61 protein-coding genes (2 of these 61 running past the window's edge) are annotated in these 54,681 nt (G+C 64.6%); 33 read left to right on the plus strand and 28 right to left on the minus strand.

Going from position 1 to position 54,681, the window contains the following annotated elements:
• Nucleotides 1-466: the 3' portion of a serine hydrolase domain-containing protein gene (locus tag JQ621_RS18700; RefSeq protein WP_212236134.1), read on the plus strand. 620 nt of this gene lie to the left of the window's left edge; 466 of the gene's 1,086 nt are visible here — the last part of the coding sequence; the start codon falls outside the window, past its left edge; the stop codon is at nt 464-466.
• Nucleotides 467-474: 8 nt separating this feature from the next.
• Here JQ621_RS18700 and JQ621_RS18705 read toward each other — a convergent pair whose 3' ends face one another.
• The 8 genes from JQ621_RS18705 to JQ621_RS18740 all read right to left on the minus strand — a co-directional run bounded on the left by JQ621_RS18705 (nt 475) and on the right by JQ621_RS18740 (nt 8,114).
• Nucleotides 475-1,509, minus strand: coding sequence for a D-alanine--D-alanine ligase family protein (locus JQ621_RS18705; RefSeq protein WP_212236135.1), 1,035 nt, complete (start codon nt 1,507-1,509; stop codon nt 475-477).
• Nucleotides 1,506-2,534: a putative zinc-binding metallopeptidase gene (locus JQ621_RS18710; protein ID WP_212236136.1), complete on the minus strand. Its 1,029-nt coding sequence runs from the start codon at nt 2,532-2,534 to the stop codon at nt 1,506-1,508. Before JQ621_RS18710 ends, JQ621_RS18705 begins: the two co-directional genes overlap by 4 nt.
• A 201-nt stretch (nt 2,535-2,735) precedes the next feature.
• Nucleotides 2,736-3,689 (minus strand): ribose-phosphate pyrophosphokinase, encoded by a 954-nt coding sequence (locus JQ621_RS18715; protein ID WP_212236137.1) that lies wholly within the window; start codon nt 3,687-3,689, stop codon nt 2,736-2,738.
• A 193-nt stretch (nt 3,690-3,882) separates the two neighbouring features.
• Complete coding sequence (locus tag JQ621_RS18720; RefSeq protein ID WP_212236138.1) at nt 3,883-4,503, minus strand: hypothetical protein; 621 nt, start codon at nt 4,501-4,503, stop codon at nt 3,883-3,885.
• Between the two features lie 121 nt (nt 4,504-4,624).
• Nucleotides 4,625-5,392: a peptidoglycan editing factor PgeF gene (gene pgeF, locus JQ621_RS18725; protein ID WP_212236139.1), complete on the minus strand. Its 768-nt coding sequence runs from the start codon at nt 5,390-5,392 to the stop codon at nt 4,625-4,627.
• Nucleotides 5,389-6,507, minus strand: coding sequence for a class I SAM-dependent methyltransferase (locus JQ621_RS18730; RefSeq protein ID WP_212236140.1), 1,119 nt, complete (start codon nt 6,505-6,507; stop codon nt 5,389-5,391). Before JQ621_RS18730 ends, pgeF begins: the two co-directional genes overlap by 4 nt.
• Before the next feature lie 21 nt (nt 6,508-6,528).
• Nucleotides 6,529-7,374, minus strand: a complete 846-nt coding sequence (gene lgt / locus JQ621_RS18735) for a prolipoprotein diacylglyceryl transferase (RefSeq protein WP_212236141.1) — start codon at nt 7,372-7,374, stop codon at nt 6,529-6,531.
• Nucleotides 7,375-7,376: 2 nt separating this feature from the next.
• Nucleotides 7,377-8,114: a dienelactone hydrolase family protein gene (locus JQ621_RS18740; RefSeq protein ID WP_212236142.1), complete on the minus strand. Its 738-nt coding sequence runs from the start codon at nt 8,112-8,114 to the stop codon at nt 7,377-7,379.
• Between the two features lie 207 nt (nt 8,115-8,321).
• On the opposite strand from JQ621_RS18740, the gene JQ621_RS18745 reads away from it, so the two are divergent.
• The 4 genes from JQ621_RS18745 (at nt 8,322) to ychF (ending at nt 11,295) form a co-directional block, all read left to right on the plus strand.
• Nucleotides 8,322-8,573: an accessory factor UbiK family protein gene (locus tag JQ621_RS18745; RefSeq protein WP_212236143.1), complete on the plus strand. Its 252-nt coding sequence runs from the start codon at nt 8,322-8,324 to the stop codon at nt 8,571-8,573.
• 214 nt (nt 8,574-8,787) lie between these two features.
• Nucleotides 8,788-9,531 (plus strand): 50S ribosomal protein L25/general stress protein Ctc, encoded by a 744-nt coding sequence (locus JQ621_RS18750; RefSeq protein ID WP_212236144.1) that lies wholly within the window; start codon nt 8,788-8,790, stop codon nt 9,529-9,531.
• Nucleotides 9,532-9,586: 55 nt separating this feature from the next.
• Complete coding sequence (gene pth / locus JQ621_RS18755) at nt 9,587-10,192, plus strand: aminoacyl-tRNA hydrolase (RefSeq protein ID WP_212236145.1); 606 nt, start codon at nt 9,587-9,589, stop codon at nt 10,190-10,192.
• Between the two features lie 5 nt (nt 10,193-10,197).
• Entirely contained in the window at nt 10,198-11,295 is a 1,098-nt protein-coding gene (ychF, locus tag JQ621_RS18760; protein WP_212236146.1) for a redox-regulated ATPase YchF, read from the plus strand.
• 115 nt (nt 11,296-11,410) lie between these two features.
• Here the strand turns inward: ychF and JQ621_RS18765 are convergent, their stop codons facing one another.
• Nucleotides 11,411-11,707: a DUF4282 domain-containing protein gene (locus tag JQ621_RS18765; protein WP_212236147.1), complete on the minus strand. Its 297-nt coding sequence runs from the start codon at nt 11,705-11,707 to the stop codon at nt 11,411-11,413.
• Nucleotides 11,708-11,866: 159 nt separating this feature from the next.
• Between JQ621_RS18765 and JQ621_RS18770 the strand changes: the two genes are divergently transcribed.
• The 3 genes from JQ621_RS18770 (at nt 11,867) to JQ621_RS18780 (ending at nt 13,146) form a co-directional block, all read left to right on the plus strand.
• Nucleotides 11,867-12,319: a MaoC family dehydratase gene (locus tag JQ621_RS18770; RefSeq protein WP_212236148.1), complete on the plus strand. Its 453-nt coding sequence runs from the start codon at nt 11,867-11,869 to the stop codon at nt 12,317-12,319.
• On the plus strand, nt 12,319-12,798 hold the full coding sequence (locus JQ621_RS18775) for a MaoC family dehydratase (protein WP_212236149.1): 480 nt from the start codon (nt 12,319-12,321) through the stop codon (nt 12,796-12,798). Before JQ621_RS18770 ends, JQ621_RS18775 begins: the two co-directional genes overlap by 1 nt.
• Nucleotides 12,799-12,999: 201 nt before the next feature.
• Nucleotides 13,000-13,146, plus strand: a complete 147-nt coding sequence (locus tag JQ621_RS18780; RefSeq protein WP_200512972.1) for a hypothetical protein — start codon at nt 13,000-13,002, stop codon at nt 13,144-13,146.
• Between the two features lie 524 nt (nt 13,147-13,670).
• Here the strand turns inward: JQ621_RS18780 and JQ621_RS18785 are convergent.
• The 3 genes from JQ621_RS18785 to JQ621_RS18795 all read right to left on the minus strand — a co-directional run bounded on the left by JQ621_RS18785 (nt 13,671) and on the right by JQ621_RS18795 (nt 15,990).
• On the minus strand, nt 13,671-14,099 hold the full coding sequence (locus tag JQ621_RS18785; protein WP_212236150.1) for a hypothetical protein: 429 nt from the start codon (nt 14,097-14,099) through the stop codon (nt 13,671-13,673).
• A gap of 245 nt (nt 14,100-14,344) precedes the next feature.
• Complete coding sequence (locus tag JQ621_RS18790; RefSeq protein WP_212236151.1) at nt 14,345-15,265, minus strand: hypothetical protein; 921 nt, start codon at nt 15,263-15,265, stop codon at nt 14,345-14,347.
• A 284-nt stretch (nt 15,266-15,549) separates the two neighbouring features.
• Nucleotides 15,550-15,990 carry a nuclear transport factor 2 family protein gene (locus JQ621_RS18795; protein ID WP_212236152.1) on the minus strand — a complete coding sequence of 147 codons (441 nt, stop codon included), beginning with the start codon at nt 15,988-15,990 and terminating at the stop codon, nt 15,550-15,552.
• Nucleotides 15,991-16,376: 386 nt separating this feature from the next.
• On the opposite strand from JQ621_RS18795, the gene JQ621_RS18800 reads away from it, so the two are divergent.
• The 3 genes from JQ621_RS18800 (at nt 16,377) to JQ621_RS18810 (ending at nt 17,608) form a co-directional block, all read left to right on the plus strand.
• On the plus strand, nt 16,377-16,613 hold the full coding sequence (locus tag JQ621_RS18800) for a hypothetical protein (RefSeq protein ID WP_212236153.1): 237 nt from the start codon (nt 16,377-16,379) through the stop codon (nt 16,611-16,613).
• Between the two features lie 94 nt (nt 16,614-16,707).
• On the plus strand, nt 16,708-16,887 hold the full coding sequence (locus JQ621_RS18805) for a hypothetical protein (protein WP_212236154.1): 180 nt from the start codon (nt 16,708-16,710) through the stop codon (nt 16,885-16,887).
• Between the two features lie 334 nt (nt 16,888-17,221).
• Nucleotides 17,222-17,608 carry a hypothetical protein gene (locus tag JQ621_RS18810; RefSeq protein ID WP_212236155.1) on the plus strand — a complete coding sequence of 129 codons (387 nt, stop codon included), beginning with the start codon at nt 17,222-17,224 and terminating at the stop codon, nt 17,606-17,608.
• Nucleotides 17,609-17,687: 79 nt separating this feature from the next.
• Here the strand turns inward: JQ621_RS18810 and JQ621_RS18815 are convergent, their stop codons facing one another.
• The 7 genes from JQ621_RS18815 to JQ621_RS18845 form a co-directional block, all read right to left on the minus strand.
• On the minus strand, nt 17,688-17,969 hold the full coding sequence (locus JQ621_RS18815; protein ID WP_212236156.1) for a hypothetical protein: 282 nt from the start codon (nt 17,967-17,969) through the stop codon (nt 17,688-17,690).
• A 7-nt stretch (nt 17,970-17,976) separates the two neighbouring features.
• Nucleotides 17,977-18,798 (minus strand): DpnI domain-containing protein, encoded by an 822-nt coding sequence (locus JQ621_RS18820; RefSeq protein ID WP_312015424.1) that lies wholly within the window; start codon nt 18,796-18,798, stop codon nt 17,977-17,979.
• A complete protein-coding gene (gene uvrB / locus JQ621_RS18825) occupies nt 18,783-21,782 on the minus strand; it encodes an excinuclease ABC subunit UvrB (protein ID WP_212236157.1) in 3,000 nt (999 codons plus the stop codon). The genes JQ621_RS18820 and uvrB overlap by 16 nt, the downstream gene beginning before the upstream one ends.
• A 103-nt stretch (nt 21,783-21,885) precedes the next feature.
• The gene (locus JQ621_RS18830) at nt 21,886-23,235 is read right to left on the minus strand and encodes a metallophosphoesterase family protein (RefSeq protein WP_212236158.1); all 1,350 of its coding nucleotides are present in this window, start codon (nt 23,233-23,235) and stop codon (nt 21,886-21,888) included.
• Between the two features lie 126 nt (nt 23,236-23,361).
• Nucleotides 23,362-23,592: a hypothetical protein gene (locus JQ621_RS18835; protein WP_212236159.1), complete on the minus strand. Its 231-nt coding sequence runs from the start codon at nt 23,590-23,592 to the stop codon at nt 23,362-23,364.
• 48 nt (nt 23,593-23,640) lie between these two features.
• A complete protein-coding gene (locus tag JQ621_RS18840) occupies nt 23,641-23,868 on the minus strand; it encodes a hypothetical protein (protein ID WP_212236160.1) in 228 nt (75 codons plus the stop codon).
• 92 nt (nt 23,869-23,960) lie between these two features.
• Nucleotides 23,961-24,875, minus strand: coding sequence for a LysR substrate-binding domain-containing protein (locus JQ621_RS18845; protein ID WP_212236161.1), 915 nt, complete (start codon nt 24,873-24,875; stop codon nt 23,961-23,963).
• Nucleotides 24,876-25,215: 340 nt separating this feature from the next.
• On the opposite strand from JQ621_RS18845, the gene JQ621_RS18850 reads away from it, so the two are divergent.
• The 3 genes from JQ621_RS18850 (at nt 25,216) to JQ621_RS18860 (ending at nt 27,079) form a co-directional block, all read left to right on the plus strand.
• On the plus strand, nt 25,216-25,995 hold the full coding sequence (locus tag JQ621_RS18850; RefSeq protein WP_212236162.1) for a sulfite exporter TauE/SafE family protein: 780 nt from the start codon (nt 25,216-25,218) through the stop codon (nt 25,993-25,995).
• Nucleotides 25,992-26,222, plus strand: a complete 231-nt coding sequence (locus tag JQ621_RS18855) for a hypothetical protein (protein WP_212236163.1) — start codon at nt 25,992-25,994, stop codon at nt 26,220-26,222. The genes JQ621_RS18850 and JQ621_RS18855 overlap by 4 nt, the downstream gene beginning before the upstream one ends.
• Nucleotides 26,223-26,380: 158 nt before the next feature.
• On the plus strand, nt 26,381-27,079 hold the full coding sequence (locus JQ621_RS18860) for a glutathione S-transferase family protein (RefSeq protein WP_212236164.1): 699 nt from the start codon (nt 26,381-26,383) through the stop codon (nt 27,077-27,079).
• A gap of 106 nt (nt 27,080-27,185) precedes the next feature.
• Here the strand turns inward: JQ621_RS18860 and JQ621_RS35480 are convergent, their stop codons facing one another.
• Nucleotides 27,186-27,434, minus strand: coding sequence for a cysteine-rich CWC family protein (locus JQ621_RS35480; RefSeq protein ID WP_249125382.1), 249 nt, complete (start codon nt 27,432-27,434; stop codon nt 27,186-27,188).
• 114 nt (nt 27,435-27,548) lie between these two features.
• On the opposite strand from JQ621_RS35480, the gene JQ621_RS18865 reads away from it, so the two are divergent.
• The 3 genes from JQ621_RS18865 (at nt 27,549) to JQ621_RS18875 (ending at nt 30,801) form a co-directional block, all read left to right on the plus strand.
• Nucleotides 27,549-29,114, plus strand: a complete 1,566-nt coding sequence (locus tag JQ621_RS18865) for a DUF1800 domain-containing protein (protein ID WP_212236165.1) — start codon at nt 27,549-27,551, stop codon at nt 29,112-29,114.
• A gap of 2 nt (nt 29,115-29,116) precedes the next feature.
• Nucleotides 29,117-30,334: a DUF1501 domain-containing protein gene (locus JQ621_RS18870; protein ID WP_212236166.1), complete on the plus strand. Its 1,218-nt coding sequence runs from the start codon at nt 29,117-29,119 to the stop codon at nt 30,332-30,334.
• A 146-nt stretch (nt 30,335-30,480) separates the two neighbouring features.
• Nucleotides 30,481-30,801: an antibiotic biosynthesis monooxygenase family protein gene (locus JQ621_RS18875; RefSeq protein ID WP_212236167.1), complete on the plus strand. Its 321-nt coding sequence runs from the start codon at nt 30,481-30,483 to the stop codon at nt 30,799-30,801.
• Nucleotides 30,802-30,817: 16 nt separating this feature from the next.
• Here the strand turns inward: JQ621_RS18875 and JQ621_RS18880 are convergent, their stop codons facing one another.
• The 6 genes from JQ621_RS18880 to JQ621_RS18905 form a co-directional block, all read right to left on the minus strand.
• Nucleotides 30,818-31,759 carry an aldo/keto reductase gene (locus JQ621_RS18880; protein WP_212236168.1) on the minus strand — a complete coding sequence of 314 codons (942 nt, stop codon included), beginning with the start codon at nt 31,757-31,759 and terminating at the stop codon, nt 30,818-30,820.
• A 261-nt stretch (nt 31,760-32,020) separates the two neighbouring features.
• Nucleotides 32,021-32,476, minus strand: coding sequence for a GNAT family N-acetyltransferase (locus JQ621_RS18885; RefSeq protein WP_212236169.1), 456 nt, complete (start codon nt 32,474-32,476; stop codon nt 32,021-32,023).
• Nucleotides 32,477-32,788: 312 nt separating this feature from the next.
• Nucleotides 32,789-33,595: a PAS-domain containing protein gene (locus tag JQ621_RS18890; protein ID WP_212236170.1), complete on the minus strand. Its 807-nt coding sequence runs from the start codon at nt 33,593-33,595 to the stop codon at nt 32,789-32,791.
• 129 nt (nt 33,596-33,724) lie between these two features.
• Nucleotides 33,725-33,880, minus strand: coding sequence for a hypothetical protein (locus JQ621_RS18895; RefSeq protein WP_212236171.1), 156 nt, complete (start codon nt 33,878-33,880; stop codon nt 33,725-33,727).
• A gap of 73 nt (nt 33,881-33,953) precedes the next feature.
• Nucleotides 33,954-34,130, minus strand: a complete 177-nt coding sequence (locus JQ621_RS18900) for a hypothetical protein (protein WP_212236172.1) — start codon at nt 34,128-34,130, stop codon at nt 33,954-33,956.
• 155 nt (nt 34,131-34,285) lie between these two features.
• Nucleotides 34,286-34,936, minus strand: a complete 651-nt coding sequence (locus JQ621_RS18905; RefSeq protein WP_212236173.1) for a glutathione S-transferase family protein — start codon at nt 34,934-34,936, stop codon at nt 34,286-34,288.
• Between the two features lie 530 nt (nt 34,937-35,466).
• Between JQ621_RS18905 and JQ621_RS18910 the strand changes: the two genes are divergently transcribed.
• The 5 genes from JQ621_RS18910 to JQ621_RS18930 all read left to right on the plus strand — a co-directional run bounded on the left by JQ621_RS18910 (nt 35,467) and on the right by JQ621_RS18930 (nt 41,531).
• Nucleotides 35,467-36,669 (plus strand): pyridoxal phosphate-dependent aminotransferase, encoded by a 1,203-nt coding sequence (locus JQ621_RS18910; protein WP_212236174.1) that lies wholly within the window; start codon nt 35,467-35,469, stop codon nt 36,667-36,669.
• 259 nt (nt 36,670-36,928) lie between these two features.
• A complete protein-coding gene (locus tag JQ621_RS18915; protein WP_212236175.1) occupies nt 36,929-37,411 on the plus strand; it encodes a DUF992 domain-containing protein in 483 nt (160 codons plus the stop codon).
• 209 nt (nt 37,412-37,620) lie between these two features.
• The gene (locus JQ621_RS18920) at nt 37,621-39,669 is read left to right on the plus strand and encodes an elongation factor G (protein ID WP_212236176.1); all 2,049 of its coding nucleotides are present in this window, start codon (nt 37,621-37,623) and stop codon (nt 39,667-39,669) included.
• A 340-nt stretch (nt 39,670-40,009) separates the two neighbouring features.
• A complete protein-coding gene (locus JQ621_RS18925; RefSeq protein WP_212236177.1) occupies nt 40,010-40,849 on the plus strand; it encodes a shikimate dehydrogenase in 840 nt (279 codons plus the stop codon).
• 55 nt (nt 40,850-40,904) lie between these two features.
• The gene (locus JQ621_RS18930) at nt 40,905-41,531 is read left to right on the plus strand and encodes a hypothetical protein (protein ID WP_212236178.1); all 627 of its coding nucleotides are present in this window, start codon (nt 40,905-40,907) and stop codon (nt 41,529-41,531) included.
• 157 nt (nt 41,532-41,688) lie between these two features.
• Here the strand turns inward: JQ621_RS18930 and JQ621_RS18935 are convergent, their stop codons facing one another.
• On the minus strand, nt 41,689-42,831 hold the full coding sequence (locus JQ621_RS18935; protein ID WP_212236179.1) for an alpha-hydroxy acid oxidase: 1,143 nt from the start codon (nt 42,829-42,831) through the stop codon (nt 41,689-41,691).
• Nucleotides 42,832-42,950: 119 nt separating this feature from the next.
• On the opposite strand from JQ621_RS18935, the gene JQ621_RS18940 reads away from it, so the two are divergent.
• The 11 genes from JQ621_RS18940 (at nt 42,951) to JQ621_RS18990 (ending at nt 54,232) form a co-directional block, all read left to right on the plus strand.
• Nucleotides 42,951-43,118 (plus strand): hypothetical protein, encoded by a 168-nt coding sequence (locus tag JQ621_RS18940; RefSeq protein WP_212236180.1) that lies wholly within the window; start codon nt 42,951-42,953, stop codon nt 43,116-43,118.
• 220 nt (nt 43,119-43,338) lie between these two features.
• Complete coding sequence (gene glmM / locus JQ621_RS18945; RefSeq protein WP_212236181.1) at nt 43,339-44,682, plus strand: phosphoglucosamine mutase; 1,344 nt, start codon at nt 43,339-43,341, stop codon at nt 44,680-44,682.
• A gap of 278 nt (nt 44,683-44,960) precedes the next feature.
• Nucleotides 44,961-46,211 (plus strand): MFS transporter, encoded by a 1,251-nt coding sequence (locus tag JQ621_RS18950; protein ID WP_212236182.1) that lies wholly within the window; start codon nt 44,961-44,963, stop codon nt 46,209-46,211.
• A gap of 247 nt (nt 46,212-46,458) precedes the next feature.
• Nucleotides 46,459-47,295 (plus strand): outer membrane protein, encoded by an 837-nt coding sequence (locus JQ621_RS18955; RefSeq protein ID WP_212236183.1) that lies wholly within the window; start codon nt 46,459-46,461, stop codon nt 47,293-47,295.
• 168 nt (nt 47,296-47,463) lie between these two features.
• Entirely contained in the window at nt 47,464-48,225 is a 762-nt protein-coding gene (locus tag JQ621_RS18960; RefSeq protein WP_212236184.1) for an outer membrane protein, read from the plus strand.
• 75 nt (nt 48,226-48,300) lie between these two features.
• The gene (locus JQ621_RS18965) at nt 48,301-48,891 is read left to right on the plus strand and encodes a glutathione S-transferase family protein (protein WP_212236185.1); all 591 of its coding nucleotides are present in this window, start codon (nt 48,301-48,303) and stop codon (nt 48,889-48,891) included.
• 16 nt (nt 48,892-48,907) lie between these two features.
• Complete coding sequence (locus JQ621_RS18970) at nt 48,908-49,372, plus strand: GNAT family N-acetyltransferase (RefSeq protein ID WP_212236186.1); 465 nt, start codon at nt 48,908-48,910, stop codon at nt 49,370-49,372.
• Nucleotides 49,373-49,546: 174 nt separating this feature from the next.
• Nucleotides 49,547-49,738 (plus strand): hypothetical protein, encoded by a 192-nt coding sequence (locus JQ621_RS18975; protein ID WP_249125383.1) that lies wholly within the window; start codon nt 49,547-49,549, stop codon nt 49,736-49,738.
• A gap of 79 nt (nt 49,739-49,817) precedes the next feature.
• Nucleotides 49,818-50,990, plus strand: a complete 1,173-nt coding sequence (locus tag JQ621_RS18980) for a phosphoserine transaminase (RefSeq protein ID WP_212236188.1) — start codon at nt 49,818-49,820, stop codon at nt 50,988-50,990.
• A gap of 227 nt (nt 50,991-51,217) precedes the next feature.
• Nucleotides 51,218-52,807: a phosphoglycerate dehydrogenase gene (gene serA / locus JQ621_RS18985; RefSeq protein ID WP_212236189.1), complete on the plus strand. Its 1,590-nt coding sequence runs from the start codon at nt 51,218-51,220 to the stop codon at nt 52,805-52,807.
• Nucleotides 52,808-53,059: 252 nt separating this feature from the next.
• Nucleotides 53,060-54,232: a thiolase family protein gene (locus JQ621_RS18990; protein WP_212236190.1), complete on the plus strand. Its 1,173-nt coding sequence runs from the start codon at nt 53,060-53,062 to the stop codon at nt 54,230-54,232.
• A gap of 89 nt (nt 54,233-54,321) precedes the next feature.
• On the opposite strand, the gene JQ621_RS18995 is transcribed toward JQ621_RS18990, so the two are convergent.
• Nucleotides 54,322-54,681: the final stretch of a caspase family protein gene (locus JQ621_RS18995; RefSeq protein WP_212236191.1), read on the minus strand. 1,365 nt of this gene lie beyond the right edge of the window; the window shows 360 of its 1,725 coding nt (coding positions 1,366-1,725); its start codon lies off the right edge, out of view; it ends in the stop codon at nt 54,322-54,324.

Genomic DNA, 54,681 nt, shown 5'->3' on the forward strand with positions numbered 1-54,681 from the left:
CACCGGCGAAGCTTTGCCGGCCTATTGCCGCCGGGTGCTGTTCGATCCAATAGGCTTTGGCCCGTCCGACTGGAGCGTCGGCCGCGACGGTGAACCGCGTGCGGCGTCAGGCGCGCGTCTGTTGCCGCGCGACCTCGTCAAGATCGGGGAGCTGATGCTGGCGAATGGCCGCTGGAACGGAAAGTCCCTCGTTCCGGCCGATTGGGTGAAGCGTGTGACCACGCCTGTCGTCCAGACCCGGGTTGGCCGCGATTACGGCTATCAATGGTACATGGGCGATTTCGCCACGGCACGACCGCTGCATTGGTATGGCGGCATCGGCTGGGGCGGCCAGTATCTGTACGTGATTCCGGCGCGTGATCTCGCCTTCGTTATCCACTGCGGAAATTATGGACGACCCGGGCAGCAGCAGGCCGCCGTGTTGATCGCACTCTTGGAGGACGTGGTGCTGCCGGGATTCACCTGAGCCCCGGCTCACCCCAGCGAGACACCCGCTTTGGCCCGGCTGATGCCGAGCGTCAGGATGCGATGGAGCAAATCCTTGTACGTTAGCCCGTCGTGCAGCGCCGCCGTCGCGAATTCCTGGCTCTTGGCGATCTCGGGGTTGGGGTTGGCTTCGATGAAATACGGCGTGCCGTCGGCGGCGAGGCGGAAGTCGATGCGCGCATAACCGTCGAGGCCGAGCGCCCGGTAGATGCGTTTCGCGGCGCGCTGGATGCGTGCCGTGACTTCGGGCGCAAGATCTTTCGCCGGCCCGTCGACGATGCCGACGCGTTCCTGGTAGTCGGTGTCGTGCTTGGCCTTTTCAGTGGCGATGTGACGCGAGCTGCGCCCGCCCATGCTGCCGAATTTCAATTCCCAGATCGGCAGCACGCGCAGGCGGTTGTTGCCGAGCACGCCGACATAGAGCTCGCGGCCCTCGATGAATTGCTCGGCGATGGCGGCCGTCTCGCTCCGATCGTGGATGAAGGCGACGCGCTCGGCGAGCTTTTCGTCGGTATCAACGATGGATGCCTGAGAAATGCCGGCAGAGCCATCCATGTTAAGGCTCTTGACGATCAGCGGCAGCGCAAGGCGTGTCGGGCGCTTCACCTTGCGGCGCATCGGGAAAACGGCGAACGCCGGCACCGCGATGCGGCGGTGATGCACCAGCGTCTTGGACAGATCCTTGCCGCGCGCCAGGATCAGGCCGCGCGGATTGCACCCGGTATAGGGCACCTTCATCAGCTCGAGATAGCTGGCGATGTGCTGGTCATAGGCGACGTTGTTGTGGAACTCCTCCAGCAACGTGAACACGATGTGTGGCTTGAATTCTTCGATCGCCTCGCGCACCGGCTTGATTTCATCCTGCGCTCCGAGCGCGCGTACCTCGTGGCCTGCCGCACGCAAAGTGCTCACCACGTCGTATTCCGTCTTCCAGTTGTTGATTTCCTGCGGCGTGTATCCGTCGGAGGAGTCCGGCGGCATGAAGTCCGGATGCATCAAGACCAGAATACGGAGCCGTCTCATAGCGCGATCCATTTGCGCCGAGACGGGCCAAACAGCGCGTGCATCGTCTTGGCGGTCACGAGGACAGTGAAATCGAGAACGAGCTTCTGTTCGGAGCCCACCGCGCGCAAGTCGAGCTCGCGGCAGCGGGAGATCATGTCGTCAAGCACGGCATCGAGCGTGAGCTGGTTCTCGCCGGTCCACCGCGCGACCAGCCGTCTGATCTGGGCGCGATGCCGCCTGATCAGGCTGGACGCGGGCCGAGAGCGATGATGCCGCGGGTCGGCGGAGAACAGTCGGGAGAGGTCGCGGTCGTAGGTCTTGGGTGCCGTGAAGGCGTAGAACGCCTGTTTCTTCTTGTAGTGCTCTTCGAGCGTCTGGCTGAGCTTGCCGAGCGGATCGAGGCGCTCGCGTGTCGTGATCACCGGTCGCTTCCCCGCGATCTCGCCCATCAGCTCGTCCACATATTCGAGCTTCTTCAGCGCGGGCCAGCCGGCATACCGCGTGCGCCAGTTCGAGCGCGGCCGCAGCCACACCGCGAACGTCTCGGCAAAGTCCTCGTCCGGGTGGCTCTGCGCGTACCAGAGCCGAAGGTGCTGGACGTAACGCCGGCTCGCCGGATTGGGCCGGTAGTAGCGCGGATAGTGCCTTGACGAGGGCCCGAACAATTGTTGCCAGCGCCGGCGCCGCTGCAGCTGGAAGCCGTGCTGGATGGCGTGGCCGGCTTCGTGTCGCAGGATGGCCATGCACTCGCGCGTGGTTCCGCCCTCGACGTCAAACATCATCTTCTTCTCGAGCTTCATCAGGCGGGGATGGGCGAGATAGAACGGGATGGCGATGCCGGGCACGTCTCCCGGACTGAACCACTCGCTCGAGATCCATGTGTGCGGCCGGAGCCGGATGCCGCGCTCTTCGAGCTCTTCGTAGAGCGTGCCGATGCAGTCTTCGAGCCAGGTGCCTTCGATTGTCACCCTCAGGCTGCTCAGGCGCTGCTGGAGCAGCTGCTCGTCAGATAGCTTTTCCCAAGCGAATTTCCGGCGCGGCATCTTGTACCCAGGCAGGGATGACTCGATGTCACGATGATGTCATGGGCGGCAGCCGGCAACAACCCGTGGGGGCGGGCAGGGTTCGATGCCGTAGGGTGGGCAAAGCGAAGCGTGCCCACGATCTGTATCCATCATGCAGGAATGGTGGGCACGGCGCTTTGCGCCTTTGCCCACCCTACGAGACTTTTCGGGGTCGAAAAACTAGTCGAACAGGCTCGACACCGACTCTTCCGCCGCGGTGCGCGCGATCGCATCCGAGATCAGGCTGGCGATCGGCAACGTGCGGATGTTTGGCGCCTTGGTCACCGCTTCCGTCGGCAGGATCGAATCGGTGATGACGAGTTCCTTCAGTCTCGAGCCGGCGATGCGGGCCGCCGCGCCGCCGGAGAGGACGCCGTGGGTGATGTAGGCGTAGACCTCCTTGGCGCCCTTGGCGATCAGCGCGTCAGCCGCGTTCACCAGCGTGCCGCCGGAATCGACGATGTCGTCGACCAGGATGCAGCTGTAGCCGGAGACGTCGCCGATCACGTTCATGACTTCGGATTCGCCCGGACGCTCGCGACGCTTGTCGACGATCGCGAGCGGGGTGTTGATGCGCTTGGCAAGGCCGCGGGCGCGGGCCACGCCGCCGACGTCAGGCGAGACCACCATCACCTTGCCGAGGTCGAAACGTTCGCGGATGTCGCGCACCATCACGGGGGCAGCGAACAAATTGTCGGTCGGGATGTCGAAGAAGCCCTGGATCTGGGTCGCATGCAGGTCGAGCGTCATGACGCGGTCGACGCCGGCATGGGTGATCAGATTGGCGACGAGCTTGGCCGAGATCGGCGTGCGCGAGCCGGACTTGCGATCCTGGCGGGCGTAGCCGAAATAGGGCACCACCGCGGTGATGCGACGCGCCGAAGAGCGGCGCAGCGCGTCGGTGATGATCAGCAATTCCATCAGATGGTCGTTTGCCGGGAACGAGGTGGACTGGATGATGAAGGCATCCGAGCCGCGAACGTTCTCCTGGATCTCGACGAAGATCTCCATGTCGGCGAAACGCCGCACCACCGCCTTGGTCAGCGGCAGGTCCAATCCCTGCGCGATCGCTTGTGCGAGCGCGGGATTGGAGTTGCCGGCGACAAGCTTGATGGAGCCGTTCTTGGCCAACATGGACGCTTCCTCCCGCGCTTTGCTGGATACGACGTTCAACATCACAGATACCCACTGGCAGCACGGTTACGACGGGCGAGGAAATATCAGGCCGGGGGCCGCGATGGCAACCCGGGATGCTACGTTTTCCCTCTGAAAATCCTGAGTCGGACCAACGGTTTGCCCGAGAATTGGGCCCGTGGTTTAGCGGTGGTTATTGCTGGGCATAGCCGAGCGCCGTGGCCGGCGGCTCAGCGGCATGTGTTTCAGGCGCCACGCTCGCTACCGCGGGTCCGCGCAGCCCTGGGACCGAGCCCGGCGCATCTGGCGTTCCGTTGATCATATTGGAAAGCCCGCTGAATCCGGCCTGGGCGATCTTCCGCAGCACGAGGTCATCGGCGGCTTGCCAGGGATCGCGACCGCCCCTGGTTGCGGTCGGTTCCTCGCCGGACAGGCGCAGCGCCCGCTGCTGGTTGGCGTCGTAGACGTCCCAGACCCAGGCGATTACGGTCTTGCCCCGCACCACCTGGGCGGAGAGGTAGCTGCGCACGCGGTAGGCCGCCGACCCCTCGCGGGAGACGATCGAGAGGCTGCGCAGCTTGGATTCGCTGTCGAGCACGCCGACCATGCGGTCGAACACCTGCGGCGGCGGTCCGTCGATCGATTCGAAAGCAACCGTCGCCCCGGAGCCGGCGCTCGGCGTGGCCATCGCGTAGGAGTTGGCGGCATTGCCGCCGCTTCCGGCGCAGCCGGCCAGCACGGTCGCTGCGGCCAGCAGCATGGCCGCCAGCACGCGCGAACCTGCGCGGCGCAACATGGATGACGCTTCCCTCATTGAGGGCAGCGATATCGTTAAAATCGATTAACGTCTAGGGCGGAGGCGCCACAGCGCACCGTCATTCCGGGTTCTGGCTTCGCGAATCCCGGAACGATGATCGTCAATGTTGCCTGTGTGTTCACCCTTCCAGCGCGATCGCGTGAACGTGCCGGCCGTAATCCGGCTCCTTGCGATGCACCGAGCGGCGATAGCTGAAGAAGCGCTCGTCGGCGTAAGTGTCGAGACCGAGGTCGTCGATCATCAATATGCCGGCAGCTTCCAGACGCTTGCGGATGAAGCCGGCGAGATCGAACATCGCGTGGCCCTCGCGCACCGAAGGGATGAAGAACACGGCGTTGTCTGCATCGGCTTCGATGAAGCGCGCAACGAACTCGTTGCCGACCTCGTAGCTCTCTTGCCGGATCAGGGGGCCGATCGCGGCGATGATGCCGCTCCGTGTTGCGCCGAGCTTTTCCATCGCCGCAATCGTGGACTCCAGCACGCCGGTCAGCGCGCCCTTCCAGCCGGCATGGGCGCCGCCGATGACCCGCGCGTTGGGATCGACGAACAGCACCGGCCCGCAATCTGCGGTGGAGACGCCGAGCGCGATGCCGGGCATTTTGGTCACCATCGCGTCGCCCTTCGGCCGCGGTCCGCTCGGCCAGGGCGTCGCGGCGACGAGGACGTCGGGCGAGTGGATCTGATGCAGGCTGAGGAAGCGGTCGGCTGCGACGCCGACATGTTCGGCCATGCGGCGGCGGTTCTCGGCAACAAGGGCCTGATCGTCGTTGGAGCCGAGCCCGCCATTGAGCGCAGAATAGATGCCGCTGGAGACGCCGCCTTCACGCGTGAAGAAGCAATGGCGCAGGCCAGGCACGGCCGACAGCAGCGACGAGGTGAGGGTCATAAATTGCCTCCGGCCTTTTCGAGATCGCTGAGACCCGCAAGGCCCGTCAGCCGCGGCTCGGAGATGCCGAGCACCTTGAACATTGACCCCATGCCGCTGCGTCCGGTGTCGGTCAGCCGTTTCAGCGCAACGGAAATGTCAGTGGCCACTTCCGGCGTCGCCTTCTGCATCAGCGCAGCCGCGCGGGTGTCGATGCCGACGCGCTTGAGGAAGTCACCTTGCGTGACCGGTCCGTGCACACGGGCGCCGACGTCCTCGGCCGCGCGCGCGAGCGCCTGGAAGTCGACATGAGCGGTGACGTCGGCCTGGCCCGGCGCCTTCAGGGGATCGGTGAAGGTATGGCGTGCGATGGCCTGGAAGGTGTCGCCGGCATCGCTGCGCAAATGGCCGTAGTCGATGATCAGCGCCGCGCCGTCCTGGTCGCGCACGCGGGTGGCGAGCTTCATGATCTCCGTATCGGGCCGCCACTCGAACACCGCGCCGACAGGTGCGGCGCGCACCAGGGATGGCAGCAGCACGTCGAAGCGCGGCGTCGGGTCGGCTGCCGCGCCGAACTGGAGCTTGCCATTGACGTCGACGTCGATCACACGCTCGTGCCAGCCGTCTTCGCGCTTCACCATCTGGTGAATCGGCAGCACATCGAAATATTCATTGGCGAGAATGATGCTGGGACCATCGGGCACGTCGTCGATGCTGTCGTGCCATGCGATGTTGCGCACGCCCGACAATGTCGCACCCTGCCGCTCGCGCAGCACCGGATTGACCTCGACCAGATGAACGCTGAGCCCCTGATAGAGCGGCGGCAGCACGCGAAGCGCGCGCAGTGCGTCCGCCATCATGGTGCCACGGCCGGGACCGATCTCGATCAGCCGCAGCGATTGCGGCGAGCCCATCTGCTTCCAGACCGAGGCGGTCCACAATCCCAGGAGCTCGCCGAACATCTGGCTGACTTCGGGCGCGGTGGTGAAATCGCCCTCACGGCCGAGCGGATCGCGCGAGACGTAATAGCCGTAGCGCGGATGCATCAGGCACATCTCCATGTATCGCCAGACCGGCATGGGGCCTGAGGATTTGATCAGCGCCTTGATCTCGTTGAGCAGTGGCTGTTCGGTCACGAGCTGTTGTCTCGAAATGAATTAACGGATGGCGGTGGCGGGCTTGGGCGCACCGCGCCTGACAGCCCATACAATAAGTATAGCGCCGACGATAAGCATCGGGATCGACAGCAGCATGCCCATGGTTAATCCGCCCCAGAGGAAGCCGAGCTGCACGTCCGGCTCCCGAAAATGCTCGCCGGCGATGCGGGTCAGGCCGTAGATCAGGATGAAGGCACCGAGGACCATGCCGGGGCGCTTCAGCGCGCCGAGGCGGATCATGATCGCGAGCACGGCGAACAGCAGGATGCCCTCCATGCCGGCCTCGTAGAGCTGGCTCGGATGGCGCGGCAGATGCGAGGGATCGCTGGGAAAGATCATGGCCCAGGGCAGGCTCGCATCGGTGGCGCGGCCCCACAATTCGCCGTTGATGAAATTGGCGATGCGCCCGAGCAGCAGCCCGATCGGGGCGACCGCGGTGGTGATGTCGCCGAGCGAGAGGATCGAGATGCGGTTACGATGAGCAAACCACATCACCGCGACGACGCAGCCGAGGAAGCCGCCATGGAACGACATGCCGCCTTCCCACAGCCGGAAGATCGCGACGGGGTGATCGATGAAGAACGGCAGATTGTAGAACAGCACATAGCCGGTGCGGCCGCCCAGGATGATGCCGAGCGTGACCCAGAGGATGAAGTCGTCGATTTGCACCAGCGACATCGGCGCAGGTCCGCCCCACAGCCGCTCGGTCTTGAGCAGCGAGCGCGCATAGAGCCAGCCGATGACGATGCCGCCGATATAGGCCAGAGCGTACCAGCGGATCGCGAACGGCCCGATCGCCACCGCGATCGGGTTGAAGGACGGGAAGTCGATGAGCAGTAAGGGCATCGCTATTGCTGGACGAGATTGCGGCGGTAGAGCGCCAGCAGGCGCTCCCAATGCCGCTCGGCGGCGTCGCGGTCATAGACCGGGCGCTTGGGAAAGGCGAAGCCATGATGGGTGCCGGGATAGATCTCGACCTCGGCTTTTGCGCCGCTCATGCCCTGCTTCACCTTCTCGATGATCTCGGTTGGCGCATAGATGTCGGTCTCGGCGCAGGCGAAATAGAGCTCGGCCTTGGTCTTGCTGGCTGCGAGATGCGGGCTGTCGTCCTGATCGGTCGCAAGCTGCGTGCCGTAGACCGAGGCGGCGGCCTTGACGCGATCGGGGAAATGCGTGGCGGCGTTGACGGCGTAGCGGCCGCTCATGCAGTAGCCGACGGTGCCGACGATTTTGGTGTTCGCAGCCTCCTGACCCTCGGCGTAGGTGAGCAGCGCGCGTGTGTCGTCCATGATCATGGGAATGTCGAGCGAGGCCATGAGCTGGAACATCCGCTTGCGCTCCGGTGCGTTCGGATCGGCCGGCAGTGCGCCGAGCTCCATCACGCCGGAGCGGTAATAGAGGTTCGGCAGCATCACGTAATAGCCCGAGGTCGCGAGCCGGCGCGCCATGTCGCGCAGCTCCTCGCGGATCGCCGGCGCGTCCATGTAGAACAGGATGACCGGGAACGGTCCGCCGCGCTCGGGATGGACAATGAAGGTCGCGGTATGGCCGTCCCTGGTGGGAATTGCGATCTGCTGCTCGATCATCTCTTGCGTTCCGCCTTGTGATTCCCGTTATGCAGGGACGTTGAACACGATTGCAAGGAAACCGGGGCATGACAAGGATACCGCCGATCGGCCCTTGAACCTGTCACCGTGGATTGCCATTGTCTTTTCGCGCACTCGCGCAAAGTTCATCGGGGCCGCCAAGAGAGCCCTTAAGAGAGCTCTCAAGAGACCGATCAGGAGACCGACATGACCCAGACCACCAACCGGTTTTTCGACGAGATCGGCCGCATGATGAACGACGCTGCGGGCGCCGCCCAGGGCGTCAAGCGTGAGTTCGACACCGTGATGCGCAACCAGGCCGAGAAGTTCCTGCGCGACATGGACCTGGTCAAGCGCGAGGAGTTCGAGGCGGTCAAGGACATGGCCGGTCTGGCGCGCGAGGAGAACGAGGCCCTGAAGGCGCGCATCGCCGCTCTGGAGGCCAAACTCGGCGGGTAGGGGCGCCTTTCTTACCCTCCCCTGGAGGGGTCCGGGCGAGCTACGCTCGGGGAGGGTAGGAACCCAGGGCCCGCCCATTCTCCTTGTCATTTCCGCCTCTTCCGGCTAAAAGCCCGCCACGTCCGCGGCCCCCGCACCCCTGGAGGCTTGCTGCGGCGTACACCATGGGCCGCCTTGCGGCCCATTAACTTTTGCAAAAACAAGGACTTAGACTATGGCGACGACCGTCAAGGAATTGAAGGCGACCGCACGTCCGAAGAGCGGCAAGGGGGCCGCCCGGGCTGAGCGTCGCGCCGGCAGAGTGCCCGGAGTGATCTATGGTGACAACCAGCCCCCGCTCCCGATCTCGGTTGACGATCGTGACCTGCGCCAGCGCATCCTTGCGGGCCGGTTCCTGACCACGTTGGTGGACGTCGAACTCGACGGCAAGAAGCATCGCGTGATTCCGCGCGACTACCACCTCGATCCGGTCAAGGACTTCCCGATTCACGTCGACTTCATGCGTCTTGGCGAAGGCGCCACCATCCGCATCAGCGTTCCGCTGCATGTCGTGAAGGCGGAAGGTTCGCCTGGCGTGAAGCGCGGCGGCGCCGTCAACATCGTCGCCCACGCGATCGAGCTCGAGTGCGGCGTCGAGAACATCCCGCAATACATCGAGGCCGATGTCGGCTCGCTCGAGATCGGCCACTCCCTTCATCTCGCCGACATCAAGCTGCCGGCCGGCGTCAGGGCACTGACTGCCGAGGACGCGACCCTCGTCACCATCGTGCCGCCGTCCGGCTACGCCGAAGAGCAGAAGGCCGCGGCTGCGGCTGCTGCTGGTGGCGCGGCTCCGGCGGCTGGTGCGGCTGCTCCGGCGGCTGGCGCTGCGGCTCCGGCTGCGGGTGCTGCTGCTCCGGCGGCGGCGGCCAAGGCTCCGGCTGCCAAGGCTCCCGCCGGCGGCGACAAGAAGAAGTAATCTCTCATAGCTGGCGCGCGGTCTTTGACCGCGTACCAGCGAGGGGCGCCGCGTCATGCGACTCTTTGTTGGGCTCGGCAATCCCGGCGCGAAATACGCACGCAACCGGCACAATATCGGCTTCATGGCCGTCGACGAGATTGCGCGGCGTCATGGTTTCGCACCATGGCGCCGTCGCTTTCAGGGCGAGACGTCGGAAGGCACGCTTGGACCTGAGCGCGTGATCCTGCTCAAGCCCACGACCTACATGAACGACTCTGGTCGCTCGGTGCAGGAAGCGGCGAGCTTCTTCAAGATCGCGCCTGGCGACACCACCGTGTTTCACGACGAGCTCGAGCTGCCGCCGGGCAAGGTGCGGGTGAAGATCGGCGGCGGCATTGCCGGGCACAACGGTCTGCGCTCGATCTCGGCCCATATCGGCAACGAGTACCGCCGTGTCAGGCTCGGCATCGGTCATCCCGGGGTCAAGGAACTGGTGCACGGCCATGTGCTGTCGGACTTCGCCAAGGCCGACAATGACTGGGTGACGACGCTCTGCGAGGCCGTGGCCGAGCACGCGGCACTGGTCGCCACGGGGACCGACGCGACCTTCGCCAACAGGGTGCATCTGGCGATGCAGGCGAAGGGATTTTTGACCAAGGACGAGAACGGCAAGGAATAACGCTCGTGGGATTCAAATGCGGAATCGTCGGACTGCCCAATGTCGGGAAGTCGACCTTGTTCAACGCGCTGACCGAGACGGCCGCCGCACAGGCGGCGAACTATCCGTTCTGCACCATCGAGCCGAATGTCGGCGAGGTCGCGGTGCCCGATCCCAGGCTCGACAAGCTCGCGGCTATCGCCAAATCGGCGCAGATCATCCCGACCCGGCTGACCTTCGTCGACATCGCTGGCCTGGTGCGCGGCGCCTCCAAGGGTGAAGGCCTCGGCAACCAGTTCCTGGCCAATATCCGCGAGGTCGATGCGATTGCGCATGTGGTGCGCTGCTTCGAGGACTCCGACATCACGCATGTCGAGGGCAAGATCGCCCCGCTCGCGGACATCGAGACCATCGAGACCGAGCTGATGCTCGCCGACCTCGACAGCCTCGAGAAGCGTGTCGACAACCTCACCAAGAAGGCCAAGGGCAACGACAAGGACGCCAAGGAGCAACTCGACCTCGTCAACCGCACGCTGGTGCTTCTGCGCGACGGCAAGCCGGCGCGCCTCGTCGAGCGCAAGGCGGAAGAGGAGCGCGCCTTCGGCATGCTCGGCCTCTTGTCGTCCAAGCCCGTGCTCTATGTCTGCAATGTCGAGGAAGGCTCGGCCGCCACAGGCAACGCGTTCTCGAAGGCGGTGCAGGACCAGGCCGCCAAGGAAGGCGCCATCGCCGTCGTCATCTCCGCCAAGATCGAATCCGAGATCGCCACCATCTCGCGCGAGGAGCGCACCGACTTCCTGGAGACACTGGGCCTGGAAGAGGCCGGCCTCGATCGCCTGATCCGCGCCGGCTACACGCTGCTGGACCTCATCACCTATTTCACGGTGGGCCCGAAGGAAGCGCGCGCCTGGACCATCCATCGCGGCACCAAGGCGCCGGCCGCGGCCGGTGTGATCCATACCGATTTCGAAAAGGGTTTTATCCGCGCTGAAACCATCGCCTATGAGGACTACGTCACGTTCAACGGCGAAGCCGGTGCGCGCGATGCCGGCAAGCTGCGCCTCGAAGGCAAGGAATATGTCGTCGCCGATGGCGACGTGATGCATTTCCGGTTTAATACGTAAGCACGGATTGTCATTCCGGGGCGCGCGAAGCGCGAACCCGGAATACATTCATCCACTTGCTCTGAGGCACAATGGAGTCCGGGCTCGCCTCTTCAAGGCGCCCCGGAATGACGGTCTACCTTATCCCGCCGCCCTGATCCCTGATCGCGCCGAGATGCTCGTTGATGCGGAATACGATCAGAATCAATTCCGCGGCGATGCGTGAGAACACCACGCCGACGACGACCCCCGCGATCGATTCCAGCACGACCAGGAAACCGCCAAACGGGCTGATCGCCATCGCGGTGAGGCCGGCGAAGATCCCGGAGAGTCCGAACAGGCAGATCACGCCGATCACCAGCCAGTAGAAGGTCTTGATGATCGTCGGCGTGATGAAGCGGTCCCATTGAAACAGGTCGCTGAATGAAAACATCTCTCTCCCCCGGGCAAATGGCGCCCCCGGCCTGCGTCAATCCGACAATGAGACAGGGCCGGCCCGACTCGCCGAATGTAGCATGAGCCATGCGGACCGGCGGGTTGAGATTGCCGCAAAGTGCGGCCACAATCTGTCCTCCCGCAAAGCTTTTCCACGATGACCCTGACCTTCGAAGATTTCCCGCCCGGCCGTTACGGAACGTTCGGCCCGCGCCATGTCACCCGCGACGAGATCTTGGCGTTTGCCGCCGAGTTCGATCCGCAGCCCATGCACCTTGATGAGGAGGCTGCCAGCAAGAGCATGCTGCGCGGCCTGTCCGGTTCGGGCTGGCACCTCTGCTCGCTGATGATGCGGATGATGGCCGATGGTTTTATCACCCGCGCCGCGTCGCTGGGATCGCCAGGGGTCGACGAGGTGCGCTGGCTCGCGCCGCTCAGGCCCGGCGACGACCTCACGCTCGACGTCGACGTGCTCGAGGCAAGGACCTCGAAGAGCCGGCCGAACCTCGGCATCGTCAAGTTCAAGTGCACCGTGCGCAACGCCAAAGGCGAGGCGCTGGGCGAGATGACCTCGCCGATCCTGATCGAGCGGCGCGCGGGAGCGGCCTGATGCGGTTCTTCGAAGACATCGAGATCGGCCAGCGCCGTGACATCGGCGCCTATACGTTCACGGCGGAGTCCATCAAGGCCTTTGCCGCCAAGTTCGATCCGCAGCGCTTTCATCTCGACGAGGAGGAGGGCAAGAACTCGCTGTTCGGCGGGCTCGCTGCGTCCGGCTGGCATGTCGGCTCGGCCTGCATGAGCCTGCTTGTCGCCGATGGCCAACGCCTGGCGCGCGAAGCCGCTGCGCGCGGCGAGGAGGTCGCAGTGTGGGGGCCGTCACCCGGCTTTCGCGACCTGCGCTGGATCAAGCCGGTGCTGGCAGGCGACATCATCAGCTATTCCAACGAGGTCATCGACAAGCGCAGTTCCGCCTCGCGCCCTGGCTGGGGCATCCTGACCGCCCGGACCACCGGCACCAACCAGCGCGGCGAGGAGGTGTATTCCATCACCGCCAGCGCCTTCGTGCCGATGAAGATGGGCGGTTAGACCTGTTCCAACATGAACGGCTGAAAACAGCGCGCGAGTGTTGCCCGCGCGCTATGGACGCGATTCAGGGTGGCTGCCATAAGCCTTCACGAGATGGCCGGCCTTCGCGAAGCGGCTGCCGGAACCATCGAGTTGCTAACCAATTATGAACCTGTCGCTGTCTATTTGAACGAACCGGGCAGAGGACAGGGGACGAGCACGATGGCAGACCGCGGCGCACTGAAGTTGGTTGGATTTATCTTCGCGACCGCGACGCTCGCCGTGATGCTGATTGCCGGCATGGTGGTGAAGGGCTACGCCGACGGCGCCTACACCCTGGAAGCCTCGACGGTCGAGGCGAGCCGTTAGCGGTTAACTCCGCGCGGCCACGAAATGGCCTCCGCGCGGGCCGCAACGGCCTCCCGTTCTCAGCGGCTATAGACGAACGCCAATATCGCAATCGCAACAGCCAGCAGCCCGACAAACCGCATCATGATGGTCCCGAACTGGCTCGGTGCGGGCCGTAGCGGTATCGGGTCCGTGTTATCGGGCCGGATGCTCTGCATCTGAAAATGTCCCCAAGGCCCGGCGGTCAGCCGCACGGGCGCTTGGCATTGGTCGGCGCTGGTGCCGGGAGGGTTCAAAGCGGGGCCGGGTTGGGTTACGCAGCGCGAACCTCATCCTCCGCTGCCATGCCCCGCGACGGCGGGGGCATCCAGTACGCCGCAGCCTCTCGGTTCTATCCTCGCCGTCTCTGGAATACTGGATCGCCCGCCCCAGTGCGCAATTGCGCACAAGGCGCGCGACGACACCTTTGTCTGTCATGCCCCCGGAATCAAAACCGCCGCGCCCCTTTGCGGAACGCGGCGGCCGATGATGTCGCGTCCTTGCGATCAGCTGTTGCGCAGGCCGTCGGCGGCGCGCTTCCACTGGGCGACGTTGTCGGCGATCATGCGGGTCGACTTCATGGCCGCCTGGCTGAGCTGGGCGTAGCCCGAGATCTCACGCTGGACGCGCTGGCCTTCGGCATGGAGCAGGTCGCGCAGGCTCTCGAGCTCGGAGATCAGATTCTCGATCTCGGCAAGCGAGGTGCCGGCGACGCGCTGGATCAGCGAGTTGACGTTGGTGACGGTGGCTTCCGCGCTCGGATCGAGCGGCGGTGCGTCGGCGGTGGTCGTGGGTGCGGCCGGCCGGCGCAGATAGGCGATATCGTTGCGGACGAAATCGCGGATGCCGGCTTCGACTTCCGTCACGGCGGCGAGATTGCTGTCGACCGTCTCGGTCTCGGTGGTCTCGGTCTTTTCCGGACGCATGGCGTTCATCGTTATTCCCCTGTTCGCGTTGAGCGCAGCGCGAGTGTCCCCCGCACGACGATGTGTGTCAGGCCGTGCATCATGGGCGTCGGATTTTGACCGCAACAGGGCCGAGATGCGGCAAGGGCGGACCATTCGGGGGCCTTGCCGTGGCGCATGGTTACGGAAGTCTGAACGCTGGCAATGGCGATGGAAATGCGCGGCTCGGGCGCTGCTTCACTCCCTCGCCCCGCGCGCGGGGAGAGGCGAAAGAGTCACCAGCTCTTCTTGAAGCCGGCCGTCACGCTCTTGTTGATCGCGCCTTGCGGGGTCTCGCCGAACGAGCCGGAGACGGTGACATTGTCGAACAGCTTCTGTTCGGCGCCGACCTTGCGCAGCCATTTGTCGTCGGTGGTCGACATGGTCTGGCCGGCGGAGATGCTGGTGCCGGTGTCGGTGATCGTGACCTTCGCCGACTGGTCGGTCTCGTAATTGCGGGTGACGCGGCCGCCGACGCCGGGCAGCGCTGTGGTGCCCTGCTGGTTGACGCTGTAGCCGTGCTGCAGCGTCAGCGACGTGTCGCCCGACAGCGGCACTGATTTGGTCAGCGATGCGCCGAGCTTGCTTTGCTCGGCACCGGGATCGACGCGGGCTTCCACCGCAGTCTTGTCCCAGACCGGACCCGCGCCCGGCGCGGTCGCGGCGGCCCAGGCGCTGCCGGAGGATTGCGGCAGGTTGCCGCCATTTTCGGCCTTCTGCGCCAGCAGCTCCGACATCGTGGTCGGCTCCTTCGCCACCGTCATGTCGGCGCCGATGCGGGTGTCCCAGAACGAGGACACCGACTGCTTGACCTTCACCCCGGCGGAGCCGTTGGCATTGGGGTTGGACGACCAGTCCATCCCATCCCTGGCGGCGGCCTGCGCGCGCTTCCTGGCTTTGAGGAGGTCGCTGAGCGTGCCGGCGTCGATGGCGAGCTGGCTCCAGTCGAGCTTGTCGACATCGATGCCCTTGAGCACATCGGCGTCGTTGACGCTGGGGGTCTCGGCGACCTCGGCCTCATCGTCCTCGGGCGCGGTCGCGGCGGGCGGAGGGGAGAAGGGCGGAATGATCTGCGCCCGGGCCGTCAGCACCGCGCCGAAAATGAACGCGGCGGCCAGCGGCAGCCTGGTCCAGCCGTAACCTGTCGTGAATTCCATAACCTCTGCCCGCGAGCCCAGTTCGCGCACAGGATGCGGCGCTATCGTTGCAAAATTATGGCGCAGGCCGCGACGTTTTGAAAGCGGCAAGACTTTCAGACAAGACCTTCAGACAAGACCTTCAGACATGACTTTCAGAAATGACGAACCAACGGGCCGCGCGGCAAGCGCGCGCCCGATGACGAGCATCTCCACGACGGCGTCCGGCGGGGCTGGAGGCCAGCACGCGTCATGGGAGCATCAATCAACCGGTCCCGAACTCTCGGAGCCCGTTGGTGTCCCCCTCAGCCGACGCGGGTCATCTTCGGCAGATGAATGGCGCGGCCGAGTGCCTGCTCGACCAGGTCGAAGGTATCGACCAGCACGCGCATGCTGACGAGCCTGTCAGCCCTGAACTGGGCGAACTGTGCGACGCGCAAGGAGATCGGCTTGTCGGAATCCAGCGCCGTCAGCGAATAGCGCAGCATCGAGGAGGCGGCATCGACGCCCAGCATGATGCTCTCGCGCTCGAAGCGACGGACGCGGAAATTGTCGGCGAGCTGGCGGATGACCTGGAGCACGGCCGCCTTGCCCTGGCGCGCGCCGAGGAACGGAAACATGTCGATCGGGCCATAGATCGCCCATTCGACGTCCTCGTCGATCAGGGTTTCGATGTCCTCGAAATGCCGGTCGTTGATCGCGCGGTGCAACGCGCGCGAGAAACGCCAGAGGCTGTGCTCTGTCATTTTGGGGCGTCCTGAAACGGAAAGCGAAAAACGGAAAACAACCCCATGCACAGTAAGGTGCCGAGGGGCTGCTCAATTCATTTGTGTACGAACAAATACGGGATTTCTGGAAAAACTCAAATCACGTTTTTGCAATGCACAAGTGAGCGCAAAGTGTGAAATTTGCAATAGGACCCCGTATTCTACCGGTCTCGGCTTCGGCCGCGCATCGTTTGCCGGGCGGGCTCCCGTGGCGTGCACAACGCCTGGAGAATGGGTCTGAGGACAAGCGAGGGAGGTTCATGAGGAGGCGGACCTGCGCGAGCTCGCCTGTCTCACCAAGCGGCGATCGCTGGAACCCAGCCGGCTCGCATTCGTTGAGGTGCCGAACACCGCAGGAGACATCCATGAAATCCCCGCTTCTCGCCGTCACCGCCGCGCTTCTCATGCTGGGCGCGACCTCCGCCGCAAGCGCCAAGGGCTGCATCAAGGGCGCCATCGTCGGCGGTGTCGCCGGCCATTATGCCGGCCATCACGGCATGCTTGGCGCTGCCGCCGGCTGCCTCTACGGCCGCCACCGCGCCAACGAGCAGGACAAGCAGCAGCAACAGCAGAGCCAGGTGAACGGGCAGGGCAAGCTGTAGCGCGCGAAAAACCTCGCACCCGCGGCCTTCTATCCCGCGCGCGCCGATGGTAAACTCCATTCGCAAACGCTGGGGTTGAATCGGGCGAGGGACGATGGCCGTCGTGAAGTCCTTGTGGGGCGTCGTTCTCGCAATCTTGTTCGTGTATTTCCTCGTCGCGTTCGTTGGAAACGCGTTCCGTTCGCAGGGCGTCAAATACAACTGGCTTGGCGTCCTGCTGTCGTTCTCGACGATTGGCGTTGCCATCTATCTGGTCTTCTTCCGCCAGCTCTAGAGGTGATGAAATCAAGTCCGGTCGGCGGTTCACCTCTCTCCAGCGGGGAGAGGTGATTGCTTTGGCGCGCAATTGCGCGCCCGAGCAATCTGGGTGAGGGGCCGCAGCACTCAGTGAGACGTAAGCCCTCGCCAGGACCGCATCTCACGATGCGATCCGACCTCTCCCTACGGGAGAGGTAATTCGAGTCCGCGGCTCGCAGCGATTCAACCGAAAGTCATCACACTCTAGTTCCGCTGCGGCCCGTCTCGCACATGGCCGGGCGTGAGCCGGCTCACATCGCGTGTCTCCCGCTGCGGCTAACGTCATCCGCACGTCATCAAGGAGACGCGCCATGGCTGTCACCGCCGCCGCGAAAAAGTCCCGCCTGCGCAACGCGCTCGAAGGCTTTGCGCTGACCGTGATCTTCCAGAGCTTTCCGACGTTCGCCGCCGCCGCGCTGCTGCTCAAACTGTGCGGCGACCACGACCTCGTCGGCGACGGCGGCGTCGCCATCTTCGTCACCGTCGCCGCGCTGGTTCACGCGATGATCGCGGTCACAATCGGGCCGAGCGTTCCGGCGCTGTTCAAGACGCTCTACGAACCAACATTCTTCGATGGCACGCTGTCACTCTCCGACAAGATCATGGAATGGCGCACCCACCCGGCCGCCTCGCTGCAACTGGTCGCGATCGTGCTGATGCTGTCGGTGATGGCCGTGGTGACGGCGAGCGTGGGGTGAGGGCGTGAACGATCTCTCCGCCCGTCATTCCGGGGCGCCGCGAAGCGGCGAGCCCGGAATCCATAACCAGGAAGGCACGTCAATTCGGCTGGTGTGAGCGCAGGAATTCCTTCGCCGCATCGCGTGTCGAGAAGCGGCCAAGCTCCTGGTACTCTGGATCGTCCTCCGCTTCCTCCGACGAGCGCAGCACAACGAATTTGCCGCTCTCTTCCACGATGAGTTCGGTCAAGTCTTCGCTGTTGAATGGCGTCATATCCCGGAAGCCGCAGTGCGGGCATTGGTCGTCACAGGTGCACGACCATTCATCCGTCCAAATCTTCCTGCAGCGTTCACATCGGTAAAAGTTCAGGAACCAGGCCATGGCGCTCCTACGACTTCAAGCGATAATTGCCGCGAGACACAAACTCGATAAAACCACGGTCGCGCAGATACTGAAGCTGCTGCCGTATCTTCGGCTTGATATTCTGGTTGCCGGGATAGAGATCGCCAAGATGCCGTTCGAAATCATATACGTCTTCAAGCGTGAATTCACGCTTGCCCAAAGATTCCACGCATCTCATGACGTCCAGAAGCCATCCGCGCGCCTCAAGCGACGCGCTCCTCAAGAACAGAGTCTTTTGCCAATCTTCGAGGACCTGCTCTTTGGGTCGGATCATACCGTTCCGAACGATATGGATTTTGCCGGACTCCGGCACTTTGCTCAGCAAAATGTTCGACCCTATCCATCCGGCCCGGCGCGCAGTCGCAGCAAGAGGCTTTCGTTGCTGAATAATCTCGGGGACAAAGAAGTGCTTTGGCACGATGAACAGGTTCACGACTGCCAACGCGTTGCGGTCGCAGTTCATCAGCAACAGATTAGGGTTGTTGCTGGCGGCTAGCCGCTCGCATTTCGTCTTGTACGCGCCGTCCGATACCTTGGGTCCGAACTTTCCTTTCTGACTCTTCAGCTCGAACTCTTCGCTGCAAGACAGACAGAGAAAATCAGCGACGGGGCTGTTGTTCGGAAATTGCGACATCTTGGCGTTGCCGCAGTGCGGGCAGTAGGCCCATGCGCCGACCCAAGCTTCGGTCCATGCGCGCGCGCTTTGCGTGCCGCTGGTATAGGGGGATTGGGTTTCTTCGAAGCCGAGTTTCATGGTTCCAGAGTAGCGAAACTCTTCCGAAGTTCCAGCGACTACCTCTTCTTCCACCCACCCCGCCGCCCCGGCATCCCGCCGGTCGACTTCGGCGCCGGTCCGAACTCCGGGCCTGATTGCCGCGAGTCGGTCGGCTGGATGATCCGGCTGTTGCCGCCGAACGGCTTGGCCGGCAGTGCGCGATCCCCGCGATAGGGCAGTGATTCCGGGCCGTGCATCTCGTCGAGATGCGGCTTGTGCACTTTCGAGCCGCTGCCACCGCTCGCCTTCAGCGCGGAGCCTACAGTCTTTTTCTTCATGGCGCTGACGGGCAGATTGGCGGCGTCGCCGTATTTCCTGGTGCCGGCATAGGCGCCGGCCTTGCCGGCGACGGTGCGCTGCTTGGCGGTGGGGTCGTCGACGACCGCAAGCTCGGTGGCGCGCAGGCGCTTGACCTCGTCGCGCAGGCGCGCCGCCTCCTCGAAGTTCAGATCGGCGGCGGCCTCGCGCATCCGCGTTTCGAGATCGGCGAGCACGGCTTCGAAATTGTGGCCGATCGAGATGACGTCGTCGGTCATGTCGTGGCCGCCGACCTCGACCAGCACGTGGTCGCGCTCATAGACGGAGTTGAGGATGTCGCCGATCTGCTTCTTCACGCTCTCCGGCGTGATGCCGTTGGCGGTGTTGTACTCGACCTGCTTCTCGCGGCGGCGATTGGTCTCGGCGATGGCGCGCTCCATCGAGCCCGTCATCTGGTCGGCATAGAGAATGACCTTGCCGTCGACGTTGCGCGCGGCGCGGCCGATGGTCTGGATCAGCGAGGTCTCGCTGCGCAGAAAGCCTTCCTTGTCGGCATCGAGGATCGCCACCAGCGCGCATTCGGGAATGTCGAGGCCCTCGCGCAGCAGGTTGATGCCGACCAGCGCGTCGAAGGCACCGAGACGCAAATCCCTGATGATCTCAATGCGCTCGATCGTGTCGATATCGCTGTGCATGTAGCGGACGCGAATGCCCTGCTCGTGCAGATATTCGGTGAGATCCTCCGCCATGCGCTTGGTCAGCACCGTGATCAGCGAGCGATAGCCGGCCTGCGCGGTGGCGCGCACCTCGCCGACGAGATCGTCGACCTGGGTGCGGGCGGGGCGAATATCGACGGGAGGATCGATCAACCCGGTCGGACGGATGACCTGCTCGACGAACACGCCGCCGCTCTCGTTCAGCTCCCAGCTGCTCGGGGTCGCCGACACCGCGATGGTCTGCGGCCGCATCATGTCCCATTCCTCGAAGCGGAGCGGGCGGTTGTCCATGCAGGAGGGCAGGCGGAAACCGTATTCGGCCAGCGTCGCCTTGCGGCGGAAGTCGCCTTTGAACATGGCGCCGATCTGCGGGATGGTGACGTGGCTTTCGTCGGCGAACACCAGCCCGTTGTCGGGCACGTATTCGAACAGCGTCGGCGGCGGCTCGCCGGGCAGGCGCCCGGTCAGATAGCGCGAATAGTTCTCGATGCCGGCGCAGCTTCCGGTCGCCTCCATCATCTCGAGATCGAAGGTGGTGCGCTGCTCGAGCCGCTGCGCCTCCAGGAGGCGCCCCTGGTTGTTGAGCTGGTCCAGCCGCAGCTTCAATTCCGACTTGATCGACTTGATCGCCTGCACCAGCGTCGGGCGCGGCGTCACATAGTGCGAATTGGCGTACATCTTGATGAATTCGAGCTCGTCCTGCTTGTGGCCGGTGAGCGGATCGAACTCCTCGATGGTCTCGATGGTGTCGCCGAACAGATTCACGCGCCAGGCGCGGTCTTCATAGTGCGCCGGGAAGATGTCGATGACGTCGCCTCTGACCCGGAAGGTGCCGCGGGTAAAGTCGGCCTGGGTGCGCTTGTACTGCAGCGCGACGAGGTCGGCGATCAGCTGGCGCTGGTCGATGCGCTCGCCCTTCTTCAGCGCAAACGTCATCGCGGTGTAGGTCTCGACCGAGCCGATACCGTAGATGCACGACACCGACGCGACGATGATGACGTCATCGCGCTCGAGCAGCGCGCGCGTCGCCGAGTGGCGCATGCGGTCGATCTGCTCGTTGATGGACGAGTCCTTCTCGATATAGGTGTCGGTGCGCGGAACGTAGGCTTCCGGCTGGTAGTAGTCGTAATACGAGACGAAATATTCGACCGCGTTGTCGGGGAAGAAGTTCTTGAACTCGCCATAGAGCTGGGCGGCCAGCGTCTTGTTCGGCGCAAGGATGATGGCGGGGCGCTGCGTCGCCTCGATCACCTTGGCCATGGTGTAGGTCTTGCCGCTTCCGGTGACGCCGAGCAGCACCTGGCTGCGCTCGTTGCGCTGGATGCCTTCGACCAGCTCGGCGATCGCGGTCGGCTGGTCGCCGCGCGGTTCGTAATGCGACTTGATCTCGAAGCGCACGCCGCCTTCGGACTTTTCCGGGCGCGGCGGCCGATGCGGGGTCCACACTTTGATCGAGCCGTCGCCCTTGCGGAACTCCGGCCGGCCCTCGCGGATCAGCGACTCCAGCGCATCCGCGGTCGCCTTGACGCCGAGCGCCTCCATCTTGTTCCGCGGCGGCCGCGCCAGTGCCTCGGCATCGTCCTCCTCGGTGGGAAAACCGAGCTGACGCGCCAGTTCCGGATCGAGTGTCGGGATCGTGGCGGCGGTGCCGTAATTAGCCTGCGGCGCCTCGTCGAAGCCCTCGGCCGAGGCGCGAGCCCCCGCCGGCTGCGGATTGGGCCGCAGTGGCATCGGCCTGTTACTATCCTGCGGAAACTCTTTCGGCGTCGAGGCGCGCGCCCGATGCGCGGCGGCCTCGCCTCCGGCGCGGCGATCGCGCGAATTGTCCGGTGGCGGCTGCAGCCCGGTGCCCGATCCCAGCCCGGCATCACCGCGATTGATCGCGGGATTCAGCAGCTCGGCCAAGGCTGGCCCGATCGGCTGCACATCGGGCCGATGGGCCTTCGAATTCGGAGCCTTGGATCTCGGAGCCTGGGATTTCGGAGCCTTGGAATTCGAAGCCTTGGATTTCGGGGATTTTGGGGGAGCTGGGTTCTTCGCCATGACGCGAATATGGGGCGAGTCCGCTGCCCAGAAAAGGGCGAAGACACGTTCCCGTGCAGGCTGCTGACAGCAGGTTGGCAGCAGCCTGGAGCTCTCCCGCGTCCTAGTTCGCGACCATGGTGTGATCGGCGAGGTTCACGGTCACCATGTCATAGCGGGACTGCGCCAGCGTGCGCACGCCGACCTGGTGGAAGCCGATCTTCAGCTCCTCCTTGTCGACGTGAACGCGCAGATAGCCGTAGTTCTGGTCGTCGTATTTCTCGAGCAGGAGCTGCTTGGCCCATGACGGCCGGTGCTTGCCCTCGAGATATCCCACGTCCGAGCCGGCGTGCGGCTCCTGCGCAGGATGGCCGCGTGCGGCCCGCACCAGCGGATTGACGTTGTGACCGCCGTCGCCGCACACGATGAACGGGACGTCGATCTCCTTGCCCCCGAACGCGACGATGCGCGTATAGCGCTGGTAGTTGTGGGCGTGGGCCGCCAGGAAAGCGTGCGGATAGACGCCTTCGTCGTGGCAGACCTTGTCGATCTGCTGGAGCATCACCGTGCTGGACCCGTGGTTGCCGCCGGTTCCGCTGCCAGTGTCCGGCGGAGAGTAGCTGAATGGCGGGTGATGCGTGGCGAGCAGAACCGCGCCCTTGTAACCATCGGTCTTGATCTTCTTCAGCTGCGCGCGGAGGAAGTCGATCTGGACGTTGGATACGGTCGGCCACTTCCCGTCGAGATTCGAGATCACGCCGGGATCTTCCAGCGCGTTGCTGAACAGGCCGATGATGCGGACAAAGGGAGCGTCGAGGGTGAAATAGACCCCGGGCTGGAGCATCGCGGTGCGGTGCAGCGACCGCGCCTCCGCGGTGATACCGAACTTCTGTGCGCAGAAATTGCGCTGGAAGATCGCCAGCGGCTCTTCCCCTTCCGGCGTATTCGGCACCACGAAGGAGTCGTGATTGCCGGGGATCGCGAAGATCGGGGCGGGATAATTGCGGAACGGGTCGTAGAACTGATCGTAATAATATTGCGCCTCGCCGAAATCGTAGACGACGTCGCCGAGATGGAACAGGAAGGCCGGCCGGTTGCCGCCCGTCGAGGACGCGGCATCGAGCGTCACCTGGTCGGCGACGTGCAGCTCGTTGGCATATTTGCGCACGTTCGATGCGCCGGAATCGCCGAGCGCGTGAAAGATGATCTTGCCGGCATCCTCGATCAGCTTGGTGACCGCGGGGCCGTGGCTTCCATAGGCGTCGGCGAGCGGAACGACGGCGTCGACGGCCGCGCGCGATGGCGGAACCGCGACGACGTCCTTGGTCAGGAGGTCACCGATCTCCTTGTAGAGCTGCCCGTCGCTCGGATGCGCTGTCGAAAAGCCGTTGGGATCCGGCAGCTTGTCTGTTTCGCCGAAAATAGGTTCGTGAAAAATCGGGTCGGGAAGGTGGGTGTGAGAGCGTCTGACCATTGCAGGATCTCCATGTCCGACAGGCCGGAAGCGTATTTTATGATTGTTGCAACCTTGAGACGACACCCGCAGAATCGTCCGGTGCCGGCATCAGCCGGCTACCGCCGCCGTGCCGGCCGGCAAGCATCACGCCGCCGGCAGCGGCCCGTCGCCGTCGACGACAGTCAAACGCGGCTCCAGGATGTCGAGATGAATCCCGCCGCAATCGGTGCAGCGCATGGCCCAGTACTCGCACCCGGCGCGGCCGCCGATCACACGGAGCACCGCGAGATCGCCGTCGCATTCCGGGCATATTGCCAGCACCTCGCGGGAATAAATTCTCGGCTGCGAAGGGTCGTCGTATTCGATGACTGACATGAACCGGTGTTCCCTGTTGTCCTTCAGCCTTGTTGCGATCTCGCCTGCCTATTCGTCGTCGTTCTCGTCGGCGTGCCGGCGGAAGCGGTCGATGTGGTTCTTGGCGTCGGCGATGGCTGCCTCCGGATCAGGCCAGGCGAAGCCGACTTCCATGGTCGGAAACAGCACGCCGTCGATGGCAACCGGGCTGAAATCGGCGCGGCGGATCCGGGCGTGCCACAGTCCCTTGCCAGCTTCGAAGGATTCGATGTCAAAGCCGTCGTAAAGCGTCGTCATAGGTCGTCCCCAAATGCTCTCCTGTCGGAGGGTTAGAGGACCACGATTGCGGATTACGACGTGTGAAGCGGTTCACAAGCGGCCGGCTTTTTCTAGCCCCGCCCGGCAGCGCGGCCGGACCGCCGCGGCCGGGCCGCGGGTTCCGCCGCAGCCCGCATGATCCAGCGGCGAAACGCGGCAAAATCGCGCTGTTCGGTCTGGAAACTGCGGTAGATCAGGTACCAGCGCATGCCCTTGGGCACCGAGAGGTCGAACGGCGCCACCAGCCGGCCCGCGGCAAGGTCGTCGTCGATATAAGGGCGGATGCCCATGGCGATACCGAGCCCGTCGGCCGCGGCCTGCAGCGCCTGGCCGTAGAATTGGAACTCCGGCCCGCGCGCGTTGATGCGGCCAAGGTTCGCGGCCCTGAGCCAAATCGGCCAATCCTCCGGCGAATGCGTCACGCGGATCAGGCCGGGCCCTTTCAGGTCCGCCGGCCGCTTCAGGCCGCTGGCGAGGCGCGGCACGCAGACCGGCGTCAAATCGCCCGCGAACAGCGGCTCGGCGACCAGGCCCGGCCAGTCGCCTGTCCCGAGCTTGATGCCGCAACTCCAGTCCTCGCCGAACGGCACCTCGGCGCCGCCCGTGGTGAAGCGCACTTCGATGTCGGGTTCTTCGCTGCGAAACTCCGACAGCCGCGGGATCAGCCAGCGCATCGCAAAGGTATGGCCGACGCCGATGGTGAGCACGCGCAGGCCTGATGGCGCCGTCACCTGCGCGGTCAGGCTGGCGAGCGCATCGAAGATCGGCGTCAGCCCGCTTTGATAGGCCCGGCCTGCCTGCGTCAGGACCAGCTTGTTGGCCTTGCGCTCGAACAGCGCGACGCCGAGCCGCTCTTCGAGCAGATGCACCATGCGGCTGACGGCAGCCGCCGACACGCTCAGTTCGAGGCCGGCCGCAGCAAAGCTGCCGGTCCGCGCCGCCGCCTCGAATGCCTTGATGCCGTTGAGAAAGAGCAGCCGCCGCAAATGAACCGACCCTCAGGAAAGCTGATGCCAGGCCAAGATAACTCAGTTTGCGCAAGACGAGCAAGCGAGGCACACGAATGAGCGTAATTCCAAGTTGATTTCGAGGCGCCTGCCGCATCTTCGCCTCTCCCCGCCTGCGGGGAGAGGCCGGAATTTGCGAGAGCAAATTCCAGGTGAGGGGGACTCTCCGCGAGTCCAACTCTTACCTCCCTTGCGGAGACTCCCCTCACCGCACCCTCTCAGGGCGAGCTTTGCTCGTCCCGACCCCCAAGCGGGGCGAGGGAAATTAGCAGTCTTGCGTCCCTTACGTTCGCTGACCTACCAACAGGAAAATCCCCCCGTGACGCCCATCATGATCGCTGCCCTTGGATTGCTGATGGTCGCCACCGCGTTCCTGTCGGGGCTGTTCGGCATGGCGGGCGGGCTCATCCTGATCGGCGTGTTGCTGGCCCTGATGCCGCTGCCGACCGCGATGGTGCTGCACGCGATCACGCAGATGGCCTCGAACGGCTGGCGTGCCCTGCTGTGGCGCAAGCACATCCGCTGGCGGCCGGTGGCCAACTACATGGTCGGGGCCGCCATTGCGATGGCGGCCTGGTCGCTGACCCGCTACGTGCCGGACAAGCCCATGGCGCTGCTGATGCTCGGTGCCACGCCGTTCATGGCCCGGCTGCTGCCGACGAATATCAAGCCCGACCCCGACCGTCTCTGGCAGGGCACCGTCTACGGCACGATCTGCATGGGCCTGATGCTGATGACCGGCGTCTCGGGTCCGCTGCTCGACACCTTCTTCCTCGGCGGCGATTTCGGCCGGCGCGAGAAGGTCGCCACGAAAGCGATGTGCCAGCTTGTCAGCCACTTCACCAAGCTGATCTATTTCGGCGGCGTCATCGACCAGGCCGCGACGCTCGATCCGTTGCTCGCCGGTATGGCCATCGCAGCCTCGATGCTCGGCACCTCGCTGGCGCGGCGCATTCTCGAAGCCATGACCGACCAGCAATTCGTGGCCTGGTCGAACAAGCTCATCACCACCATTGCCTGCTATTACATCGCCTATGGCGGCTGGCTCCTGGTCCGTACGCCGGTGCTGGCTGCCTTTACCAAGGGAGGTTTGCAATGAACTGTGACGCCGATCCGCTGGTGCTGGATTTCGTCGAATGGATCGCGCGCGAGCCGCGCGCCTATGCCGAGGTGATCTCGACCTGGAAAACCTCGTGCCCGCGCCTCACCATCTGGGAGGACGCCGCAGATCGCGGCTTCGTCGCACGCGAGACGCTGCCCGGCCTCGGCCTGGTCATCGCGGTGACGAAAGAGGGCGAAAAGCTGCTGCGAACGAACGGGCGGTGATACACCCTTCCGTCTCCACAACGTCATTGCGAGCGCAAGCGAAGCAATCCAGAATGCCTCCGCGGAAGCAGTCTGGATTGCTTCGTCGCACCAGCGCAAGATTGCTGGGCAATTTTGTCGCGCGCTCCGCGCAATGACGGAGCCTGTGGAGACACTGCATGTCGCTCAAACTCTACGAACTCGTCGGCACCGATGCCTCGCGCCCGTTCAGCCCCTATTGCTGGCGCACGCGGATGGCGCTGGCGCATAAGGGGCTGACGGCGGAGTCGCTGCCCTGGCGCTTCACCGAGAAGACCGCGATCGCGCCGCACGGCTCGGAGAAAGTGCCGGTGCTGCTGCACCACGACAAGGCCGTGGTCGATTCCTGGGCGATCGCTGGATATCTCGAAGACAATTTTCCCGACAGGCCGTCGCTGTTCGGCGGCGAGGGCGGCCGGGCCATGGCGCGCATGATCAATGCGTGGGGCGACATCGCCATCGTCGGCGGCATCTTTCCGTTGATCATCGCCGACATCCCGAACAACCTGGCCGAGGTCGATGCCGCCTATTTCCGCCAATCGCGCGAGGCGCGCTTCGGCGGCAAGACGCTGGAACAGATCATGGCGAGCCGCGACAGCGCCGTCCTCGGATTCCGCAAATCGCTGGAGATCATGCGGCAGACGTTCAAGACGCAGCCCTATCTCGGCGGAGCTGCGCCGAACTATGCCGACTACATCGTGTTCGGCGGCTTTCAGTGGGCGCGCGTGACCAGCCCGTTCAAGCTGCTCGAAGCGGACGATGCTGTCTACGCCTGGCGCGAAAGGCTGCTTGATGCGTTCGACGGCATGGCGCGGAAGTCGCCTGGGTTTGAGGTGTAGGGTGCAGCGTCGTCCCGGCGAAGGCCGGGATCCATACGGCGCGATCCATCGATTGCGATTGGTATCAGTACCGAACGACGGGTCTTCGCCAAACATCTTCCTGGGATTATGGGTCCCGGCCTTCGCCGGGACGACACTGAATAGGTTGCGCGTGCTCGCGCTTCACAGCCGCCGCCTTTCGCAAACACTTCCGGCACAGGCAATCCTCGCCCTTCACCGGCATCGGCAGCTTCGCCGTCTCCTCGGCACACCAGCAGTTGCCCGAGAGATCGCAGCCGAACTCGGCGCCGCAGCGGGAGCAGGCCAGACGCCGCGGGACCGAATGCGGAATCGTGATTTCTTTCGGATTTGTCATGATTTACGTCGAAGCTTCGCCGTCATTTTCATGTCGGGTTCATCTGTCGCTGCGATATATTAGGCCTCGCGCACCGACCAGGGAAGCGGTCGGCAACGCGCGGAGGACAACTCGATGGCCCGCGATTCGCAAGCCGCTCTCGTCGCGTTGAACCGTTTCGGCTTCGGCCCGCGCGGCGGCGCATCCGGCGATCTCGTCAATGCGGCGTCCGATCCCCGCGGATTCGTGAAGGCGGAACTGGCGCGCCCCTCTGGGGTGCTGCTGGAGGCGCCTGGCCTGCAGTCGACGCCGCAGCTCGGACAGGCCGTGTTCGCCTATCAGGACCAGGTCAAGCAGGCGCGCGAGGCCGCGAAGACGGCCGCGCCGGCCGAGGCGCCGGCGCCGCAGCCGCCGGCGGACCAGAAGCCCGAAAACCAGTTGCGGCGCAATCTCTCGCTCAACACGGTGGCGAACGAGATCGCCGGCCAGCAGATGGCTGACCCGAAGCAGTCCGACGCCGCGATGAAGCCTGACGGCGCGCAGCCCAATGCTGCCGCGCCGGCTGCAGCAAAACCGGCGCAGCCGCTCAACGTGATCCAGAAGACCTTTCGCGCCGAGGCGCTGGCGCGGCTGCAGCGCGCGATGCTGGTCGATTGCGGTTTCACCGAGCGCCTCGTCGTGTTCTGGTCCAACCATTTCTGCATCTCGGCGAGCAAAGGCGAGCTGGCGCGGATCTGGGCAGGCGCGTTCGAGCGCGAGGCGATCCGCCCGCATGTGCTGGGGCGCTTCGCGGACATGCTGAAGGCGGTCGAGCAGCATCCGGCGATGCTGTTCTTTCTCGACAACCAGCAATCGCTCGGACCTGATTCGCGCGCGGGCCAGAACCGCAAGCGCGGGCTGAACGAGAATCTCGCGCGCGAGATCATGGAGCTGCACACGCTCGGCGTCGGCGGCGGTTACACGCAGGAGGACGTCACCTCGCTCGCGCGGATCATCACGGGCTGGACCTTTGCCGGCCGGCAGGGACAGCTCGGCGCGCCGGGCTCGTTCGTGTTCAACGCCAATGCGCACCAGCCCGGGCCGCAACGGCTGCTCGGCAAGACCTACGAGTCCGGCGGCCTTGCGCAGGGCGAGGCCGCGCTCGCCGACATCGCGCGTCATCCATCGACCGCGAATTTCATCGCCACCAAATTTGTCCGGCACTTCGTCGCCGACGATCCGCCGCCGGCGCTGGTGGCGCGATTGCGCGATGTCTTCGTCAAGACCGACGGCGACCTCAAGGCGCTGGCGACGGCGTTGGTCGAGTCCGATGAAGCGTGGAAGGCGCCGCTGACCAAGATGCGCTCGCCCTACGACTTCCTGATCGCGACCGGCCGGCTGCTGGCGCGCGTGCCCGAGGATCCTGGCCTCTATCTCAACAGTCTGAACCTGCTCGGCCAGCCGCTATGGGCACCGGCCGGCCCCAATGGCTTCCCCGACACCGCCGCGGCCTGGGCCGCGCCCGAGGGCCTGAAGCTGCGGCTCGACATCGCTTCGCAGATGGGTGCGCGGCTCGGGCCCAACATCGATCCGCTCGACCTGCTGGAGTTCGCCGCGGCCGATGCAGCGTCAGTCGAAACGCGCAAAACCATCGAGCGCGCGGAATCGCGCCAGCAGGCGCTGGCGCTGCTGTTGATGTCGCCGGAACTGCAGAGGAGATGATCATGATCGACTGCGTCGAAAACCGGCTCCTCACCTCGCGCCGCGGTCTGCTGCTCGCAGGCGCCTCCTTCGCGGCCTGGGCCTATTTGCCGAAATTCGCGCGCGCCGCCGACGGGCGCGACCCGCGCCTGGTCGTCGTGATCCTGCGCGGCGCGCTCGATGGGCTCGCAACCGTCGCGCCGATCGGCGATCCTGACTATGCCGGCCTGCACGGCTCGATTGCGCTCGCCGCCAACGGCGCACACCCCGCGCTGATGCTCGATGCCTTCTTCGGGCTGCATCCGTCGATGCCGGAATTCGCGCGGATGTACCGCGCCCAGCATGCCGCCGTGGTCCACGCTGTCTCGACGCCCTATCGCGATCGCTCGCATTTCGACGGCCAGGACGTGCTCGAGAGCGGCTATGCCGGCCCGGGCCGCGTGCAGTCCGGCTGGCTCAACCGCGCACTCGAAGCGCTGCCGCGCGGCGAGCGCGTGTCCAGCGGTCTCGCGGTCGGCCCCACCACGCCGCTGGTGCTGCGCGGCAATGCGCCCACCGTCGGCTGGGCGCCGGTCGCGCTGCCGCAGGCCGACGAGGATACTGCGATGCGGCTCGTCGATCTCTACCGACACCGCGATCCCGCGCTGGCGTCGGCGTTGACGCAAGGCCTTCAGCTGGAGAAGGCGGCGAGCGGCGACGACATGAAGCCGAAGCCCGGAAATCAGGTCGCGCAGATGCGCCAGGTCGCGCGCGGCGCCGCGAAGCTGATGGCCGCCGATGACGGCCCGCGCATCGCCGCGCTCGCCTTCGACGGCTGGGACACGCATGCCAATGAAGGCGGCCCCGTCGGGCGGCTCGCCTTCCTGCTCGGCGGTCTCGACGGCGCGCTGGCCGAGTTCGAGAGCGGGCTCGGCGATCGCTGGCGCGACACCGTCGTTCTGGTCGCCACCGAGTTCGGCCGCACCGCGCGCATCAACGGCACCGACGGCACCGACCACGGCACCGGCACCATCGCGCTGCTCGCCGGCGGCGCGGTGAAGGGGGGCCGCGTCATCTCCGACTGGCCCGGCCTCAAGCCGGCCAACCTCTACGAGGCCCGCGACCTCAAGCCCACCACGGACCTGCGCTCCGTGATCAAGGGCGTGCTGCAGGGACAGTTCGGCCTGTCGGATCAGGTGCTCGCCCAGACGGTTTTTCCGGACAGCGCCGGCGCAAGGCCGATGAAGGGGCTGGTGGCCTAACCCAACCCGTCATTCCGGGGCGCGCGACGCGCGAGCCCGGAATCCATCGATCCGCTCGTTCTGCCGCAAAATGGATTCCGGGCCCGCGCCTTGCGGCGCATCCCGGAATGACGACATGATTGGCGAAACATCAGGAGACCACACCCATGTACATCGCCATGAACCGCTTCCGCGTCGCCAGGGGCTCGGAGTCCGCTTTCGAGCAGGTCTGGCTCTCGCGCGACACGCATCTGGACAAGGTTCCGGGCTTCGTCGAATTCCATCTCTTGAAGGGCCCCGAGCTCGAGGACCATACGCTCTATGCCTCGCACACTGTGTGGGCGAACCACGCCGCGTTCGAGGCCTGGACCAAATCGGAAGCGTTTCGCGCGGCGCATGCGCGGGCCGGCGACACCAAGCCGACCTATCTTGGTCATCCCCAGTTCGAGGGCTTCGAGGTGATCCAGACGGTGGGCGGCGCGAAGTAGCGCCGCGCGGCGAACATCAGCCCAGCGTGATCTTGTCGATCTCCGCCATCTCCTCGGCCGTAAGGTGCCAGGCGATCGCCTTGACGTTCTGTTCGACCTGTTCGACGCGGGTGGCGCCCGCGATCACGCTCGACACCTGCGGGCGCGCGGCGAGCCATGAGAAGGCGAGCTCGAGCATCGAATGGCCGCGCGATGTCGCGAAGGCCTGCAGCTTCTCGACGATGTCCTCGTTGCGCGGCGTGACGTAGCGGTCGCGCAGCCGCGGTGTCTGGCCGAAGCGGGTGTTGTCGGGCGCGGCCTCGCCCTTCTTGTATTTGCCGGTGAGAAGTCCGCTTGCGAGCGGGAAGAACGGCAGCAAGCCGAGCTTGTATTCCTGCGCGACCGGCAAGAGGTCCTTCTCGATGTCGCGCACCACGAGCGAGTATTCGTCCTGGCAGGAGACGAAGCGGCTGACATTCATCGCGCGTGCGACGTATTCCGCCTCGGCGATCCGCCAGGCCGGAAAGTTCGAGTTGCCGATGTAGCGCACCTTGCCCTGCCGGACGAGATCGTCCAGCGCGCGCAGGCTCTCCTCGATCGGCGTCAGCGGGTCATAATCGTGCTGCTGGTAGAGATCGATGTAGTCAGTCTTCAGCCGCTTGAGGCTCGCTTCCACCGCGTCCATGATGTAGCGGCGCGAGGCGCCCTGCTTGGTTCCGTCCTCGGCCATCGGCTTGGAGTATTTCGTCGCCAGCACGATGTCCTTGCGGCGGTCGCCCAGCACGGCGCCGAGCACGTTCTCCGAGCCGCCTCTGTTCGAATAGATGTCGGCGGTGTCGAACAACGTGATGCCGAGATCGAGCGCGCGGTGGATCACCTTGCGCGAGGCTTCGAGGTCGATGCGCTGGCCGAAATTGTTGCAGCCGAGCCCAACCGCGGACACGCGCAGGCCTGAGCCGCCGAGATTACGAATTTCCATGGGAGATCCTGTCAGAAAAGAGCAGGCGCCCATTGTGACCGCGATGCGACGCAGCGGCAAGCCGCCACCCGCGGTGCTGCCATGCTGAAAGAACTGCCGGCAAAAAAATGCGGCCCCAGTCAGACGCGGCGACTGACGGGGACCGCTTTGGGGCGCTTGATCGGTGACGGGGGGCCTGACCAGACGCGATTTCAACTTAATCCGGGTGTGTTACGCGCCGGTGACATCCAGAGTTATCCACAAGGCGATCGCCAAGGAAAATCAGAAAATCTTGCGGTAGACGATGAAGCCGGAGCGCTCCGCGACCTTGTCGTACAGGCTCTGCGCCGTGGTGTTGGTCTGATGCGTCTGCCAGTACACCCGCGGCGAGCCTGCGAGCTTTGCCCGCTCGTACACGCCATGGATCAGCGACGAGCCGACGCCCTTGCCGCGTGCGGCCTCGTTCGTGAACAGGTCCTGCAGATAGCACGACGGCTCGATCGCGGTGGTGCTGCGATGGAACAAATAGTGCGTGAGCCCGAGCAGCTTGCCGTCGCTCTCGGCGACCAGCGCATGCACCGGTTCATACGCATCGAAGAAGCGCTGCCACGTCATTTTCGTGATCTCGGGCGCAAGCGCGGTCGGACCGGAGCGGCCGTAGAAGGCGTTGTAGCCGTCCCACAGCGGCAGCCATTGATCGTAGTCCTGCCGTGTGACGGAGCGAATGGTGAGCGACATCTAAAGAACCCTGGGCGGTGATGAGGCATCCTTCATACGGGATGATCGCGCTGCCGATCAATCGCGCAGTCGCTCAAGCTAGGTGAGGATTGGTTGAATCGATACAAGCTCGGAGTTCGGTTCACCTCTCCCGCAGGGAGAGGTCGGATCGCATCGATGGATGCGATCCGGGTGAGGGCTTCCGGTCTCACCTTGGCTGCGGCCCCTCACCCGGATTGCTCAGGCGCGCAATTGCGCGCCAAAGCAATCCGACCTCTCCCCGTTGGGGAGAGGTGAACCTCGAGCAGCCGGCGGAGTTTGTTTCAACATGTCCTACTCCGCGACGCGCAAGTACCGGATCAGCCCCCGCGCCGTGGGATCGCGCAGCGAGCGATAATAGTCGGCGCGGGCCGGCGCATCGGTGTGGCGCACGAGGTCGGTGACAGGCGTGTAGCTCAGCATGCGGCCGCCGTCGGGCAGCGCGGTGCAGACGAAACGCAGCACCTCGCCGTTGCGCAAGGCGATGTTGATCGGCGTGGCATCGCCGGTCCGCACCATCTCCATGCGCTGCGCGATGAAGCGGCCCAGCTCATCCTCCGGCAGGTCGAAGGCGTCGGTATCGCGGCCGTGATACATCAGCGCGATGAACGGCGGCTTGTCGTCGGCCTTCTCGTCCGGCAGCGCGAAATAGTCGCGGAAAGCGCGGTTGATGAATTCGGCGCGGGTCTCGGCGTCGAGCAGCACGATGCCGATATCGACCTGGTCGAGCGCAGCCGACAGCCGCGCCGCGATGGCGTGGTTCCGGCGCTCCGCCGCGAAGCTGTCGAGCAGCCGCTCGCGCATGAGGCCGGTGATGCCTGCGGTGCCGAAGGCCGTCACGGCCAGGAGCCCGACCAGATCGGCGGCGGCATGGAAGGGCATGGCACGGTGGCCGAGGAAGAACAGCGCGGCGCCCATCACGGCGAGGGCCGCACTGGTCATGGCGGAGGCGAAGCCCGACAGCGCGCCGGCAAATGCGACAACACAGACGAACAGTGGCGCGGGCGAGGGAAGCGGAGCGGCGCGGTCGAGCAGGATTGCCAGCAGTGTGATCGCTGCCGTCAGCACGGGACCGGACATGGCACGCCATCCGAACCGCATGGGCCTCGCTCATTCCTCCCTGAACGAGATAAGGCCGTTAGACTGACCGATGGTCGTGCGAACGCAAGGCGATTTCGTGCGGTGCGCTTAAGCGGCGCTTGCGTGTGGGCTCAAAGCTTTCGGATGATTTTAGACCAAATGCGCGTGTTCAATGCGCTGTTGCGCCGGCGCGTTCCATGTCGAGGTCCCCGGGCCCTTGCGGGTGCCGACGAAGATCAACAGCGAGGCCGCGACCAGAATGGCCGCAGTCAATGTGATTGCAACGATGACCACAGGCGATTTCATCGATGTCCCATCGCGATGCCGTCGGGTGCGAGGCCGCGCGGTAGTTTGAAGATGATCCAGGACGAAACGGGGATCAGACCGCCAGACCCATCGCCATGGCCGCCTTGGTCGACAGCACCGTGAGGGTGACGATCAGACACAGCGAGACGGCGGCGACGGCGAGCGAGGCCGCGACCGCGTTGGTCAGCCGGGAAGACGAGACGGTATCGGTTTGGCCCTGAAAGCCGACCGTGCCGGACGCCCGAATCATGGGTCTAAATCCTTCAGCTTGCGAGCGAATCACCCGCAACGCCGAACAACTTCACAATTTCAACCGGCAATATTGAGGCGGCGATTGCACCGAAAGCGGCGGGAATAGGGCAGAGGTTAACGCAACCCCCACTATTTCTTAACGGTCCCCTGATTTCAGGCCCCGGCGGCGATGCTGGCTGGATTGTCGATGTCGGCGGGCCGCCAGTCCATCGCCACGAAGCCGGGCGCAGCCTCGACGCGTTTCAGCCAGTCCCGGATTGCTGGGAACGGCGCGAGGTCGAAATCGCAGTGCTCGGCGAGGTGCGTGTAGCCGTACAGTGCGATGTCGGCGACCGTGAGCTGGCGCGCTGCGAAGTAGTCGCTGGTCTTGAGGTGGTTCTCCATCACCTGGAGCGCGCCGTAGCCGCGCTCCATCCAGTCTTCCAGCGCATGGGTCTGCAGGTCGCGGCCGCCCTTGACCAGAGACAGCCAGAAATAGGCGGCGCCGATATTCGGCTCCAGCGCGTGCTGTTCGAAGAACATCCATTGCAGCGCCTCGGCGCGATCGATCCGGTTCTCCGGCGCCAGTGGCGTGCCGACGGCGACGTACCAGAGGATGGCATTGGACTCGGCGAGATAGCGGTTATCGCCGACCTCGAGGAGCGGCACCTGGCCGGACGGGTTCTTCGCCAGGAAGTCCGGTGTCTTGCTCTCGCCGCGCAGAATGTCCACCTCGATGGGTTCGTAAGGCACGTTCAACAGCGCCAGCGCAAGGCGGACCTTGTAGCTGTTGCCCGAGCGTTGCATCGAATAGAGCTTGTACATTCTGGGAGTTCGATTCCGAGGGACGGGAAAGTGCGCTGCGTCCTGCCCACGCATCGCGGCTAAACAATGATGCCGATGGGAATCCGCCGCAAGGGCCGGGCGCTAGAAAAACTCGAAAACCCTACCGCACTGCAACGCCGGGGAAGATCATGTTCGCGGCCAAGCCGCAAAGCAGATCACGCTTGCGTCAGCATGCACGACTCATCGCATCGCGCGATCGTGTGTGGCCCGCGGTGTCTCCGTATCGTCATGCCCGGGACGAGCCCGGGCATGACGGAGTGCTGCCTTCGCGGCGACGTGCCACGCGCAAAATTGCTCCGAGGACAAGCCTTCGCGGATATGAGCGATTTCGACAGCAAACTTATCGATTATTGCGGGAAATCGTGGCTGGAAACGCGCAAAATCCGTAAACTTTTCCAGGATCGGGCCGAAGTTTCTTGCGGTGCAGCGGCACACGTTTTAGGGTGGCTCCATTCCCACAATTGGAGTCGTGAGGCCAAAGGGTTCACGACGCTTGTCAGGAGATGACGATGTCCTTCCTTGCCGCTGCGCTCGACCGTGTGAAGCCGTCCGCGACGATCGCGGTCACGGATAAAGCGCGCGCGCTGAAGGCGGCTGGCCGCAACGTCATCGGCCTCGGCGCCGGCGAGCCCGACTTCGACACGCCGGCCAACATCAAGCTGGCGGCGATCCACGCCATCGAGTCCGGCAAGACCAAGTACACCGCCGTTGACGGCATCCCCGAGCTGAAGGACGCGATCATCGCGAAGTTTCAGCGCGAGAACGGCGTCGCCTACAAGCCGAACCAGATCATCGTCGGCACCGGTGGCAAGCAGGTGCTCTACAACGCGCTGATGGCGACCATCAATCCGGGCGACGAGGTGATCATCCCGGCGCCCTATTGGGTCAGCTATCCCGAGATGGTGGCGCTCGCCGGTGGCGAGCCGGTGCCGGTGGTCTGCACCGCCGCGACCGGCTTCAAGCTTCAGGCCGAGGCGCTCGATCGCGCGATCACGCCGAAGACCAAATGGGTGATCCTGTGCTCGCCGTCGAACCCGACCGGCGCGGCCTATACGCGCGCCGAGCTCAAGGCGCTCACCGACGTGCTGGTCAAGCACCCGCATGTGTGGGTGATGACCGACGACATGTATGAGCACCTCGTCTATGACGACTTCCAGTTCACCACCGTCGCGCAGGTCGAGCCGAGCCTTTACGACCGCACGCTTACCGTGAACGGCGTGTCGAAGGCCTATTGCATGACCGGCTGGCGCATTGGCTATGCCGGCGGCCCCGCGCAGCTGATCAAGGCGATGTCGACCATCCAGTCGCAGTCGACCTCGAACCCGTGCTCGATTTCGCAATGGGCGTCGGTGGAAGCGTTGAACGGTCCGCAGGACTTCATCGCTGCCAACAACAAGGTGTTCAAGGAGCGTCGTGATCTCGTCGTCTCCATGCTCAACCAGGCCAAGGGCATCGAGTGCCCGCGTCCCGAAGGCGCGTTCTACGTCTATCCGTCCTGCGCCGGCACGATCGGCAAGACGGCGCCGTCGGGCAATGTGATCGGAAACGACGAGCAGTTCGTCACCGAACTCCTGGAGACCGAAGGCGTTGCCGTGGTGCAGGGTTCGGCCTTCGGCCTCGGCCCGGCCTTCCGCATCTCCTACGCCACCAAGACCTCCGACCTCGAAGACGCCTGCAAGCGCATCCAGCGCTTCTGCGGCAATCTGCGCTAGGCGCGCGGCAATGCTTTCCCTCTCCCCTTGCGGGAGAGGGTGGATCGCCGCGCAGCGGCGAGACGGGTGAGGGGTTCTCTCCGCGCATAATTCTATCGCGATGGCATTCCCGGAGAGAACCCCTCATCCGGCGCTTTGCGCCACCTTCTCCCGCAAGGGGAGAAGGGAAGACAGCGCATCCCTCTTGTGGCATAGAACGCCCTGTGGCTTCCTGCCGCGCTCTCTTTGCTCGCGTCCCATTCATAGCCGGAGATATTTCATGCGCCGCTCACTCCTCCTCGCCGGGCTCGCCGCAGCTAGCCTCGTCGCCTCCATCGCGAGCGCCAGCGCGCAGTCGTCGCGGATGGTGCAGGTCGGCGTGCTTGAATGCCGTGGCGGCGCCAGCGTCGGCTTCATCGTGGGATCGGTGACCAATCTCGGCTGCGTGCTGCGCGTCGATGGCTTGCCCGACGACCGCTATGTCGCGACGATCCGCAAAGTGGGTATCGACCTCGGCATCACCCAGGAGACGGCGCTCGCCTGGGGCGTGTTCGCACCGGTCAACCGGCTCGGCCCCGGCGATCTCGCCGGAAATTATGCCGGTGCGCAGGGCAGCGCTTCGGTCGGCGTCGGCCTCGGTGGCAATGTGCTGGTCGGGGGCTCCAATAACTCGATCGCGCTTCAGCCGCTCAGCGTGCAGGGTCAGGTCGGTCTCAACGTCGCGGCCGGACTCGAAAGCCTGGAACTTCGTCCGGGCCGTTAGCGGCGTGTCAGCGGAGGTGTTGGTTCACCTCTCCCCGCTGGGGTGAGGTGGGACGCCGGCTCAAGGCCGAACCGACTCTCACCAGTCATCGAGACTTACCGACGACGCACCGCAGCGACGTTTGACGCTTGCCAAATCTCGGGGACGGGCAGAGCATCTGCGTTTGCCGACCCAATCATGGGCCGAGCTCCACACCAAGGAGGCGGCGAATGGGACAAGACGTCAGAAGTCCCCGAGGTCCACGGTGCATCGCGCTGGTGGGCCCTTTCCAATCAGGTAAAACCACACTTCTCGAAGCGATCCTGGCGCGCACGGGCGCCATCCCGCGCGCCGGCAGTGTCGACGCCGGAACGTCCGTCGGCGACGCCACGCCTGAGGCCCGTCATCACAAGATGACTGTCGGGCTGACTGCCGCCACCACGAGTTTCATGGGCGACAGCTACACCTTCCTGGATTGTCCCGGTTCCGTCGAGTTCGCCCACGACATGCGCGCCGCGCTTCCCGCGGTCGACGCCGCCATCGTGGTCTGCGAGGCCGACGAGAAGAAGCTGCCGCAGCTTCAGATCATTCTGCGCGAGCTGGAGGAGCTGAAGATCCCGCGTTTCCTGTTCCTCAACAAGATCGACCGCGCCAACAAGCGCATCCGCGAGACGCTCGCGATGCTGCAGCCCGCCTCTCGCGTGCCGCTGGTGCTGCGCCAGATCCCGATCTGGAAGGGCGAGCTGATCGAGGGCTTTGTCGATCTCGCGCTGGAGCGCGCGTTCGTCTATCGCGAGCACAAGGCGTCCGAAGTGGTCGCGCTCGAAGGCGGCAATCTCGATCGCGAGAAGGAAGCCCGCTTCTCGATGCTGGAGAAGCTCGCCGATCACGACGACGCGCTGATGGAGCAATTGCTCGAGGACATCCAGCCGCCGCGCGATGCCGTGTTCGACGATCTCGCCCGCGAATTGCGCGAGGGGCTGATCTGCCCTGTTCTGCTCGGTGCGGCGGCGCGCGAGAACGGCGTGCTGCGCCTGATGAAGGCGCTGCGTCATGAGGTGCCCGGTATCGCGGAAACCGCAAAGCGTCTCGGTGCACCTGAAAGCAAGGATGCGCTCGGCTTCGTCTTCAAGACGCTGCACTCGCAGCACGGCGGAAAACTGTCGCTGACACGGCTGCTCGCCGGCCATCTCGACGACGGCGCCACGCTGCAATCCTCCTCCGGCGGCGTGAGCCGCATCTCCGGCATCCTCGCCGTGAGCGGCGCTTACGACAGCAAGCGTGCCTCGGCCGAAGCCGGCGACACCGTCGCGCTTGCCAAGCTCGATGCGGTCAAGACCGGCGACACCGTCTCGAGCGGCAAGACCGCACCTGGCGCGCTTGCGGCGCCAGAACCGACGCCGCCTGTGCTCGCCATGTCGGTCGCGGCCACCGATCGCAAGGATGACGTCAAGCTCGGCCAGGCGTTGATGCGGCTGCACGAGGAGGATCCGTCGCTCGTCGTCGTGCAGAACGCCCAGACCCACGACACCGTGCTGTGGGGACAGGGCGAGATGCATCTGCGTGTCGCAAGCGAGCGGCTCAGCGATCGCTTCGGCGTCAAGATCTCCTCGCATCCGCCCGCGATCGGCTATCAGGAGACCATCCGCAAGCCGATCACCCAGCGCGGACGCCACAAGAAGCAATCGGGCGGTCACGGCCAGTTCGGCGATGTCGTGCTCGAGATCAAGCCGCTGCCGCGCGGCGAAGGCTTCAGGTTCGCCGAGAAGGTCGTCGGCGGCGCTGTGCCGCGCAACTATATCGGCGCGGTGGAGGAGGGCGTTGTCGACGGGCTCGCCCGCGGCCCGCTCGGCTTCCCCGTCACCGACCTCGAAGTGACCCTGACCGACGGCTCCTATCACAGCGTCGATTCCTCCGACCTCGCCTTCCGCACGGCGGCGCGGATCGGGCTCAACGAAGGCCTGCCGCAATGCCAGTCGGTGTTGCTGGAGCCGATCCACCTGGTCGAGATCGTCTGTCCGACCGAGGCCACCGCCAAGATCAACGCGATCCTGTCGGCGCGGCGCGGCCAGATCCTCGGCTTCGACACCCGCGACGGCTGGAGCGGCTGGGACTGCGTCCGCGCCATGATGCCGGAAGCCGAGATCGGCGAGCTCATCGTCGAGCTTCGTTCCGCCACCGCCGGTGCGGGCAGCTTCACGCGCCAGTTCGACCACATGGCCGAAGTCACGGGACGTGCCGCCGACCAGATCATCGCCGCGCATCAGCACGCGGCGTGACCGGCTAGGGCGACATTGCTTCCTCCTCTTTTCGCCCCTGCGGTGAGGGGAGGAGCAAGTCCGAGGCGTTTCCACGCGTCATTGCGAGCGTAGCGAAGCAATCCAGGGTCTTTCCGCGGAGGGATTCTGGATTGCTTCGCTGCGCTCGCAATGACGGAGGAGACACAGGCGCATGGCGTCACTCCGCAACCTGCGCTTTATCATTAGGCCAATGAGCGTGCGATGGCGGACATCAAGGCAGCCCCCCTGGCTTGGCCGAACCGGCGGATCGCCCCTCGCCTGCTTGACAGGACCGGCCGGACGCGAAATGGATCGCCCTCGAACACGACCCGAGGGAAGGATGACCACGCCCAAACCGCCTGCAGCCTGCTTGATCGGATGGCCGGCCGCGCATTCGCGCTCGCCGTTGATCCATCATTACTGGCTGCGCACGCTCGGCATCGCAGGCGGCTATGTCATCGAGGCCGTTCCGCCCGACGACTTGCGCGACTTCGTGCTCCGGCTGTCGCTGCGTGGTTTCGTCGGCGCCAACGTCACCATTCCGCACAAGGAAGGCGTGCTCGGGCTGTCGTCCCCCGATGCGCGCGCCAAGGCCGTGGGCGCCGCCAACACGCTGTGGTTTTCCGATGGTGAGCTGCGCTCGACCAACACCGACGTCGAGGGCTTTCTCGGCAATCTCGACGCCAGCGCGCCTGGCTGGGACAAGGCCGAGGAGGCGCTCGTGCTCGGCGCCGGCGGCGCCTCGCGTGCGGTGGTGTTCGGCCTGCTGGAACGCGGCTTCACCCGTGTCCATCTTGCCAACCGCACGCTGACGCGGGCCGAGGCGCTGGCGGCGCAGTTCGGGCCGAACGTGCGTCCGCTCGCCTGGGACGGGATCGACGAGGTGCTGCCGCGGGCAAACCTTCTCGTGAACACGACCTCGCTCGGCATGCACGGCCAGCCCGCGCTCGAGATCGATGTGGCGCGGCTGCCGCAGGAGGCCGTCGTCGCCGACCTCGTCTACGTTCCCCTGGTGACGCCGCTGCTCGCGGCCGCCCGGGGCCGTGGGCTGAGGACCGCCGACGGGCTCGGCATGCTGCTGCACCAGGCGGTCCGCGGCTTCGAGCTGTGGTTCGGCCAGCGGCCGCAAGTGACCGCCGAGCTGCGCGCGGTGGTCGAGGCCGATCTCACAAAGACTTGAGAGAATAGGGCGCCGTCTCCGGCGTTCTAACCGGTGGGAATAATCGGAGACATCAATGACGATCCAACGTGCCAGTTTCACGCGCCCGCTCATCGCTGTTGCGATGGTGGCTGCTTCCACCTTTGCCGCCGTCGCGCAAAGGGCGCCGGTGCCGACCCGCGTGCGCGGCACGATCGAAAGCGTCGAGGGCGACACCATGCAGGTCAAGTCGCGCACTGGCGAGGAGGTCAAGCTCCACATCGCTTCCGACGCGCGCATCGCGGATATCATCAAGATTTCGCTTGCTGACATCAAGGTCGGCTCGTTCGTCGGCGTCACCACCGTGCCGGGACCTGACGGCGGCAATAATGCCGTCGAGGTCCACGTGTTTCCGGAGAGCATGCGCGGCACCGGCGAAGGCTCGCGGCCCTACGATCTGAAGCCGAACTCCAGCATGACCAATGCGACGGTGTCGGAGAGCGTCGTGGGCAACGACGGCCACACGCTTGTCGTCAAGTACAAGGACGGCGAGAAGAAGGTCTTCGTCTCCGATATGACGCCGGTCGTAACCTTCATGCCCGGCGACAAGTCCGAATTGAAGCCCGGCGCCAAGGTCATCGCCGTCATGAAGCAATTGCCTGATGGCTCGCTCGAGACCGATCGCGTCAGCGTCGGCCGTGAAGGCCTGACCCCGCCGATGTGATCGGTTGTGCGCTGAACGCGTAGAACCTGAAAGGTGAGTTAGGCGAAGCCGTAACCCACCAAGCTTCCGCAAATGCCGACCGAAGTTGGTGGGTTACGCTCAACGGATTGCGCTTCGCGCATCCGCTGAGCTAACCCACCCTACGGCACTTGCATCCCTACGGTGCCTCCGCAATCACGTGATCGTCGATCTCCTCGATCCGGTTCACGCCGCACAGTCCCATGGTGGTGAGCAGCTCCTTCTGGATGATGTCGATCGCCTTGGCGACGCCGGCCTGGCCGCCGGCGCCCAGCCCGTAAGCATAGGCGCGGCCGATCATGCACGACTTGGCGCCGAGCGCGAGCGCGCGCATCACGTCCTGGCCGGAGCGGATGCCGCCGTCGAACATGATCTCCATCTTCTCGCCGACGGCGTCGACGATCTCCGGCAGCACCTCGATCGAGGACGGTGCGCCGTCGAGCTGACGGCCGCCGTGGTTCGACACGACCAGCGCCTGCGCGCCGGTCTTGGCCGCTTCCTGGGCGTCCTCGACGTCGAGAATGCCCTTGATGATGAGCTTGCCCGGCCAGATGCTCCGGATCCACTCGACGTCCTTCCAGTTCAGCGAGGTGTCGAACTGCGAGGCGGTCCACTCGGCGAGGCGGTTGAGGTCCTCGGTGTTCTTCACGTGTCCTGCGATGTTGCCGAAGGTTCGGCGCTTGCCTTGCAGCACGCCGGAAACCCAGGCCGGCTTGGTCGCGAAGTCGATGAATTTCGACAGCGACCATTCGGGCGGGATCGTCATGCCGTTCTTGATGTCGGCGTGGCGCTGGCCGATCACCTGCAGGTCGACGGTCAACACCAGCGCGCTGCACTTTGCCGCGATGGCGCGCTGGATCAATTCCTTGATGAAGCCGCGGTCCTTCATCACGTAGAGCTGAAACCAGAACGGCTTCTCGACGGCGGCGGCGATGTCCTCGATCGAGCAGATCGACATGGTCGACTGCGTGAACGGGATGCCGGCGGCCTGCGCCGCGCGGCAGGCGTGAATCTCGCCGTCGCCGTGCTGCATGCCGAGCAGGCCGACCGGCGCCAGCACCAGCGGCATGGTCGAGACCTCGCCGAGGATCGTGGTCGAGGTGTCGCGCTTGGAGACGTCGACCAGGATGCGCTGGCGGAACTTGATCTGCTGCAAGTCCTCGCGATTGGCGCGCAGCGTTTCCTCGGCATAGGAGCCGCGGTCGCAATAGTCGAAGAATGCCTTCGGCACGCGGCGCTTATGCAGTGCGCGAAGATCGTCGATACAGGTGATATGCTTCATGAACGTTCCCCGCCCGTCTTGTTTTAGGGAGTCTTGTCTTAGGAAGTCTTGCATCGGAAGGTTTAGGGGTCATCTAGCATGGTTGGATGCACAGCCAAATCGTTTGCGAGAGGGGCGCCATGACCACGCCGCGCACCGGGCCTTCGCCGGAAGAAATCAAGCAGAAGCAGGACCTCGACGACGCGCTGGAGGAGGGGCTGGAGGAGACCTTTCCGGGCTCCGACCCGGTCAACGTCATCCAGCCGGCGCCGAGCCGCGAGGATGGCCACGTCAAGCGAAAGGGCTGAGGCCAGTTCCGCCTCGTTCCCGCGTCCGAAGCGGAAATATAATGTTAACAACAGGTTACCGGTTCGCCGCCAAGTCCGGTTCCGTAATGATTCATCATATTTTTTGAAGCCAATTTAGCGGCCCAGGCATTATAAGACCTCAGCAAATCAGGGATGCGGGTCGCGTCAGGGCACCCGGAGGTTGTGTTGGGGATCCCTGGTTGTTGCGTGGGGGACGATGATGAGCCGCAAATATTTCGGGACGGACGGGATCCGGGGCCGCGCCAACGGACTGATCACGCCGGAGCTCGCGCTCAAGGTCGGCCAGGCCGCCGGCCTTGCGTTTCAGCGCGGCGATCACCGCCACCGGGTCGTGATCGGCAAGGACACGCGGCTGTCCGGCTACATGATCGAATACGCGATGGTCGCGGGCTTCACCTCAGTCGGCATGGACGTGCTCCTGGTCGGCCCGATGCCGACGCCGGCCGTGGCGATGCTGACCAAGTCGATGCGCGCCGATCTCGGCGTCATGATCTCGGCCTCGCACAACCTGTTCGAGGACAACGGCATCAAGCTGTTCGGCCCGCAGGGTTTCAAACTTTCCGACGACGTCGAGAAGCAGATCGAGCTGCTGCTCGACGAGCCGATCGACCGGCGGCTGGCGCAGAGCGCTAGCCTCGGTCGCGCCCGCCGCATCGACGGCGTGCATGACCGTTACATCGAGTTCGCCAAGCGCACGCTGCCGCGCGATCTCTCGCTCGATGGCTTGCGCGTCGTGGTCGATTGCGCCAATGGCGCCGCCTACAAGGTGGTGCCGGAAGCGCTCTGGGAATTGGGCGCCGATGTGGTGCCGATCGGGGTCGAGCCCGACGGCTTCAACATCAACAAGGATTGCGGCTCGACCTCGCCGGAAGCGCTGTCGAAGAAGGTGCGCGAGATGCGCGCCGACATCGGCATCGCGCTGGACGGCGACGCCGACCGCGTCATCCTGGTCGACGAGCGCGGCCATGTCGTCGACGGCGACCAGTTGCTGGCGGTGATCGCGCAGAGCTGGAAGGAAGACGGACGGCTGTCGCGTCCGGGCATCGTCGCCACCGTGATGTCCAATCTCGGCCTCGAGCGTTTCCTGAAAGAGCAGGGGCTCGATCTGGTGCGCACGCCGGTCGGCGACCGCTACGTGCTCGAGCAGATGCTGAGCGGCGGCTACAATCTCGGCGGCGAGCAGTCCGGCCATATCATCCTGTCGGACTACGCCACCACAGGCGACGGTTTCGTGGCCGCGCTGCAGGTGCTGGCGGTGGTGCAGAAGCTGCGCCGGCCGGTCTCCGAGGTCTGCCATCGCTTCGATCCGCTGCCGCAGATCCTCAAGAACGTTCGCCACAAGGGCGGCAAGCCGCTCGACGACACCGATGTGAAGTCGGCGATCTCCGACGGCGAGAAGCGCCTCAACGGCCATGGCCGTTTGCTGATCCGCTCCTCCGGCACCGAGCCCGTGATCCGCGTCATGGGCGAGGGCGAGGACCGCATCCTGGTCGAGGACGTCGTCGACACCATTGTCTCGGCGCTGGGCCAGGCCGCGGCGTGAGCCTTCTTCTTACCCTCCCCTGGAGGGGGAGGGTCGATCGCGCGAAGCGCGAGCGGGGTGGGGTGATCTCCCCACGCGGGCAGCGTCGAGGGCGGAGAGGCCTTCACCCCACCCCGTCTCACATTTCGCAGCGCTCAATGTGAGCCGACCTCCCCCTCCAGGGGAGGGTAAGTGACAAACCTACGCATCCCAGCCATTTGCGATTGGCGGTGGTTTCGCCGTCCCGTGCATCGTAACCAGCGGATGCGGCGGTTCGCCGCCCCTGCCGGGAAGCTCCAGTGAACAAGCCTGTCGTCGTCCATGCGGAAACGCTGACCGAGCCCATCGTCGGCGGCGACGTTGCCCCCGCCGTGAAGGCCGCCGCGGGGCCGGCCTATGTCGTGCTCGCCGGCATCAGCTTCTCGCACTTCCTCAACGACACCATGCAGTCGCTGATCGCCTCGGTGTATCCGATCCTGAAGGATACCTACGCGCTCGACTTCGCGCAGATCGGCATGATCACGCTGGCGTTCCAGTTCACGGCCTCGCTGCTGCAGCCGGTGGTCGGGCATTACACCGACAAGAAGGCGCAGCCTTACTCGCTGTCCATCGGCATGGCCTCGACCTTTTTCGGGCTGCTGCTGCTCAGCGCCGCGCACCAATATCTCGTCATCCTGACTGCGGCCGCGCTGGTCGGTCTCGGCTCGGCGGTGTTTCACCCGGAATCGGCGCGCATCGCGCGGCTCGCCTCGGGCGGCCGCTACGGCTTTGCGCAATCGGTGTTCCAGCTCGGCGGCAGTTTCGGCACCTCGATGGGGCCGGTGCTCGCAGCTCTCATCGTCGTGCCGTTCGGGCAGGGCAGCATCGCCTGGTTCTCCTCGATCGCGTTCCTCGCGATTGTCATCCTCTGGCGTATCGGCCGCTGGTACGAACCGCAGATCACCACCCGGAAACTGGCCCCGGCTCACGCGCAGGAAGGCGGGCCGAGCTCGCGCCGCGTCGCGGTCGCGCTGCTCGTGCTCGTGGCGCTGTTGTTCTCCAAGCAGCTCTACGTCTCGAGCCTGTCGAGCTACTACATCTTCTATCTGATCGACCGCTTCGGCGTGTCGACGCAGGCGGCGCAAATTTATCTCTTCATCTTCCTCGCCGCGAACGCCGTCGGCGCGTTCTTCGGCGGACCGTTAGGGGATCGCTTCGGCCGCAAGATCGTGATCTGGATCTCGATCCTCGGCGCGCTGCCGTTCACGCTGGCGCTGCCTTATGCCGGGCTCTACGCCAGCGCGGTGCTGTCGGTCGTCATCGGGCTCATCATCTCCTCGACGACATCGTCGATCATCGTGTTCGCGCAGGAGCTGGTGCCGCATCGCTTCGGCATGATCTCCGGCGTGTTCTTCGGCGTCGCCTTCGGCATCGGCGGTTTGGGGGCCGCGGTGCTCGGCAAGCTCGCCGATCACACCTCGATCGAGTTCGTCTACCAGGTCTGCGCTTATCTGCCGGCGATCGGCCTGCTTGCGGTGTTTCTGCCCAGGCTGCCGCAGCACAAGCGTTAACGGATCCTGCCTCGCCGCATTGCGGTTTCACCAATCATTAGCAATTGCGGCGCCCACGCGTCTTCCAGCGCATCGGCTGCCGCATTTTTGCAACGCTTGCGCCGCATCCGCGTGTGCGCTCAGAAAAAATCAACCTTAAAAATTAGGGTTAAGTGGCGCTTAAGCATTTGCTGCCATCGTCCGCCTCGTGAGTTTCCAGAACGTGAGGCGCCGGTATTCAGCCTCACCGGCCATAAGGACGAAGCCAATGCGTAGCGTTAAGTCTCTCCTTGCCGCGGGTGCGGCATCTCTGATCTCGTCGATGGCGTTTGCCGCCGATATGCCGATCGCGGCGCCGCCCCCCATGTACGCGCCGCCCGCCCCGCCCGCCGATTTCGGCGGCTGGTATCTGCGCGGCGACATCGGCATGACCAATCAGACCGCCAAGAGCATCGACAGCGCGACCTCGGCGACGTTCCCGACCACGACGGCCGGCCTCGGCTTCGACTCCTCGCCGCTGTTCGACGTCGGTGTCGGCTATCGCTTCAACAACTGGTTCCGCGCCGACGTGACCGGACAGTACCGCGGCAAAGCCAATCTGCACGGTTCGCAGAGCGTCCGCCTCGGCCCGACCGACGTCGAAGCCAACACCTACACCGGCAGCAAGTCCGAGTGGGTCGTCATGGCCAACGCCTATGTCGATCTCGGCACCTGGTGGTGCATCACGCCGTTCATCGGCGCCGGCCTCGGTGGCGCCTACAACCAGCTCTCGAGCTTCCAGGACAACGGCGTCCGCTACACCAACGGCGCGCTGTCCAACAGCGTCACCTATTTCGACACCAACGGTAAGTGGAACTTCGCCTGGGCCGCCCATGCCGGTCTCGCCTACAAGGTCAACCCCGGGTTCACCGTCGAACTGGCCTACAGCTACATGGATCTCGGCGAAGCTTCGCCCGGCAACTTCCGTGCGTTCGATGGCAGCATCTCCGGCCCCACCACCATCAAGGTCAAGAACATCACCTCGAACGACGTGAAGCTCGGCGTGCGCTGGGAGCTCAACACCCCGCCGGCCTATGTGCCGCCGCCGCTCGTCACCAAGGGCTGATCGCAAGCCCCATCGCTTAATACCTCTTAACGGCGCGGGATCATCCCGCGCCGTTTTGCTTTGCATATTTTTCATGGCTGATGGCGACGACAACGCCGGACGCAACCATTGGTTAAGGTTAACGAGCCATGATCACGCTGAAGAGTTCGAGTTCGATGGAGCGTTGCGATGCGTGGGCTTTTGTTGGCGGCGGCGATGTTGGGGACGGTGTCGGCCGCGCACGCGGCCGATATGCCGGATCTGCCCGTCCTGCGCGGCGGCTTCACCGACGGTCTGTCCAGCGGGCGGCCGAACTGGCAGGGCTATTACGTCGGCGGCCAGGGCGACTTCGGTACCATCACATCGAAGATATCGCCCAACATCAACAGCGGCCTGCAGGCGGGTTTCGTATCGCCGGGTCCCACCTATAGTTGGCAACAGCTCGGCTATGCGACGAGCACCTCGGCCGGCTACGGCGCCTTTGCCGGTTACAACGGGCAATGGGACGACGTCGTCATGGGCGTCGAGGCGAACTACATTCACGGCGGCTTCAAGTCGACATCGCATTCGCGCGGGGTGACTTACAACAACAGCAATGTCGTCATCGCCAGCACCGATTCGACGGCGGTGGTCGGCCTGTCCGATTTCGGCTCGCTGCGGGTTCGCGCCGGCTACGCCTGGGGATGCTTCCTGCCCTACGCTTTCATCGGCGGCGGTTTCGGCAGCCAGTCGGTCAACACTTTCATATCGGCCTCGCCGCCGCCGGTGCTTGCGACGCCGACCTCCACCTCCAAGACCACACTCGTCTATGGCTATTCCGCCGGTGTCGGCTTCGACGCCATGCTGGTCGGCGGCCTGTTCGCCCGCGCAGAATATGAATACCAGCGCGTGACCACGAACATCGAGACCAACATCAATACGGTCCGCCTCGGCCTCGGCTACAAGTTCTGACGCCGCTTCGCCGCACTGAGGTTGACAGGCCGGTCACGTCCTGATGCTCTGTCGCGCGACAACAGGGCAGCGGCGATGCAGATTTACGGCGACAGCAATTCCGGCAATTGTCTGAAGGTGAAGTGGGTGTGCGACCATCTCGCATTGCCCTATCGCTGGGTCGAGATCGACACGCGCAAGGGCGAGACGCGCACCCCGCAATTCCTCGCGATGAATGGCGCCGGCCAGGTGCCGACCGTCGCCTTCGACGACGGCCGTACGCTGGCGCAGTCCAACGCCATCATCCGCTATCTCGCCCGCGACAGCGCGCTGCTTCCGCGTGACGCTTTCGCTGCCGCCAAGATGGACGAATGGCTGTTCTGGGAACAATACAGCCACGAGCCCTATATCGCGGTGTGCCGTTTCCAGATGGTCTATCTCGGCAAGGCCGCATCCGAGCTCGATCCTGACAAGGTCAAGCGCGGTTATGCTGCGCTCGATCGGATGGAGCAGCATTTGGCGGCGAGCCGCTTCTTCGCTGGCGACGAGGTGTCGCTGGCCGACGTCTCGTTGCTCGCCTATACGCGCGTGGCGCATGAGGGCGGATTCGATCTCGGCCGCCATGCCGCCATCCGCCGCTGGATCGGCGAGACTGAAACCTATCTTGGCCTGCCGCCGGCGCGCTGAGCTCCGGAGTCTTCCGATGAACGATAAATCCGTCTCCATTCGTCGCGCACGCCGCGAGGACGTCCCCGCGATCGTGGCGATGCTTGCCGACGATCATCTCGGTCGCACCCGCGAGCGCGTCGAAGATCCGCTGCCTGCCGCGTACTATCAGGCATTCGAGCGGGTGGAGCGCGATTCCAATCTGGCGCTGGTGGTCGCCGAGAGCGAGGGCAGGGTGGTCGGCTGCCTGCAGCTCGCCGTGCTCCCGGGCATCAGCTCGCAAGGCGGCGTTCGCGGTTTGCTCGAGGATGTTCGTGTTGCCAGCGACTGTCGCAGCCGCGGCATCGGCGAGCAATTGGTGCAATGGGCGATCGCAGAAGCAAAAGCGCGGGGCTGCAATCTGGTCGAACTGCTGACGCATTCGAGCCGGGTCGATGCGCAGCGCTTCTACAAGCGTCTCGGATTTTCGTTGAGCCATGCCGGCATGACTGTTCGTTTTTGAGGCAACATACGATCAGCGTTGCGCGATCGACGAAATCGGATCGCGCGTTCGTTCATCTTAACAGCTGATAAACTACCCGTTCGTCGTTCACGTGGACCCTGGAACGAATGGTGCTACGCAGCGTCAGGACACCGGGCTCGGTCGGTTCGGGGATTTTCGATGACAAGCTATTCCATGATCAAGGTCGGCAACGATTACGTTGTTCAGGCCAACGACAAATGCATTTTGAAAGTCGGCAGCCGCCGCCGCGCCGTGCAATTGATCAACGAGGCCACGGACTTGCTGAACGCGCTCGCGTCGGTCGAGGCCCCCGGCATCGCCCCGGAAGCGCCATCACTCCAGCGTGAGACGCCGGAACTTCCTTGACTGGTCTTCCCGATTCCCGTATCAGCCGCGGCGGGACACCTCCCCCCAACGGGAGGCTTACTATCTGGAAGGGTAGATCATGACTGTAGCGAAGCCCGCTTCGCGGCCCGCCGTGCCGCATTTCTCCTCCGGCCCCTGCGCCAAGCGCCCCGGCTGGAATGCCCAAAATCTCAAGGACGCAGCGCTCGGCCGTTCGCATCGCGCGAAGGTCGGCAAGACCAAGCTCAAGCTCGCGATCGATCTGACGCGCGAAGTGCTTGAAGTGCCCGCTGATTATCGCATCGGCATCGTGCCGGCGTCCGATACCGGCGCGGTCGAGATGGCGCTGTGGTCGCTGCTCGGTGCGCGGCCCGTCACCACGCTCGCCTGGGAATCCTTCGGCGAGGGTTGGGTCAGTGACATCGTCAAGGAATTGAAGCTCAAGGACGTCACCAAGCTGAACGCAGCCTACGGTGAGATTCCCGATCTCTCCAAGGTCGATCCGAAGAGCGACGTCGTCTTCACCTGGAACGGCACCACATCAGGCGTGCGCGTGCCGAATGCCGACTGGATCAGTGCGACCCGCGAGGGTCTGACGATCTGCGACGCGACGTCTGCCGCCTTCGCGCAGCCGCTCGATTTTGCAAAACTCGATGTCGTCACCTTCTCCTGGCAGAAGGCGCTCGGCGGCGAAGCCGCGCATGGCATGCTGATCCTGTCGCCCCGCGCGGTGGAGCGGCTGGAAACCTACAAGCCGGCCTGGCCGCTGCCGAAGATCTTCCGCATGACCAAGGGCGGCAAGATCAATGAAGGCATCTTCGTCGGCGAGACCATCAACACGCCGTCGATGCTCTGCGTCGAGGACTATCTCGATGCGCTGAACTGGGCCAAGTCGATCGGTGGCCTCAAGGCGCTGATTGCACGCGCCGACGCCAACACCAAGGTGCTCGCCGACTGGAAGGCGAAGACGCCCTGGATCGACTTCCTCGCCAAGGACGCCGCGATCCGCTCCAACACCTCGGTGTGCCTGAAGTTCACCGACCCCGCGATCACCTCGCTCTCCGAAGACGCGCAGGCCGAGTTCTCCAAGAAGCTGGTCGCGCTGATCGAGAAGGAAGGCGCCGGCTACGACTTCGCCTACTACCGCGATGCGCCGGCAGGCCTGCGGATCTGGTGCGGCGCCACCGTCGAGGCCAAGGATGTCGAGATCCTGACGCAGTGGATCGACTGGGCGTTCGCCGAGACCAAGGCCACGCTGGCCAAGGCCGCCTGAGTTCTCAACCCTCCCCTGGAGGGGGAGGGTCGACGCACCGACGAGCATGATCCGGAAAAGTGGTATCCGGTTTTCCGACAAGATCATGCTCAAACGAGACGGTGCGGCGGGGTGGGGTGATCTCTCCACACGGCGCACCGGCGATTCTCTTTTCCGTAGCTTCACCCCACCCCGGCGCTTCGCGCCGACCCTCCCCCTCCAGGGGAGGGTGTGAAGGAAACATTCCGATGACCAAACCCAAAGTTCTCATTTCCGACGCGCTCTCGCCCGCCGCCGTGCAGATATTCAAGGATCGTGGCGTCGAGGTCGACTTCCAGCCCAACCTCGGCAAGGACAAGGACAAGCTCGCCGAGATCATCGGCAATTACGACGGCCTTGCGATCCGCTCCGCGACGAAGGCGACCGCAAAGATCCTGGAGAAGGCGACCAACCTCAAGGTGATCGGCCGCGCCGGCATCGGCGTCGACAATGTCGAGATCCCCGCCGCCACGGCCAAGGGCATCATCGTGATGAACACGCCGTTCGGCAATTCGATCACGACCGCCGAGCATGCGATTACGCTCATGCTGGCGCTCGCCCGCGAGATCCCGCAGGCCGACGCCTCGACCCAGGCCGGCAAGTGGGAAAAGAACCGCTTCATGGGCGTCGAGATCACCGGCAAGGTGCTGGGCGTCGTCGGCTGCGGCAACATCGGCTCGATCGTCGCCGATCGCGCGCTCGGCCTGCGCATGAAGGTGGTCGCGTTCGATCCGTTCCTGTCGCCGGAGCGCGCCAAGGACATCGGCGTCGAGAAGGTCGATCTCGATGATTTGCTCAAGCGCGCCGATTTCATCACGCTGCACACGCCGCTGACCGAGAAGACGAAGAACATCATCGACGCTGCTGCGATCGCCAAGATGAAGAAGGGCGTGCGCCTGATCAATTGCGCCCGCGGCGGTCTCGTCGACGAGCAGGCCGTGGTCGATGCGCTCAACGCCAAGCACATCGCCGGCGCCGCCTTCGACGTGTTCGTCGAGGAGCCCGCGACCTCGAACGTGCTGTTCGGCCATCCCAACGTGATCTGCACGCCGCATCTCGGCGCGTCCACCACGGAAGCGCAGGAGAACGTCGCCCTGCAGGTCGCCGAGCAGATGTCGGACTATTTGCTCACCGGCGCGATCTCGAACGCGGTCAACTTCCCCTCGATCACCGCGGAAGAAGCGCCGAAGCTCAAGCCCTTCATCGCGCTCGCCGAGAAGCTCGGCTCGTTCGCCGGCCAGCTCACGGAGAGCGGCATCCTCAAGGTCGAGATCACCTATGAGGGCCATGTCGCCGAGATGAAGATCAAGGCGATCACGTCGGCCGTGCTGTCGGGCCTGCTGCGCCCCATGCTGGGCGAAGTCAACGTCGTCTCCGCACCCGTGGTCGCCAAGGAGCGCGGCATGGTGGTGGACGAGATCGTCCGCGCCGCGCAAAGCGACTATGAGAGCCTGATCACCGTGACGGTTGCGACCGAACGCCAGGAGCGCTCGGTGTCCGGCACGGTCTATCACGACGGCAAGCCGCGCCTGGTCGACATCAAGGGCATCCGCGTCGATGCCGAGTTCGGCAAGTCGATGATCTACGTCACCAACGAGGACAAGCCGGGCTTCATCGGCGCTTTTGCGAGCCTGCTCGGCGACGCCAGGATCAACATCGCGACCTTCCATCTCGGCCGCGTCGCGCAAGGCGGCGATGCCATCGCGCTGGTCGAGGTCGACGGCGCCGTGCCGGCCGATCTGCTCGCCAAGGTGCAGGCGCTGCCGCAGGTCAAGCAGGCCAAGGCGCTGACGTTCTGATACACCGTCATTCCGGGGCTCGCGAAGCGAGAACCCGGAATCTCGAGATTCCGGATGCGATGCTTACGCATCGCTCCGGAATGACGATCATCATATCATATATTCCGACATGCGGAACAACGCCGCCGTTCTCGCAAGGGGCGGCGTTTTTGTTGATGCAGCGCGGCGCTTTATTTCTCCCAAGCCCGCCAAACTTTGTGTACCAATGGCGTCCAGAACGCCTCCGTACCATCGTTCGAAAGGGAGAAAACAATGCGTGAAGCCGTCATCGTTTCCTACGCGCGCACGGGCCTGGCCAAGTCCGGCCGTGGCGGGTTCAACATCACGCCGCCGATGTCGCTCGCGGCCCACGCCATTCACCACGCGGTCGACCGCGCCGGCGTCGAGAAGGATTATGTCGAGGATTGCTATCTCGGCAATTGCGCCCATGGCGCGCCGAACATCGGCCGTCAGGCCGCGTTGCTCGCAGGGCTGCCGAAGTCGACCGGCGGCGTCTCGGTGAACCGCTTCTGCTCGTCGGGCCTGCAGACCATCGCGATGGCCGCGAACTCGATCCGTTCGGACGGTGCCGACTGCATCGTCGCCGGCGGCGTCGAGAGCATCTCGATGCCTGGTGGCGGCACGCCGAAGGAGACGGTCGATCCGGAGTTGCTCAAGACCGCGCCTGATATCTTCATGGCGATGATCGATACCGCCGACATCGTCGCCGAGCGCTACAAGGTCAGCCGCGAATACCAGGACGAATATTCGCTGGAGTCGCAGCGCCGCATGGCCTCGGCGCAGCAGGCGGGCAAGTTCAAGGACGAGATCGTCCCGATGAAGACCAGGATGAAGGTGGTCGACAAGGCCACCAAGGCCGAATCGATCGTCGACTACGTCGTCGATCGCGACGAGTGCAACCGCCCTGACACCACGCTGGAAGGATTGGCAAAGCTCGAGCCGGTGAAGGGCCCGGGAAAGTTCGTCACCGCCGGCAATGCCAGCCAGCTCTCCGACGGCGCCGCCGCCGTCGTGCTGATGGAAGCCAAGGATGCCGAGAAGCGCGGCCTCAAGCCGCTCGGCCGTTTCGTCGCCTGGGCAGCCGCAGGCTGCGAGCCGGACGAGATGGGCATCGGCCCGATCTTCGCCGTGCCGAAGCTGCTCAAGCGTCATGGCCTCAAGATCGACGACATCGATCTCTGGGAGCTCAACGAGGCCTTCGCCAGCCAGTGCCTCTATTCGCGCGACAAGCTCGGCATCGATCCTGACAAGTACAACGTCAACGGCGGCTCGATCGCGATCGGCCATCCCTTCGGCATGACAGGCGCACGTCTCACCGGCCATCTGCTGCAGGAAGGCGCCCGCCGCAAGGCCAAGTGGGGCGTCGTGACCATGTGCATCGGCGGCGGCCAGGGCGGCGCCGGCCTGTTCGAGATCTACAGCTGATCCACGACCATTGAAACGTGAAGGGCACGGCGCCGCAAACGCCGTGCCTGTTGCGGACCGATCGCCACGAAACGACAAGCCTCGCGTCGCTATTGCTTGCGACCCGCGAGCATTCGTCCGACGCAGGCGTTGAACGCCTGCGTATTGCCTCCGGCGCCATTGCGCCCATACTCCCAGGCTCCCGTGGCGGGATTGCACTTGCCGCCGATCTCGACGGCGCATCGCTGGCTGATGCCGCTACATTGTCCGCCTCGCCCGGGGCGCTGCTCCGTCGATTTGGAATTTGGCGTCTCGGGCTTGGAGGCACGCGGCCGGTCCGGTGTCCGCGCAGGCGCGCCGTCCTGATCCTTTGCGGCGCACTCGCCATTCTCGTTCAACGCCTGTCCGCGCTGACATGTCACCTTCACACATTGCTCGCCGGCTGGCTTGAAGCCGCGCTCGCAGACCAG

Origin of the sequence: Bradyrhizobium manausense (assembly GCF_018129685.1) — a bacterium.
Classification (GTDB): Bacteria; Pseudomonadota; Alphaproteobacteria; order Rhizobiales; family Xanthobacteraceae; genus Bradyrhizobium; species Bradyrhizobium manausense_D.

Bases quoted from the DNA above. Each gene is read 5' to 3' on its own strand.
- JQ621_RS18975 (WP_249125383.1), top strand. From the start codon at position 49,547: ATGATCAAGGTCGGCAACGATTACGTTGTTCAGGCCAACGACAAATGC.
- JQ621_RS35480 (WP_249125382.1), bottom strand. From the start codon at position 27,434: ATGACAAATCCGAAAGAAATCACGATTCCGCATTCGGTCCCGCGGCGT.
- JQ621_RS18970 (WP_212236186.1), top strand. From the start codon at position 48,908: ATGAACGATAAATCCGTCTCCATTCGTCGCGCACGCCGCGAGGACGTC.
- JQ621_RS18775 (WP_212236149.1), top strand. From the start codon at position 12,319: ATGCGGTTCTTCGAAGACATCGAGATCGGCCAGCGCCGTGACATCGGC.
- JQ621_RS18875 (WP_212236167.1), top strand. From the start codon at position 30,481: ATGTACATCGCCATGAACCGCTTCCGCGTCGCCAGGGGCTCGGAGTCC.
- JQ621_RS18830 (WP_212236158.1), bottom strand. From the start codon at position 23,235: ATGGTCAGACGCTCTCACACCCACCTTCCCGACCCGATTTTTCACGAA.
- JQ621_RS18770 (WP_212236148.1), top strand. From the start codon at position 11,867: ATGACCCTGACCTTCGAAGATTTCCCGCCCGGCCGTTACGGAACGTTC.
- JQ621_RS18990 (WP_212236190.1), top strand. From the start codon at position 53,060: ATGCGTGAAGCCGTCATCGTTTCCTACGCGCGCACGGGCCTGGCCAAG.
- JQ621_RS18720 (WP_212236138.1), bottom strand. From the start codon at position 4,503: ATGAGGGAAGCGTCATCCATGTTGCGCCGCGCAGGTTCGCGCGTGCTG.
- JQ621_RS18860 (WP_212236164.1), top strand. From the start codon at position 26,381: ATGTCGCTCAAACTCTACGAACTCGTCGGCACCGATGCCTCGCGCCCG.
- JQ621_RS18930 (WP_212236178.1), top strand. From the start codon at position 40,905: ATGACGATCCAACGTGCCAGTTTCACGCGCCCGCTCATCGCTGTTGCG.
- JQ621_RS18900 (WP_212236172.1), bottom strand. From the start codon at position 34,130: ATGATTCGGGCGTCCGGCACGGTCGGCTTTCAGGGCCAAACCGATACC.
- JQ621_RS18810 (WP_212236155.1), top strand. From the start codon at position 17,222: ATGGCTGTCACCGCCGCCGCGAAAAAGTCCCGCCTGCGCAACGCGCTC.
- JQ621_RS18940 (WP_212236180.1), top strand. From the start codon at position 42,951: ATGACCACGCCGCGCACCGGGCCTTCGCCGGAAGAAATCAAGCAGAAG.
- JQ621_RS18890 (WP_212236170.1), bottom strand. From the start codon at position 33,595: ATGCGGTTCGGATGGCGTGCCATGTCCGGTCCCGTGCTGACGGCAGCG.
- JQ621_RS18920 (WP_212236176.1), top strand. From the start codon at position 37,621: ATGGGACAAGACGTCAGAAGTCCCCGAGGTCCACGGTGCATCGCGCTG.
- uvrB (WP_212236157.1), bottom strand. From the start codon at position 21,782: ATGGCGAAGAACCCAGCTCCCCCAAAATCCCCGAAATCCAAGGCTTCG.
- JQ621_RS18715 (WP_212236137.1), bottom strand. From the start codon at position 3,689: ATGTTGGCCAAGAACGGCTCCATCAAGCTTGTCGCCGGCAACTCCAAT.
- JQ621_RS18965 (WP_212236185.1), top strand. From the start codon at position 48,301: ATGCAGATTTACGGCGACAGCAATTCCGGCAATTGTCTGAAGGTGAAG.
- JQ621_RS18955 (WP_212236183.1), top strand. From the start codon at position 46,459: ATGCGTAGCGTTAAGTCTCTCCTTGCCGCGGGTGCGGCATCTCTGATC.
- JQ621_RS18750 (WP_212236144.1), top strand. From the start codon at position 8,788: ATGGCGACGACCGTCAAGGAATTGAAGGCGACCGCACGTCCGAAGAGC.
- JQ621_RS18910 (WP_212236174.1), top strand. From the start codon at position 35,467: ATGTCCTTCCTTGCCGCTGCGCTCGACCGTGTGAAGCCGTCCGCGACG.
- JQ621_RS18915 (WP_212236175.1), top strand. From the start codon at position 36,929: ATGCGCCGCTCACTCCTCCTCGCCGGGCTCGCCGCAGCTAGCCTCGTC.
- pth (WP_212236145.1), top strand. From the start codon at position 9,587: ATGCGACTCTTTGTTGGGCTCGGCAATCCCGGCGCGAAATACGCACGC.
- JQ621_RS18895 (WP_212236171.1), bottom strand. From the start codon at position 33,880: ATGAAATCGCCTGTGGTCATCGTTGCAATCACATTGACTGCGGCCATT.
- JQ621_RS18905 (WP_212236173.1), bottom strand. From the start codon at position 34,936: ATGTACAAGCTCTATTCGATGCAACGCTCGGGCAACAGCTACAAGGTC.
- JQ621_RS18925 (WP_212236177.1), top strand. From the start codon at position 40,010: ATGACCACGCCCAAACCGCCTGCAGCCTGCTTGATCGGATGGCCGGCC.
- JQ621_RS18745 (WP_212236143.1), top strand. From the start codon at position 8,322: ATGACCCAGACCACCAACCGGTTTTTCGACGAGATCGGCCGCATGATG.
- serA (WP_212236189.1), top strand. From the start codon at position 51,218: ATGACCAAACCCAAAGTTCTCATTTCCGACGCGCTCTCGCCCGCCGCC.
- JQ621_RS18865 (WP_212236165.1), top strand. From the start codon at position 27,549: ATGGCCCGCGATTCGCAAGCCGCTCTCGTCGCGTTGAACCGTTTCGGC.
- JQ621_RS18705 (WP_212236135.1), bottom strand. From the start codon at position 1,509: ATGAGACGGCTCCGTATTCTGGTCTTGATGCATCCGGACTTCATGCCG.
- JQ621_RS18795 (WP_212236152.1), bottom strand. From the start codon at position 15,990: ATGACAGAGCACAGCCTCTGGCGTTTCTCGCGCGCGTTGCACCGCGCG.
- pgeF (WP_212236139.1), bottom strand. From the start codon at position 5,392: ATGACCCTCACCTCGTCGCTGCTGTCGGCCGTGCCTGGCCTGCGCCAT.
- JQ621_RS18855 (WP_212236163.1), top strand. From the start codon at position 25,992: ATGAACTGTGACGCCGATCCGCTGGTGCTGGATTTCGTCGAATGGATC.
- JQ621_RS18935 (WP_212236179.1), bottom strand. From the start codon at position 42,831: ATGAAGCATATCACCTGTATCGACGATCTTCGCGCACTGCATAAGCGC.
- JQ621_RS18840 (WP_212236160.1), bottom strand. From the start codon at position 23,868: ATGACGACGCTTTACGACGGCTTTGACATCGAATCCTTCGAAGCTGGC.
- JQ621_RS18740 (WP_212236142.1), bottom strand. From the start codon at position 8,114: ATGATCGAGCAGCAGATCGCAATTCCCACCAGGGACGGCCATACCGCG.
- JQ621_RS18790 (WP_212236151.1), bottom strand. From the start codon at position 15,265: ATGGAATTCACGACAGGTTACGGCTGGACCAGGCTGCCGCTGGCCGCC.
- JQ621_RS18805 (WP_212236154.1), top strand. From the start codon at position 16,708: ATGGCCGTCGTGAAGTCCTTGTGGGGCGTCGTTCTCGCAATCTTGTTC.
- JQ621_RS18780 (WP_200512972.1), top strand. From the start codon at position 13,000: ATGGCAGACCGCGGCGCACTGAAGTTGGTTGGATTTATCTTCGCGACC.
- JQ621_RS18710 (WP_212236136.1), bottom strand. From the start codon at position 2,534: ATGCCGCGCCGGAAATTCGCTTGGGAAAAGCTATCTGACGAGCAGCTG.
- JQ621_RS18835 (WP_212236159.1), bottom strand. From the start codon at position 23,592: ATGTCAGTCATCGAATACGACGACCCTTCGCAGCCGAGAATTTATTCC.
- JQ621_RS18980 (WP_212236188.1), top strand. From the start codon at position 49,818: ATGACTGTAGCGAAGCCCGCTTCGCGGCCCGCCGTGCCGCATTTCTCC.
- JQ621_RS18960 (WP_212236184.1), top strand. From the start codon at position 47,464: ATGCGTGGGCTTTTGTTGGCGGCGGCGATGTTGGGGACGGTGTCGGCC.
- lgt (WP_212236141.1), bottom strand. From the start codon at position 7,374: ATGCCCTTACTGCTCATCGACTTCCCGTCCTTCAACCCGATCGCGGTG.
- JQ621_RS18885 (WP_212236169.1), bottom strand. From the start codon at position 32,476: ATGTCGCTCACCATTCGCTCCGTCACACGGCAGGACTACGATCAATGG.
- glmM (WP_212236181.1), top strand. From the start codon at position 43,339: ATGAGCCGCAAATATTTCGGGACGGACGGGATCCGGGGCCGCGCCAAC.
- JQ621_RS18765 (WP_212236147.1), bottom strand. From the start codon at position 11,707: ATGTTTTCATTCAGCGACCTGTTTCAATGGGACCGCTTCATCACGCCG.
- JQ621_RS18800 (WP_212236153.1), top strand. From the start codon at position 16,377: ATGAAATCCCCGCTTCTCGCCGTCACCGCCGCGCTTCTCATGCTGGGC.
- JQ621_RS18815 (WP_212236156.1), bottom strand. From the start codon at position 17,969: ATGGCCTGGTTCCTGAACTTTTACCGATGTGAACGCTGCAGGAAGATT.
- JQ621_RS18785 (WP_212236150.1), bottom strand. From the start codon at position 14,099: ATGAACGCCATGCGTCCGGAAAAGACCGAGACCACCGAGACCGAGACG.
- JQ621_RS18880 (WP_212236168.1), bottom strand. From the start codon at position 31,759: ATGGAAATTCGTAATCTCGGCGGCTCAGGCCTGCGCGTGTCCGCGGTT.
- JQ621_RS18870 (WP_212236166.1), top strand. From the start codon at position 29,117: ATGATCGACTGCGTCGAAAACCGGCTCCTCACCTCGCGCCGCGGTCTG.